Annotated in this window: 51 protein-coding genes and 1 CRISPR repeat array; of the genes, 21 read left to right on the top strand and 30 right to left on the bottom strand. The window is 71.5% G+C overall.

Going from position 1 to position 56,361, the window contains the following annotated elements; all coding sequences use genetic code 11:
• Positions 1-13: 13 nt before the first annotated feature.
• The 7 genes from ACRWK8_RS11220 (at position 14) to ACRWK8_RS11190 (ending at position 6,770) form a co-directional block, all read left to right on the top strand.
• Positions 14-898 carry a glycoside hydrolase family 16 protein gene (locus ACRWK8_RS11220; protein WP_378739896.1) on the top strand — a complete coding sequence of 295 codons (885 nt, stop codon included), beginning with the start codon at positions 14-16 and terminating at the stop codon, positions 896-898.
• Positions 899-971: 73 nt separating this feature from the next.
• Positions 972-1,601: a TetR/AcrR family transcriptional regulator gene (locus ACRWK8_RS11215; protein ID WP_378739894.1), complete on the top strand. Its 630-nt coding sequence runs from the start codon at positions 972-974 to the stop codon at positions 1,599-1,601.
• Positions 1,598-2,335: a DUF4097 family beta strand repeat-containing protein gene (locus tag ACRWK8_RS11210; protein WP_378739892.1), complete on the top strand. Its 738-nt coding sequence runs from the start codon at positions 1,598-1,600 to the stop codon at positions 2,333-2,335. Before ACRWK8_RS11215 ends, ACRWK8_RS11210 begins: the two co-directional genes overlap by 4 nt.
• A 282-nt stretch (positions 2,336-2,617) precedes the next feature.
• Complete coding sequence (locus tag ACRWK8_RS11205; RefSeq protein WP_431870072.1) at positions 2,618-3,916, top strand: YeeE/YedE family protein; 1,299 nt, start codon at positions 2,618-2,620, stop codon at positions 3,914-3,916.
• Between the two features lie 57 nt (positions 3,917-3,973).
• Entirely contained in the window at positions 3,974-4,639 is a 666-nt protein-coding gene (locus tag ACRWK8_RS11200) for a YdcF family protein (protein WP_431870070.1), read from the top strand.
• Between the two features lie 131 nt (positions 4,640-4,770).
• The gene (gene rox, locus ACRWK8_RS11195) at positions 4,771-6,201 is read left to right on the top strand and encodes a rifampin monooxygenase (protein WP_431870068.1); all 1,431 of its coding nucleotides are present in this window, start codon (positions 4,771-4,773) and stop codon (positions 6,199-6,201) included.
• 86 nt (positions 6,202-6,287) lie between these two features.
• A complete protein-coding gene (locus ACRWK8_RS11190) occupies positions 6,288-6,770 on the top strand; it encodes a YbaK/EbsC family protein (RefSeq protein ID WP_378739884.1) in 483 nt (160 codons plus the stop codon).
• A gap of 29 nt (positions 6,771-6,799) precedes the next feature.
• On the opposite strand, the gene ACRWK8_RS11185 is transcribed toward ACRWK8_RS11190, so the two are convergent.
• Positions 6,800-7,282 carry a hypothetical protein gene (locus ACRWK8_RS11185; protein WP_378739882.1) on the bottom strand — a complete coding sequence of 161 codons (483 nt, stop codon included), beginning with the start codon at positions 7,280-7,282 and terminating at the stop codon, positions 6,800-6,802.
• A 185-nt stretch (positions 7,283-7,467) separates the two neighbouring features.
• On the opposite strand from ACRWK8_RS11185, the gene ACRWK8_RS11180 reads away from it, so the two are divergent.
• Positions 7,468-8,061, top strand: a complete 594-nt coding sequence (locus tag ACRWK8_RS11180) for a hypothetical protein (protein ID WP_431870066.1) — start codon at positions 7,468-7,470, stop codon at positions 8,059-8,061.
• Between the two features lie 15 nt (positions 8,062-8,076).
• On the opposite strand, the gene ACRWK8_RS11175 is transcribed toward ACRWK8_RS11180, so the two are convergent.
• From ACRWK8_RS11175 to ACRWK8_RS11165, 3 genes are all read right to left on the bottom strand, one after another.
• Positions 8,077-8,205, bottom strand: a complete 129-nt coding sequence (locus tag ACRWK8_RS11175) for an MFS transporter small subunit (protein ID WP_378739878.1) — start codon at positions 8,203-8,205, stop codon at positions 8,077-8,079.
• 74 nt (positions 8,206-8,279) lie between these two features.
• Entirely contained in the window at positions 8,280-9,638 is a 1,359-nt protein-coding gene (locus ACRWK8_RS11170; protein ID WP_378739876.1) for an L-lactate MFS transporter, read from the bottom strand.
• Between the two features lie 177 nt (positions 9,639-9,815).
• Positions 9,816-10,754 carry a LysR substrate-binding domain-containing protein gene (locus ACRWK8_RS11165; RefSeq protein WP_431870063.1) on the bottom strand — a complete coding sequence of 313 codons (939 nt, stop codon included), beginning with the start codon at positions 10,752-10,754 and terminating at the stop codon, positions 9,816-9,818.
• A gap of 149 nt (positions 10,755-10,903) precedes the next feature.
• On the opposite strand from ACRWK8_RS11165, the gene ACRWK8_RS11160 reads away from it, so the two are divergent.
• Positions 10,904-13,189 carry an FdhF/YdeP family oxidoreductase gene (locus tag ACRWK8_RS11160; protein WP_378740474.1) on the top strand — a complete coding sequence of 762 codons (2,286 nt, stop codon included), beginning with the start codon at positions 10,904-10,906 and terminating at the stop codon, positions 13,187-13,189.
• 163 nt (positions 13,190-13,352) lie between these two features.
• Here ACRWK8_RS11160 and ACRWK8_RS11155 read toward each other — a convergent pair whose 3' ends face one another.
• Complete coding sequence (locus tag ACRWK8_RS11155; RefSeq protein ID WP_378739871.1) at positions 13,353-14,570, bottom strand: FUSC family protein; 1,218 nt, start codon at positions 14,568-14,570, stop codon at positions 13,353-13,355.
• Positions 14,571-14,730: 160 nt separating this feature from the next.
• Here ACRWK8_RS11155 and ACRWK8_RS11150 point away from each other — a divergent pair, with 160 nt between their 5' ends.
• Positions 14,731-15,375, top strand: coding sequence for a histidine phosphatase family protein (locus ACRWK8_RS11150; RefSeq protein WP_431870061.1), 645 nt, complete (start codon positions 14,731-14,733; stop codon positions 15,373-15,375).
• A gap of 94 nt (positions 15,376-15,469) precedes the next feature.
• Positions 15,470-15,907, top strand: coding sequence for a hypothetical protein (locus tag ACRWK8_RS11145; protein WP_378739865.1), 438 nt, complete (start codon positions 15,470-15,472; stop codon positions 15,905-15,907).
• Positions 15,908-15,911: 4 nt separating this feature from the next.
• Here ACRWK8_RS11145 and aroQ read toward each other — a convergent pair whose 3' ends face one another.
• Positions 15,912-16,373, bottom strand: coding sequence for a type II 3-dehydroquinate dehydratase (aroQ, locus tag ACRWK8_RS11140; protein WP_378739863.1), 462 nt, complete (start codon positions 16,371-16,373; stop codon positions 15,912-15,914).
• Between the two features lie 118 nt (positions 16,374-16,491).
• On the opposite strand from aroQ, the gene ACRWK8_RS11135 reads away from it, so the two are divergent.
• Positions 16,492-18,252 carry an acyl-CoA dehydrogenase gene (locus ACRWK8_RS11135; RefSeq protein WP_431870058.1) on the top strand — a complete coding sequence of 587 codons (1,761 nt, stop codon included), beginning with the start codon at positions 16,492-16,494 and terminating at the stop codon, positions 18,250-18,252.
• Here ACRWK8_RS11135 and ACRWK8_RS11130 read toward each other — a convergent pair.
• The 3 genes from ACRWK8_RS11130 to ACRWK8_RS11120 all read right to left on the bottom strand — a co-directional run bounded on the left by ACRWK8_RS11130 (position 18,172) and on the right by ACRWK8_RS11120 (position 20,325).
• Positions 18,172-18,588 (bottom strand): hypothetical protein, encoded by a 417-nt coding sequence (locus tag ACRWK8_RS11130; protein WP_431870056.1) that lies wholly within the window; start codon positions 18,586-18,588, stop codon positions 18,172-18,174. The genes ACRWK8_RS11135 and ACRWK8_RS11130 overlap by 81 nt on opposite strands.
• Positions 18,585-19,325, bottom strand: coding sequence for a MerR family transcriptional regulator (locus tag ACRWK8_RS11125; RefSeq protein ID WP_431870054.1), 741 nt, complete (start codon positions 19,323-19,325; stop codon positions 18,585-18,587). The genes ACRWK8_RS11130 and ACRWK8_RS11125 overlap by 4 nt, the downstream gene beginning before the upstream one ends.
• A gap of 364 nt (positions 19,326-19,689) precedes the next feature.
• Positions 19,690-20,325, bottom strand: coding sequence for a TetR/AcrR family transcriptional regulator (locus ACRWK8_RS11120; RefSeq protein ID WP_431870052.1), 636 nt, complete (start codon positions 20,323-20,325; stop codon positions 19,690-19,692).
• A gap of 147 nt (positions 20,326-20,472) precedes the next feature.
• Here ACRWK8_RS11120 and ACRWK8_RS11115 point away from each other — a divergent pair, with 147 nt between their 5' ends.
• On the top strand, positions 20,473-21,234 hold the full coding sequence (locus ACRWK8_RS11115; RefSeq protein WP_431870050.1) for an SDR family NAD(P)-dependent oxidoreductase: 762 nt from the start codon (positions 20,473-20,475) through the stop codon (positions 21,232-21,234).
• A gap of 37 nt (positions 21,235-21,271) precedes the next feature.
• Positions 21,272-21,544: direct repeats of the CRISPR family, unit length 29 nt; unit sequence CGGTCCATCCCCGCGTGCGCGGGGCTCAC.
• A 95-nt stretch (positions 21,545-21,639) separates the two neighbouring features.
• Here the strand turns inward: ACRWK8_RS11115 and ACRWK8_RS11110 are convergent.
• The 3 genes from ACRWK8_RS11110 to rpmG form a co-directional block, all read right to left on the bottom strand.
• A complete protein-coding gene (locus tag ACRWK8_RS11110) occupies positions 21,640-24,039 on the bottom strand; it encodes a lysylphosphatidylglycerol synthase domain-containing protein (RefSeq protein WP_431870048.1) in 2,400 nt (799 codons plus the stop codon).
• 114 nt (positions 24,040-24,153) lie between these two features.
• Complete coding sequence (locus ACRWK8_RS11105; protein ID WP_378739847.1) at positions 24,154-24,393, bottom strand: type B 50S ribosomal protein L31; 240 nt, start codon at positions 24,391-24,393, stop codon at positions 24,154-24,156.
• 15 nt (positions 24,394-24,408) lie between these two features.
• Positions 24,409-24,573 (bottom strand): 50S ribosomal protein L33, encoded by a 165-nt coding sequence (gene rpmG / locus ACRWK8_RS11100; RefSeq protein WP_378739845.1) that lies wholly within the window; start codon positions 24,571-24,573, stop codon positions 24,409-24,411.
• 163 nt (positions 24,574-24,736) lie between these two features.
• Here rpmG and ACRWK8_RS11095 point away from each other — a divergent pair, with 163 nt between their 5' ends.
• The 3 genes from ACRWK8_RS11095 to ACRWK8_RS11085 all read left to right on the top strand — a co-directional run bounded on the left by ACRWK8_RS11095 (position 24,737) and on the right by ACRWK8_RS11085 (position 28,617).
• Positions 24,737-26,503: a PhoX family protein gene (locus ACRWK8_RS11095; RefSeq protein WP_431870045.1), complete on the top strand. Its 1,767-nt coding sequence runs from the start codon at positions 24,737-24,739 to the stop codon at positions 26,501-26,503.
• 87 nt (positions 26,504-26,590) lie between these two features.
• Positions 26,591-27,973 (top strand): sensor histidine kinase, encoded by a 1,383-nt coding sequence (locus ACRWK8_RS11090; RefSeq protein WP_431870043.1) that lies wholly within the window; start codon positions 26,591-26,593, stop codon positions 27,971-27,973.
• A complete protein-coding gene (locus tag ACRWK8_RS11085; protein ID WP_378739837.1) occupies positions 27,955-28,617 on the top strand; it encodes a response regulator in 663 nt (220 codons plus the stop codon). The genes ACRWK8_RS11090 and ACRWK8_RS11085 overlap by 19 nt, the downstream gene beginning before the upstream one ends.
• 9 nt (positions 28,618-28,626) lie before the next feature.
• Here ACRWK8_RS11085 and ACRWK8_RS11080 read toward each other — a convergent pair whose 3' ends face one another.
• From ACRWK8_RS11080 to ACRWK8_RS11050, 7 genes are all read right to left on the bottom strand, one after another.
• The gene (locus ACRWK8_RS11080) at positions 28,627-29,421 is read right to left on the bottom strand and encodes a GNAT family N-acetyltransferase (protein WP_431870040.1); all 795 of its coding nucleotides are present in this window, start codon (positions 29,419-29,421) and stop codon (positions 28,627-28,629) included.
• A 111-nt stretch (positions 29,422-29,532) separates the two neighbouring features.
• The gene (locus ACRWK8_RS11075) at positions 29,533-29,892 is read right to left on the bottom strand and encodes an MmcQ/YjbR family DNA-binding protein (RefSeq protein ID WP_378739833.1); all 360 of its coding nucleotides are present in this window, start codon (positions 29,890-29,892) and stop codon (positions 29,533-29,535) included.
• 136 nt (positions 29,893-30,028) lie between these two features.
• The gene (locus tag ACRWK8_RS11070) at positions 30,029-30,544 is read right to left on the bottom strand and encodes a lytic polysaccharide monooxygenase auxiliary activity family 9 protein (protein ID WP_378739830.1); all 516 of its coding nucleotides are present in this window, start codon (positions 30,542-30,544) and stop codon (positions 30,029-30,031) included.
• Between the two features lie 677 nt (positions 30,545-31,221).
• Positions 31,222-32,094, bottom strand: coding sequence for a sulfite exporter TauE/SafE family protein (locus tag ACRWK8_RS11065; RefSeq protein WP_431870038.1), 873 nt, complete (start codon positions 32,092-32,094; stop codon positions 31,222-31,224).
• Between the two features lie 49 nt (positions 32,095-32,143).
• Positions 32,144-33,538, bottom strand: a complete 1,395-nt coding sequence (locus tag ACRWK8_RS11060) for an MBL fold metallo-hydrolase (RefSeq protein WP_431870036.1) — start codon at positions 33,536-33,538, stop codon at positions 32,144-32,146.
• 73 nt (positions 33,539-33,611) lie between these two features.
• Positions 33,612-34,184 (bottom strand): rhodanese-like domain-containing protein, encoded by a 573-nt coding sequence (locus ACRWK8_RS11055; RefSeq protein WP_431870034.1) that lies wholly within the window; start codon positions 34,182-34,184, stop codon positions 33,612-33,614.
• 148 nt (positions 34,185-34,332) lie between these two features.
• A complete protein-coding gene (locus tag ACRWK8_RS11050; RefSeq protein ID WP_067599109.1) occupies positions 34,333-34,584 on the bottom strand; it encodes a metal-sensitive transcriptional regulator in 252 nt (83 codons plus the stop codon).
• Between the two features lie 619 nt (positions 34,585-35,203).
• On the opposite strand from ACRWK8_RS11050, the gene ACRWK8_RS11045 reads away from it, so the two are divergent.
• Positions 35,204-35,647, top strand: coding sequence for a hypothetical protein (locus ACRWK8_RS11045; RefSeq protein ID WP_431870032.1), 444 nt, complete (start codon positions 35,204-35,206; stop codon positions 35,645-35,647).
• A 15-nt stretch (positions 35,648-35,662) separates the two neighbouring features.
• A complete protein-coding gene (locus ACRWK8_RS11040) occupies positions 35,663-36,964 on the top strand; it encodes a 7-cyano-7-deazaguanine synthase (RefSeq protein WP_431870030.1) in 1,302 nt (433 codons plus the stop codon).
• Between the two features lie 862 nt (positions 36,965-37,826).
• On the opposite strand, the gene ACRWK8_RS11035 is transcribed toward ACRWK8_RS11040, so the two are convergent.
• The 7 genes from ACRWK8_RS11035 to ACRWK8_RS11005 form a co-directional block, all read right to left on the bottom strand.
• A complete protein-coding gene (locus tag ACRWK8_RS11035) occupies positions 37,827-38,015 on the bottom strand; it encodes a hypothetical protein (RefSeq protein ID WP_378739812.1) in 189 nt (62 codons plus the stop codon).
• 172 nt (positions 38,016-38,187) lie between these two features.
• A complete protein-coding gene (locus ACRWK8_RS11030) occupies positions 38,188-38,352 on the bottom strand; it encodes a hypothetical protein (RefSeq protein ID WP_378739809.1) in 165 nt (54 codons plus the stop codon).
• 78 nt (positions 38,353-38,430) lie between these two features.
• The gene (locus ACRWK8_RS11025; protein ID WP_431870028.1) at positions 38,431-39,384 is read right to left on the bottom strand and encodes a bile acid:sodium symporter family protein; all 954 of its coding nucleotides are present in this window, start codon (positions 39,382-39,384) and stop codon (positions 38,431-38,433) included.
• Positions 39,385-39,470: 86 nt separating this feature from the next.
• Positions 39,471-40,730 (bottom strand): TIGR02679 family protein, encoded by a 1,260-nt coding sequence (locus ACRWK8_RS11020; RefSeq protein WP_431870026.1) that lies wholly within the window; start codon positions 40,728-40,730, stop codon positions 39,471-39,473.
• Positions 40,727-44,908 carry a TIGR02680 family protein gene (locus ACRWK8_RS11015; protein WP_431870024.1) on the bottom strand — a complete coding sequence of 1,394 codons (4,182 nt, stop codon included), beginning with the start codon at positions 44,906-44,908 and terminating at the stop codon, positions 40,727-40,729. The genes ACRWK8_RS11020 and ACRWK8_RS11015 overlap by 4 nt, the downstream gene beginning before the upstream one ends.
• Positions 44,905-46,353: a DUF2398 family protein gene (locus ACRWK8_RS11010; protein ID WP_431870022.1), complete on the bottom strand. Its 1,449-nt coding sequence runs from the start codon at positions 46,351-46,353 to the stop codon at positions 44,905-44,907. Before ACRWK8_RS11010 ends, ACRWK8_RS11015 begins: the two co-directional genes overlap by 4 nt.
• Positions 46,350-47,924: a TIGR02677 family protein gene (locus ACRWK8_RS11005; protein ID WP_431870020.1), complete on the bottom strand. Its 1,575-nt coding sequence runs from the start codon at positions 47,922-47,924 to the stop codon at positions 46,350-46,352. The genes ACRWK8_RS11010 and ACRWK8_RS11005 overlap by 4 nt, the downstream gene beginning before the upstream one ends.
• Positions 47,925-48,128: 204 nt before the next feature.
• Here ACRWK8_RS11005 and ACRWK8_RS11000 point away from each other — a divergent pair, with 204 nt between their 5' ends.
• Positions 48,129-48,740, top strand: coding sequence for a restriction endonuclease (locus tag ACRWK8_RS11000; RefSeq protein WP_378740471.1), 612 nt, complete (start codon positions 48,129-48,131; stop codon positions 48,738-48,740).
• Between the two features lie 227 nt (positions 48,741-48,967).
• Here ACRWK8_RS11000 and ACRWK8_RS10995 read toward each other — a convergent pair whose 3' ends face one another.
• From ACRWK8_RS10995 to ACRWK8_RS10980, 4 genes are read right to left on the bottom strand one after another with little or no spacing between them, the layout of a single operon-like run.
• Positions 48,968-49,879 carry a carbohydrate ABC transporter permease gene (locus ACRWK8_RS10995; RefSeq protein WP_378739798.1) on the bottom strand — a complete coding sequence of 304 codons (912 nt, stop codon included), beginning with the start codon at positions 49,877-49,879 and terminating at the stop codon, positions 48,968-48,970.
• A complete protein-coding gene (locus ACRWK8_RS10990; protein WP_378739796.1) occupies positions 49,876-51,252 on the bottom strand; it encodes an ABC transporter permease subunit in 1,377 nt (458 codons plus the stop codon). Before ACRWK8_RS10990 ends, ACRWK8_RS10995 begins: the two co-directional genes overlap by 4 nt.
• 15 nt (positions 51,253-51,267) lie before the next feature.
• A complete protein-coding gene (locus ACRWK8_RS10985) occupies positions 51,268-52,599 on the bottom strand; it encodes an ABC transporter substrate-binding protein (RefSeq protein ID WP_431870017.1) in 1,332 nt (443 codons plus the stop codon).
• 12 nt (positions 52,600-52,611) lie between these two features.
• Positions 52,612-53,808 carry an ABC transporter ATP-binding protein gene (locus tag ACRWK8_RS10980; RefSeq protein WP_431870015.1) on the bottom strand — a complete coding sequence of 399 codons (1,197 nt, stop codon included), beginning with the start codon at positions 53,806-53,808 and terminating at the stop codon, positions 52,612-52,614.
• Between the two features lie 257 nt (positions 53,809-54,065).
• On the opposite strand from ACRWK8_RS10980, the gene ACRWK8_RS10975 reads away from it, so the two are divergent.
• Both ACRWK8_RS10975 and ACRWK8_RS10970 read left to right on the top strand, forming a co-directional pair.
• Complete coding sequence (locus ACRWK8_RS10975; protein ID WP_431870013.1) at positions 54,066-54,761, top strand: response regulator transcription factor; 696 nt, start codon at positions 54,066-54,068, stop codon at positions 54,759-54,761.
• Positions 54,758-56,152, top strand: a complete 1,395-nt coding sequence (locus tag ACRWK8_RS10970; protein ID WP_431870011.1) for a sensor histidine kinase — start codon at positions 54,758-54,760, stop codon at positions 56,150-56,152. Before ACRWK8_RS10975 ends, ACRWK8_RS10970 begins: the two co-directional genes overlap by 4 nt.
• Positions 56,153-56,361: the final 209 nt, after the last annotated feature.

The following is a 56,361-nucleotide window of genomic DNA, read 5'->3' as shown; positions in this document are numbered from 1 at the left end:
CCGGAGGACCACCATGGGCCACCGATCGACCGCGACACCCCGGAGCGGCGGCACCGTGCGCCGCACCGTCACCACCACCGTTGGCCTCGGAGCCGCCTTCGCTCTCACCGCCACCGCCCTGACCTGGACCGGAAGCGACGTGACCGACAACAGCGAACTGACCTCCACCGACGCCTCACAGGCCGCGCTGGTGTGGTCCGACGAGTTCGACGGCGCGGCGGGCGACGCCCCCGACCCCGCGAACTGGAACCACGAGACCGGCGACCACGGTTGGGGCAACCAGGAGCTCCAGAACTACACCACCAGCCGGGACAACTCCGCCCTGGACGGCGAGGGCAACCTCGTCATCACCGCGCGTCAGGAGGCCGACGGCGGCTACACCTCCGCGCGGTTGACCACCCAGAACAACGTCGAGCACGCCTACGGCCGCATCGAGGCCAGGATCAAGGTGCCGACCAGCCAGGGCGTCTGGCCCGCCTTCTGGATGCTCGGCTCCGACTTCCCGGACACCCCGTGGCCGGACTCGGGCGAGATCGACATCATGGAGCACATCGGCAGCGAGCCCGGCACCGTCCACGGCACCGTGCACGGTCCCGGCTACTCCGGCGGCGGGGGCGTGGGCGCCTCCTACGACCACCCGGACGGCGGTGCGTTCCCGGACGACTTCCACGTGTACGCGGTGGACTGGACGCCCGAGTCCATCACCTGGTCGGTCGACGACGTTCCCTTCAACACCGTCACCCCCGCCGACGTGAGCGGCGACTGGGTGTTCGACCAGGAGTTCTTCATGATCCTCAACGTCGCCGTGGGCGGCGAGTGGCCCGGCTACCCGGACGAGACCACCCAGCTCCCGCAGGAGATGGTCGTGGACTACGTCCGCGTCTACGACACGGAGTGACCCTCCCCTGACGCCGGCCGGCCGCCGGATACCCACGGGTATCCGGTACCGGTCGGCATGTTAGGTTCACCGCATGGACGGCCCACCGGAACCCACGCCCCGCGTGCCCCGCGCGGAGGTGCGCCGCCGACTGCTCGCCGCCGCCGCGCGCGTGTTCGCGGAGCGGGGCTACGCGGACAGCCGTCTGGACGACGTGGCACGCGCCGCCGGGTTCACCAAGGGAGCCGTCTACTCCAACTTCGGCGGCAAGCAGGACCTCTTCGCCGCCGTGCTCGGCGATCGCGCCGACCACCGGTTCGCCTCCACCGCCCTGGAACGGTCCGCCACCCCCGAGGACGCGGTGGTGGCGATCGCCCGCGGGATCGCCCTGCACGTCACCGAGGACACCCAGCGCGGTCGTCTCGCGCTGGAGTTCGCCGCGCACGCCACCCGGCACGGCCCCACGGCCGCCGCCGTCACCCGGACCCGCCGCGCCCAGCGCGAGACCGTCACCGCGCTGGTCACCGAACTCACCGAGCGGCACGGAGTCCGGTTCACCGCCGGGCCGGAGACCGTCGCCCTGACCCTGCACTGCCTGACCAACGGCCTGTCCATGGAGCACCTGGCCGACCCCGAGGCCGTGGACGCGCGGGCCGTCGAGGACACCCTGATCACCGCCCTGGCCGGGTTCACGGCCCGCCCCCGACACGAGGAGACCCCATGAACCCGCCGACCACCCGCGTCGCCCTCACCACCGGTGGAGCGCTCCTGACCCTGGGGCTGCTCGCCGCGTGCGGTCAGGTCGACGAGCTCGGCGAGCCGGAGGAGAAGACCTACGAGGACGTGCCCGAACTCCTCATCGTCGAGGTCGACAACGCCGCACTGGAGATCATCCCCGACGACACCGACCAGGTCCGGGTGGTCCGTGAGGCCTCGGGCGACGCGGGCGGGGACTGGGAACTGGTCGGTGACACGCTCACCCTGGAGGTGAGATGCGGTGCCATCTCCGACTGCCGGGTCGGCTACCGGGTGTACGTCCCGGCCGACACCGCGTTGGCGGTGGAGACCGACAACGGCGCCGTCGACGTCTCCGGTTTCACCGCCCCGATCGAGCTGGCCTCGGCCAACGGAACGGTCGAGGTCTCGGACGTCACCGGACCGCTCACCCTGACCTCCGACAACGGCGACATGAACCTCACCGGGATCGGCTCCGACTCCGTGAGCGCCGCCACGGACAACGGCAGCATCGACGCCGTCTTCTCCGAGGCCCCCACGGAGGTGGAGGTGAGCACCAACAACGGCGTCGCGACGGTCGCGCTGCCCGGCGGCCCGTACGCGGTCTTCGAGACCTTCGACAACGGCGAGGTCGTCAACGAGCTCCCCACCGACGACTCCAGCACGAGCACGGTCACCGCGCGGACCGACAACGGCACGATCACCCTGGTTCCGACCGGCTGAGCCCCGTTCCACCAGCTCCACCCGGGGCCTCCCCGACCCCGACCCCGGGTGCGGTCGGAGCCATGCCCTAGAATCACCCCCATGTCCGGTCCCACACGTTTTCTGCGCATGGCTCTGATCTCCATGTCGCTCACGAGCACCGATGACGGCCTCTGTCGCCGCCGGTGCCGTCTCCGCGTGCGCTGACCCGACCGTCTCCCGCGCTCCGACGCGGCACCGGTGTGCCCTTGGCGTTCCCGCGACCCCGTGTCGCCCCACCCCGTCACGTTTGGACACATCCCTGTGACCGCAACACCCACCAAGCCGACCGGAAATTCCGGGTCGGACGTCTCTCCCGCCCTGGCCCTGAAGTGGAACCCCACCCTCTCGGTCCCGCCGCCGCGGGCTCCCGCGGCCGAACCCGTGCGCTGGTGGCCGCTGGGAATCGCGCTGCTCGGCGCCCTCGGCCTGGCCGCGTTCGTCTGGTCCGAACACGGCGCCCTGCCCGCCGTTCTTCTGCTCCTGGGCACCGGCCTGGGCTTCACGCTGTTCCACTCCCGGTTCGGCTTCACCTCCGCCTGGCGGCAGTTCCTCGCCGTGGGCAACGGCACCGGCCTGCGCGCCCACGCGGTCCTGCTCGGCACGACCGCGACCCTGTTCGCACTGGTCATCGGCACGGGTACCGGCCTGTTCGGAAACGAGCCCGCTCCTTCGGCCGGGCCGATCGGCATCGCCCTGTTCGCGGGGGCTTTCCTGTTCGGGATCGGCATGCAGCTCGGCGGCGCCTGCGCCTCGGGCACGCTCTTCGCCGTCGGCTCCGGCCAGTCCGCCATCCTCATCACACTCTTCGGCTTCATCGTCGGTTCGCAGATCTACAGCCTCGCCTGGCCGCTGGTCTCCGACCTGCCCGCGATCCCGCCGGTGCTGCTCTCCGACCACGTCGGCTGGGGCGGGTCCTGGCTCGTCACCATCGCGGCCCTGGTCGCCATCGTGGTCGTCACCCGGCTCGTCCAGAACCGGCGCGTCCCCCCGCCCGTGGGCGCCCCGCCGTCCGCCGAGGGAGTGGCGCGGATCGTACGCGGCAGCTGGCCCCTGATGGCCGGAGCCCTGGTGCTGGCCGTCCTGGGCACCGGCGTGCTCGTGGTCTCCGGGGGCTCGTGGGGCATCACCTCGGCCTTCAACCTGTGGGGCGCCAAGGCCCTCCAGCTGGTCGGGCTCCAGCCCGAGACCTGGGCGTTCTGGTCCCAGCCGGGCCAGGCCGAACAGCTGGCCGGTCCGGTCCTCCAGGACAAGAACAGCCTGACCAACATCGGCATCATCCTGGGCGCGGCGGTGGCCGCCGGGGCCGCGGGCACCTGGAAGTGGCACACCGGTCTGAGCTGGAACCTGGTGGCCGCCGGTCTGGTCGGCGGGATCCTGATGGGTGTGGGCGCCCGGCTCGCGGGCGGCTGCAACATCGGCGCCTACCTCGCCGGGATCGGCTCGGGCAGCCTCCACGGCTGGCTGTGGGCGGTCTTCGCCCTGGCCGGGACCTGGGCCGGTCTGCGGGCCCGCACTCTCTTCGGCCTGGGCGTGCCCAAGCCGAGCGACAGCGTCTGCTGACCGCTCCGCCGCCGTTCTAGGGTGCGAGGGACAGGGAACGGCGGCGGAGGGAACGGTGTGGGAGCGAACGCGGAGCTGACCGAGGAGGTCCGCCAGCGGGCCCGGATCGTCTGGGACTACCAGCGCCTGGACCAGGAACCGCGCGGGTGCGACGTGGCGGTGGTCCTGGGCAGCCACGACCTCGGGGTGGCCACGACCGCCGCGGACCTGTACCGGCGCGGGTTCTTCCCCCGCATGGTGATCAGCGGAGCCAACAGCCCCTCCACTCTCGCGCGGTTCCCCCGGGGCGAGGCCGTGCACTACCGCGAGCACGTCCTCGGTCGGGGTGTCCCGGACGCCGCGATCCTGATGGAGACCCGGGCCACCAACACCGGTGAGAACCTCCGACACTCGCGCGCCCTGCTCGCGGACGCGGGGATCACCGTCCGCTCGGTGATGCTCGTGAGCAAGCCGTACATGGAACGCCGTGCGCACGCCACGACGCGCAGGGTCTGGCCCGAGGTGGACACGGTCAGCGCCTCGGCGCGGACCGGGTTCGACGAGTACCTGGGCAGTGTGGGCGACGACCGCCTCGTCATGGACACGATGGTGGGCGACCTGCAACGGGTGATGGAGTACCCGGCCCGGGGGTTCGCGGTCCCGCAGGAGGTCCCCGACCGGGTCCGTGAGGCCTACGCGTACCTGGTGGCGGCCGGGTACGACGGCCACCTGATCACCCCCTGACCCACCAGTCCCGTGAGGGTTCCTCCGACCGCCGGGCCCGGTGGCTTGCCACGGGCCCCGGTCCGGGGCACAGAATCGTCCTCGTCACCGGAGCCCACACGGGGCGCCCCGGGACAGGGAACGGGGAACGTATGGACGTGGACGTGATCGTGGTCGGCGGCGGTCCCACCGGCATGATGGTCGCCGGTGAACTGCGTCTGCACGGCGTGGAAGTGCTGGTCCTGGAACGGGACGAGGAACCGACCAGGGTGGTCCGCTCCCTCGGACTGCACGCACGCAGCATCGAGATCATGGACCAGCGAGGACTGCTCGACCGGTTCCTGGAGCACGGGACGCGGTACCCCCTCGGCGGGTTCTTCGCGGGCATCCCCGCACCCGCCCCGGAGGGGCTGGACTCCGCGCACGCGTACGTGCTCGGAATCCGCCAGCCCGTCACCGACCGTCTGCTGACCGAACACGCCGTGGAGCTCGGCGCCCGGGTACGGCGGGGCGCCGAGGTGGTCGGGTTGGAGCAGGACGAACACGGGGTGGGTGTCGTTCTGGCGGACGGCACCCGACCCCGTGCCCGGTACCTCGTCGGCTGCGACGGGGGCCGCAGCACCGTGCGCCGCCTCCTCGGGGTGGACTTCCCTGGGGAGCCCTCCACCTCCGAGACCCTGCTGGGCGAGATGGAGGTGAGCGCCTCCCCCGAGACGGTGGCGGCCGTGGTGACCGAGGTGCGCCGGACCCAGAAGCGGTTCGGTCTCGCCCCGATCGACGGCGCGGTCCACCGCGTCATCGTGCCCGCCGCAGGGGTGTCCGAGGACCGCACCGTCCCCCCGACGCTGGAGGAGTTCCGGGAACGGCTGACCGCCGTGGCGGGGACCGACTTCGGCGTGCACTCCCCCCGCTGGCTGTCGCGGTTCGGCGACGCCACCCGCATGGCCGACCGGTACCGGGTCGGGAGGACCCTGCTGGCCGGGGACGCCGCGCACGTCCACCCGCCCGTGGGCGGCCAGGGGCTCAACCTCGGCGTCCAGGACGCCTTCAACCTGGGATGGAAGCTGGCCGCCGAGGTCCGGGGCCGGGCGCCGGAGGGGCTGCTGGACAGCTACGCGTCCGAACGCCGCCCCGTGGCCGCCGACGTGCTGGACCTCACCCGCGCGCAGATGCAGCTGATGTCCACCGAGCCCGGCCCACAGGCGGTACGGCGCCTGATGACCCGGCTGATGGACTTCGAGGACGTGAACCGCTACCTGACCGAGAGGATCACGGCGCTCGCGGTCCGCTACGACTTCGGGGAGGGCCCCGACCTGGTGGGGCGCGCGTGCCGTGACCTCACCCTGGAGCGGGGGCGCCTCTACGAGTTGCTGCGCGGCGGGCGGGGCCTCCTCCTCGACCGGACCGGACGGTACTCGGTCACGGGGTGGGCGGACCGGGTCGACCACGTCGTCGACCCCTGTGAGGAGCTGGACGTGCCCGCCGTGCTGCTGCGCCCGGACGGCCACGTGGCGTGGGCGGGACAGGAGCGGCCGACACTGGACGCGGCGTTGTCCCGCTGGTTCGGCCCGCCGGTCGGCTGAGTGACGGCGGCCGGGCGTATCCGCTTCGGTCCCCGCCGTCGGCCGTGCTCCGATAGCCTGCGGCCGGAGACGACGAAGGGATCGAGATGGACCAGGTCCAGGACCTACCGGAACGCAGCCGCGAGGTGTCGCGGGCTCTCGACGCGCTGGGAGTCGGAGGACGGGTGCGCGCGCTGCCCGCGTCCACCCGGACCGCCGCCGAGGCGGCCGAGGCCCTGGGCTGCGAGGTCGGCGCGATCGCCAACAGCCTGGTGTTCATGGCCGACGGCGCGCCCCTGCTGGTGATGACCAGCGGACGGCACAGGGTGGACGTCACCCTGCTGGCCGAGCGCCTGGGCAGGGAGGTGATCAGGCGCGCCACCCCGGAACAGGTCCGGGAGGCCACCGGCCAGGCCATCGGCGGGGTGGCACCGATCGGGCACCCCGCGCCGGTCGAGACCGTCGTGGACCCGGCTCTGGCGGACTACCCGCGACTGTGGGCGGCGGGAGGCACCCCCCACACGGTCTTCCCGACCGACCACGCCGAGCTCCTGCGCATCACCGGTGGCGCCCCCGTCGCCGTCAACTGAGGACTGCCCCCACGACCGGGCGGCGCGGCTCAGGGGGCGGCGGTCCGTTCCGCCCGGTGGAGCACCCTGTCGGCGGCCCAGGCGAGGAGGCCGCAGACCGCCCCGACCAGAATGCCGGTGACGACACTGCTCAGCGCCGCGAAGCCGCGCGTGATCAGCGCGTGGGCCACGGGCGGGAGCTCACTGAGATTGCCGCCGAGGGTCGGCGGGTCACCCTCCCAGGCCGTGGTCCACAGGATCTGGTGTCCGAGCATCAGGAACACCCCGTACAGGAGCCCCACTGTCAGGAGCGTCCCGAACGGGTTCGGGACACGGCGCCAGAGCACCACGGCGATCCACACCAGCGGCGGGACGAACACGAACAGGGCGTTGACGAGGGTGCCCTCCCGGATGACGCCGAGGTCGTGCAGGACCACCCGGGGAGCGGCCAGCAGGGCCAGGGCGACGAGGACGGGGAACGGGAGCCCCGGCCCGCTCCGTCGGGGCGAAGCGGGACTGTGCGCTGGGTTCATGGCTTCACGCTAGGAATCCCGACCCCCGGACGCGTCGTTCCCTGGTCTCGACCCGCTACGTCGAGGGGCGTCACCGTTCGCCCGCCCCCGCGTACCCCGGGTGCGCCCTCCCAGGCGGGACGGTGTGCGGTACGGTCGCCCTGAGCCCCGGGCCTGAGGGCCCGCCCCGGGAAGGACGCCCCCACATGACCAGAACCGGTTGGATCGTGACCGCGATCAGTACCGTGGTCGCCCTGATCATCGGGTTCGGCGCGGGGTGGTGGGTCCAGGGCACCTCGGAGGAACCCGACCCACCAGCCCCTCCCGCCCCTCGCAGCACGCATCCCGACGACGTCGAGGAGCGGCCCGAGACCGGGTTCGACCCGGTCGTCGTCGACCTCGACCAGACCCACGACTTCGGTGACGGGTTCTCCATCGGGCTGAGCGGGTTCGAGCGCCGTGTCGAGGAGGGCGGTGTCGACCCGGACACCGGCGAGGAGGGCGACCTGCCCTATCTGTCCTGGACCGTGGAGGTCACCAACGAGGGCTCCGCGACCGTGCCGAGCGGCCTGGTGACCCGGTCGTGCTCGGTGGGCGACCCGCTCCGCGAGTCCGGCTCACCCGTGCTGGGCGACAGCGTGAACCCGCCGGAGAGCCTGGAGCCCGGCCAGTCCGGCAGCTGGGACGAGGACTGCTGGGCCGACGAGGACGACCGCCAGATCCAGTACACGGTCGAGTTCCACGACCAGGACTTCGTCCCGCTGTACCCGCCGGTCACCTTCGCGGGGAGCGTCGGCTGACCGGCGGGCGACGTCCTACCCGGTGAACAGGGCTGCCGCCTGGATCGCGGTGCTCACCACGCCGTAGCCCAGGGCGACGACCACGACCGCCCACAGGAAGAGCGCGGCGCCCTTCGACGCCTGGTCACGTGTCCGCTGTTCCATCGGATCCTCCTTCACCGACCCCGACGGGGTCCCTCGGTCTGCTCGGTGGTCCACGGTCTCGTGGGCCCCGGCGCTCACACGGGCTCCCGGGACGTGTCGGCGTCCTTCGGCTCCGCCACGGGCGCGGCCTTGGGCAGGGGGCGCACCAGCGCGTTGGCCACGAACCCGACCACCATCACACCCACCATGAGGTACAGCGAGAAGGTGTACAGGTCGGCTCCGGAACGGCCCGCCGCCAGCTGCTGGTCCGCGATCACGTTGACGATCAGCGGCCCGGCGATCCCCGCGCACGACCAGGCCGTGAGGATCCGACCGTGGATGGCTCCGACGTTGAAGGAGCCGAACAGGTCCTTGAGGTAGGCCGGGATGGTCGCGAAACCGCCGCCGTAGAAGGACAGGATGACCCCGGTGACCGCCACGAAGAGCACCACCGAGCTGGTCCCGGCCACGGCGATCAGCACGTAGAGCAGGCTCCCGAGCCCCAGGTAGCCGATGTAGGTGCGCTTGCGGCCGAGGAGGTCGGAGGTGGAGGACCACACGAACCGGCCGAGCATGTTGCACAGGGACAGGAAGCCGACGTAGCCCGCGGCCTCGGCCGGGCCGACCCCGGTGAAGAAGTCCTGGACCATCGGCGCGGCCTGTTCGAGGATGCCGATGCCCGCGGTGACGTTGCAGAACAGGACGATCCACAGCAGCCAGAACTGGCGGGTACGGAAGGCCCGCTCCACGCTGACGCCCTCGCTGGCGGGGTCCACGGCGGGCGTGCCCGCGGTGTCCGTCGGCGGCTGCCATCCGTCCGGGCGCCACCCGGGCGCCGGGACCTTGACCGTCATCGCGCCGAGCATCATGGCGGTGAAGTACACGGCGCCGAGGATGAGGAAGGCGGGGACGATCGCGTCGGCGGGGGTCTCACCGAAGCGGTCGAGGAGCGCGGCGGACAGGGGCGAGGCGATCAGCGCGCCGCCGCCGAAGCCCATGATCGCCAGGCCGGTGGCCATGCCGGGCCGGTCCGGGAACCACTTGATCAGGGTGGACACCGGGGAGATGTACCCGATACCGAGGCCGATCCCGCCGATCACGCCGTAGCCGAGGTAGAGCAGCCAGAGCTGGCCGGTGGCCACACCGAGGGCGCCGACCAGGAAGCCGGTGCCCCAGCAGAGTCCGGACACGAACATGGCCTTGCGGGGGCCGTTCCGCTCCACCCACTTGCCGCCGAAGGCCGCCGAGAGACCCAGCATCACGATGGAGATGCTGAAGACCACGCCGATCGCCGTCAGCGTCGTGTCGAAGCGTTCGACGAGCGGGGTCTTGAAGACGCTGAAGGCGTACACCTGGCCGATGGACAGGTGTACGGCGAGCGCGGCGGGCGGGATGAACCAGCGGCTGTATCCGGGCGGCGCGACGCTCTTGTCACGATCGAGAAACGACAGCACTACTCATCCTCATGATTGTTTTCCGACCGGAATGCGCTTCCGCATTCCCGATTATTACGGGGAAGCGGCACAAGCATGCGCCATCGTCACACCTTGTGTGACGAGAATCAAATACACGTTCATTGTCGAACGATAGGTTCTGGTTATCAAGGGCCCGGATCGGGCCCCTGGCGGGGATCAGAGCGTGATCCCGGGGACGAGGGCCTCCGGGTGATGGAGGTCCAACCGCGCCTGGAGGTCGGCGACGGCGACGGTGTCCAGCAGGGCGCGGGCCAGCACGGGTTCGGGGTCCCGGTCCGCGACGACCAGCCCGATCTGCTTGCTGACCTCGGGTTCCACCAGCGGGATGGCCCGCATCCCCTCGGGCACCGCGTGCAGGGACAGCCAGGCGTGCGGCATGACCGCTGACCAGCGGGTCTCGTTGACGAACGAGCACAGCGCGCTCACCGAGTTGGTCTCGACCCGGGGTGCCGCCTCGACCCCCGCCCGACGGAACGCCTGGTCGACGATGCGGCGGTTCTGCATGTCCGGGGACAGCAGGCACAGCGGCACCTCGGCGGCCTCGGCCCAGGTGATGGTCTCCCGGCCGTCGAGCAGCCCCTGCTCCTCGGTGAGCAGGGCGTAACGCTCCCGGTAGACGGCCTGCTGGCGCACGTTCTCCAGAGGTTCGTTGTCGACGTAGGTCAGGCCGACGTCGATCTGGTAGTCGGCCAGGGCCCGCTCGATCTCCTTCGAGGTCATGGAGACCACCGACAGCGTGACCAGCGGGTGCATCTCGCTGAAGGCGCTGGTGATGAGCGAGATGGAGCTCAGGGTGGTGGGTATGGCCCCGATCCGCAGACGACCGCTCAACCCCTCCCTCAGGCTCCTGACGTTCTCCACCAGGATGTCGTGTTCAGCCAGGACGCGCTGCGCCCAGGCGACGATCCGCTCCCCCTCGTGGGTGAACCCGATGAACCGGTTGCTCCGCCTGACGATGGGGACGCGGAACTCGGCCTCGAGCTTGCGGATCGCGGCGGACAGGGCGGGCTGGGACACGTGGCAAGCCTCGGCCGCACGGGCGAAATGGCGTTCCTTGGCCAGCGCGGTCAGGTACTTCAGCTGGCTCAGCAACATCGCGCAAGAATACATGTGCCGGGACCCCTGCAACAACAACGCCCGAACCCTTGATATGTTCGGCCCATTCAGCACTTAACTATTCGGGACCTCTGGACAGAGGGCGACTCGGTGAGAGAATTCGAACTGTGACACACCACGACTCGGACATGCCCGACCCCGCCCAGGACGCGCCGGAGGTCGGGCCTCCCAAGCAGAGCGCGGCGGGCATCCCGGCCGTGCTCAACAGCGTGCGCCACGTCAACGACCAGGCCGGGGTGCTGCGCGGGCTGCCCGCGATGCTCGCGGTCAACCAGAAGAAGGGCTTCGACTGCCCCGGCTGCGCCTGGCCGGAGCCGGGCAAGCGCCACACGGCCGAGTTCTGCGAGAACGGAGCCAAGGCCGTCGCGGAGGAGGCCACCCGCAGGACCGTGGGCCCGGACTTCTTCGCCAGGCACCCGGTCTCGGACCTCTTCGAGCGCTCCGGGTACTGGCTGGGGCAGCAGGGCCGCCTGACCGAGCCCATGTACCTGGCCGAGGGCGCCACCCACTACGAGCCCGTCTCCTGGGACCGCGCCCTGGACATGATCGCCGAGGAGCTGCGCGGGCTGGACACGCCCGACGGCGCGGTGTTCTACACCTCGGGCCGCACCAGCAACGAGGCGGCCTTCGCCTACCAGCTGTTCGCCCGCCAGCTCGGCACCAACAACATGCCCGACTGCTCGAACATGTGCCACGAGTCGTCCGGGTCCGCGCTCGTCGAGACGCTGGGCGTGGGCAAGGGCAGCGTGTCCCTGGAGGACATGTACGAGGCCGACCTGATCATCGTGGCCGGGCAGAACCCGGGCACCAACCACCCCCGGATGCTGTCCGCTCTGGAGAAGGCGAAGCGGCGCGGCACGCGGATCGTCACGGTGAACCCGCTGCCCGAGGCGGGTATGAAGGCGTTCCGCAACCCGCAGTACGCGCGGGGCCTGCTGGGGCGCGGCACCGAGCTGACCGACCTGTTCGCGCAGATCAGGGTGGGCGGCGACCTCGCGCTCTTCTCGGCGGTGAACCGGCTGCTGCTGGAGGCCGACCAGCGTGGCGAGAAGGTCCTCGACCACGGGTTCGTGAACTCGTTCACGCACGGGTTCGAGGAGTTCTCCGAGGCGCTGCTGGCCGAGCCCGAGGACGAGTTCTGGGCGCGCACCGAGCGCGACACCGGGCTCACCCGTTCCCTGATCGAGGAGCTCACCGCCATGGTGGTGGCCTCGGAGCGGATCGTGGTGTGCTGGGCGATGGGGCTGACCCAGCACAAGCACTCGGTGCCGACCATCCGCGAGGTGGTCAACTTCCTGCTGCTGCGCGGCAACGTGGGACGGCCGGGCGCGGGTGTGTGCCCGGTGCGCGGCCACTCCAACGTGCAGGGCGACCGCACGATGGGCATCTTCGAGCGGCCCGCCGACTCCTTCCTGGACGCCCTGGGCGCCGAGTTCGGGATCGAACCGCCACGCGAGCACGGGCACGACGTGGTGAACTCGATCCGGGCGATGGCCCGCGGCGAGGTGGGCGTGTTCATCGCCATGGGCGGCAACTTCGTGGCCGCCTCGCCGGACACCGAGGTGACCGAGGACGCGATGCGCCAGGTGGGGCTGACGGTGCACGTGTCCACCAAGCTCAACCGTTCGCACGTGGTGACCGGCACCCGCGCCCTCATCCTGCCCGCCCTGGCCCGCAGCGACCGCGACCAGCACGACGGTGAGCAGCGGTGGGTGACGGTGGAGGACTCGATGGGTCTCGTGCACGCCTCGCACGGCGTGCTCCCGCCGCTGTCCGAGGGGATGCGCTCGGAGGTGGACATCGTCCGCGGACTGGGGCGCAGGGTCTTCGGAAACGACCCGGTGGACTGGGACCGGATGGCCGACTACGACCGGGTGCGCGACCACGTGTCCCGGGTCGTGCCGGGCTTCGAGGACTTCAACACACGGGCGCGCAAGCGTGAGGGGTTCGCCCTGCCGCACGCCCCCCGTGACGACCGGAAGTTCCCGACCGCGACCGGTCTGGCCAACTTCACGGTGAACGGCACCTACGCGCCGGAGGTCCCCGAGGGACGGCTGCTGTTGCAGACGCTGCGCTCGCACGACCAGTACAACACCACGATCTACGGCCTGGACGACCGGTACCGGGGCATCACGGACGGTCGGAGGGTCGTGCTGGTCAACGTCGAGGACGCCGCCGAACTGGGGCTGGAGGACGGGGCCTACACGGACCTCGTGGGTGAGTGGTCGGACGGCCGCGAGCGGCGGGCGCCGCACTTCCGGGTGGTGCACTACCCCACCGCCCGTGGCAGCGCGGCCGCGTACTACCCGGAGACCAACGTGCTGGTGCCGCTGGACTCCACCGCGGACGTCAGCAACACGCCCACGTCGAAGTCGGTGGTGGTGCGTTTCGAGCCGTCCTCGCAGGTCGGCTGAGCCGGGCGGGCGTTCCGCTCCCGGTGTCCGAGGGCCCCTGAGTCTCCGTGCTCAGGGGCCCTCGGCCGTGGTGCGGGGCCCCGGGGGTACCCCCGGAACCAGGAAGCCGGGGCCACGGAGCACCGTGCGCCGTCCCCGCACCGCCTCGGCACCGGAACACGGATCACCGGTCCCCGGGGCGGCGCCACGGGAGACGGGCCCGGACCCGCCAGCGGGGGCGCCACCGGGGACGCCAGCTCAGCCACGGCAGCCAGGGTTCCCCCGGCGGGTGGGGGACGGTGGGATCCTCCAGGTCGCCCTGGAGGACGTCCTCGATCTCCTCGAACCTGATCCCGGCGAACACCATGATGTCGGCGGCGACCATCTCCACGGCCAGGTGGGTGGCGTGGGTGACCGGGTCGTCCTCGGGTGCGCCGGTCCCGTAGGCGCGCGCGGCCGTCAGAGCCCGCTCCACCGCCCGTTCCCGGGCCTCACGGCTGCTGAGGTCGTCGGCCAGGATCGTGAGCACGTCGGCCATGTCGGTCACGATCGGTGCCAGCTCGCGTTGTTCCTCCACGCCCATGGCGGTGGTGGTCCGGGCCAGGAACAGACAGCTCTCGCCGAGGAGGATCAGCCGCTCGATGACCTCGTCCTCCTCCAGGACGGGCTGCGGGTCGCCCCAGCGGATGGTGGAGAGCCGGATCGTGGACTTGCTGCTCTCGCGTGCCCGGCTGAGCTCGGCCATGGGTCGGCTCAGGTCTCCGAGCCGGTTGACCACCTGTTCGCTGGAGGTCTCCCCGTCCTCCAGGGAGCGGCCGACCAGAGCGAGCATGCTGGCCATCTCGTTGAGCGCGTCCTCCTCGATCCGTCGGAGCAGGGCCACCAGCCGCGCCGGGAAGAACAGCTGGCTGAAGGCGAGCGCCACACCGGCGCCGATGAGGGCGTCCACGAGCCGGTCGATGCCGGGGCTGGCACCACCGACGAAGATCGTCGTCAGGATGGCGCTGGCTGCGGCCTGGCCGATGATGATCCGTTCGGCGTTGATCGCGGCGGCCACCGTCATGGCGCACGCGGTGGCCAGCACCATGGCCACCTCGTTGAGGTCGGTGACCAGCAGGCTGAGCTCGCCCGCGAGGATGCCGATGAACACGCCCATGAGCAGGCGCAGGGCCTGCGCGCCGCGTTCCCCGCCGGAGGCGTTGAGCGCGATGACGGCGGCGATGGGGGCGAAGAAGGGCCGGTGGTCCTGGACGAGGCCGCCCGCGATGGTCCAGGCCAGTGTGGCGGCGATGACCGCGAGCACGATCAGGGAGGCGTTGGCCGACAGGCGGTCCCGGACCTCCGTCGCCACGGCCCTGATCCGGCTCCGCGGGGTGTGGCCCTCAAGGGGCAGCTCTCCCATGTTCTCCTCACCGACGAAGGGACAGGCCTTCGGGGGTGGGGGGCCGCCGGTTCCATTGATACCGGCCGGGAGGCGAGAAGTGTGGTTGCCGGGCCCGGTGTTTCGCGGCGGAGCGGACCCGGGGTGTCCCTCCGTGACGGGTCGCCCGTACTGTGTCGCCATGCCGACGATCTACCTGATCCGCCACGGTAAGGCCTCCCCCGAGGCGGCGGACTACGACGAACTGAGCGCCACCGGGCACGAACAGTCCCGGCTGGTGGGGGCGGAGCTGGCCCGACGCGGGCTGGAACTCGGCCCCGTGGTGACCGGGACCCTGCGCCGCCAGCGGCAGACCGCCGTCGCGGCGCTGCGCGGCCTGGACGGGGCGGGCGGGTCGGGTCCGGAACCCGTGGCCGACCCGTGGAACGAGTACGACCACCTGCGCCTGTTGGAGCGCCACACGACCGGAACCGGCACCCTCCAGGAGCGGCTGGACGCCTCGCTGCACGCGTGGACGGCCTCCGACGCGACCGGCGAGGGTTCCTGGACAGCCTTCCGCGACGGGGTGCGCGCGGCGTTGGACGAGCTCGCGACCTCCCTCACCAGGGGGCGCACGGCGCTCGTGTTCACCTCGGCCGGGGTGATCGCCACCGCCTGCGCGACCCTGATGCGGGCGCCGGAGCCGGTGTTCGTCGCGATGAACCGGGTGGTGGTCAACGGGTCGGTGACCAAGCTGGTGCACGGACGCGGCGGAACCCGGCTGCTCTCCTTCAACGACCACGCCCACCTGGAACACGGCGGCCCGGACCTGATGACCTTCCGTTGAGTGCCGTTCTCTCGACCCCACGACGTACCGACCAGTCGGTTCGGGCTCCGCGCGCCCGTGTGCGGAGCCGGGCCCGGCAGGGCATCCTGGGTGCATGACCGAACACCCCGCCTCCGACTCCGTCCCCATCCCGGGTTCCGTTCCCCTCCCCGGGTTCGGCCCCGTCCCACGGGTGCCGCCCGCCCCGGAGGCCGACTCAGCGGAGGCCACCGCGCCGGAGGCCGCACCCTCGCAGGCCGCTCCCGGCCAGGATCCCGCCCCCGAGGTCCGGCACCTGGCGGCCACGCTGCGCCGCCGCCGGTCGGAGCTGGCCGACGCGAGGGCGGCCCGGATCGGCGACGGCAGCATCGTCCACGAACTGACCACCCGGGTCTGGGTGGGCGTGGAGATCCCGGCGGTCGTGTGCGCCGCCGCCGACGACCCCATGCGCCTGCGCCCGTCCACCAGCCCGGTGACCTGCCTGCGGTGCAGGTCGAGACGGTCGGGTTCCGGCGGGGAACAGGTCCCCGGCCAGGCACTGCTGTGGGGCTGACGGGTCAGGCCAGAGCGGCTCGTTCCGCCGCGCGGGACAGCACCGCGCGCAGGCCGAGTTCGTAGCCGAGGATCCCGCACCCCGCCACGTACCCGGCGGCGACCGGCGCGGTGACGGAGGTGTGGCGGAACTCCTCACGGGCGTAGATGTTGGAGATGTGCACCTCGACCACGGGCGCCTCGATCGCGTCCACCGCGTCGCGCAGGGCGATGCTGTAGTGGGCGTAGGCGCCGGGGTTCATCACCACACCGGCGTAGTGCCGGGCCGCGTGGACCTGGTCGACCATGCCGCCCTCACTGTTGGTCTGGGCGCAGACGACCTCCACACCCAGTTCCCTTCCGAGGGCGGTCACCCGCTCCTCGACCTCAGCGAGGGTGGTGGTTCCGTACTGCTCGGGGTCACGGGTGCCCAGCAGGTTGAGGTTGGGGCCGTTCAGCAACAGCACGGTGGGCGAGTTCTCGGGCATGCGCGGGTTCCTGGCTTCGACTCCGGTTGGTGGCACCAGCGTAGACCCCGGCCACCCGGACGGGAAGCCGAACCGGTAGCATACCGACCAGTCGGTTGATCACTCTGGGAGGCAACCCGTGACGTCCACCCTGCTGTCCAGGCGCGACCTCCGGTTCCTGCTCTACGAATGGCTCGACGCCGAGGCCCTCACACGCAGGCCGCGGTACGCCGACCACTCGCGGGAGACCTTCGACGGCGCGCTCGACCTGGCCGAACGCGTGGCCACCGACCACTTCGCCCCGCACAACAAGACCAGTGACGCCCACGAACCCCGTTTCGACGGTGAACGCGTGCACGTCATCCCCGAGGTCGGCCGGGCCCTGAGGGTGCACGCCGAGACCGGGCTCTCCTCCCTGGCGATGGACGCCTCCGTGGGCGGCGGTCAGATCCCCCGGGTGGTCTCCAGCGCCTGCGACGCCTACTTCCAGGCCGCCAACCCGGGCACGGCCGCCTACCCCTTCCTCACCTCGGGCAACGCCTCCCTGCTGCTGGCCCACGGCTCCCCCGAGCAGATCGACGCGTTCGTCCGACCCATGGTGGAGGGGCGCTACACGGGCACGATGTGCCTGTCCGAGCCGCACGCGGGAAGCTCGCTGGCCGACCTCACCACCCGCGCCGAACCCGACGGCGACGCGTACCGGCTCTTCGGCAACAAGATGTGGATCTCCGCCGGCGACCACGAACTGACCGAGAACATCGTCCACCTGGTCCTGGCCAGGATCCCCGGCGGGCCGCCCGGGGTCAGGGGCATCTCGCTCTTCGTCGTGCCCAAGCACCTCGCCGACGGGGAGCGCAACGACGTCGTCACCGCCGGACTCAACCACAAGATGGGCTATCGGGGCACCGTCAACGCGCTCCTGAACTTCGGGGAGGGCCGCCACACCCCCGGCGGCGCACCGGGCGCGATCGGCTTCCTGGTGGGCGAGCCCCACCAGGGGCTGCGGTACATGTTCCACATGATGAACCACGCCCGGATCGGCGTGGGGGCCGGGGCGACGGCGGTCGGCTACACCGGCTACCTGAAGTCACTCGCCTACGCCCGTGAACGGCTCCAGGGCCGCCCCCTCGGCGCGAAGGATCCCGCCCAGCCCCAGGTGCCCATCATCGAGCACACCGACGTGCGCCGGATGCTCCTGGCGCAGAAGAGCTACGTGGAGGGCGCCCTGGCCCTCGTCCTCTACTGCGCCCGGCTCGCCGACGAGGAGGTCAGCGGCGAACCCGAGGCCGCCCGGCGGGCGCACCTGCTCCTGGACGTGCTCACTCCGATCGTGAAGAGCTGGCCCTCGCAGTGGTGCCTGGAGGCCAACAGCCTGGCCATCCAGGTGCACGGTGGGTACGGCTACACGCGCGAGTACGACGTGGAACAGCACTACCGGGACAACCGGCTCAACGCCATCCACGAGGGCACGCACGGCATCCAGGCGCTGGACCTGCTGGGCCGCAAGGCCGTCCTGGACCACGGAGCCCGGCTGTCCCTGCTGGTGGAGACGGCCCGCGCCGCCGTGGACGACAGCACCGAGACCGAGTACGCGGGGCTCCTCTCCGCCGCTCTGGACCGGATGACCGAGGCCACCGCCGCAGCCTGGTCCGACGGGGACCCGGCTGCCGCGCTGGCCAACGCCACCCCTTACCTGGAGGCGGTCGGTCACGTCGTGGTGGCCTGGATGTGGTTGGAGCAGCTCACGGCCGCCCACGGCAAGGAGGGCGACTTCTACGAGGGGAAGCGCGCAGCCGCCGCGTACTTCTTCCGCCACGAACTACCCCGGACCGAGGCCTGGTTCCGCCTGGTCGCCTCCCGTGACCGCACGGTCCTGGACACCTCCCCGGACGTCCTGTAGCCGCGCGGGGACGTCCAGGACGAACACGTGGCCGATGTCGGCTTCCTCGAACCCGTAGTCGGCGTTGGCCACCCGCACGTGCTCCGGCGTGACCTCGACGATCCGCACCGTCACCGGCTCCGCGCGCCCCGGCAGGGTCATGTGCCAGAGCTCGGCCAGGGAGGCCAGGCCTTGGTCGTCCAGGACGCCCCGCGCCTCGTGTTCCGAAGCCGCGTGACCCAGGGGCTGACCGAACGGGTTCACCGGCACGTAGGCACCACCCCCCTCCGGTCTCAGGTAGCCCAGGACCTCGCCGTCCTCCTCCCGGTGGTGAGCCGTCCAGTGCGCGGGGATCACGCGCCCTCCCTCAGCTGCTCGGCGAAGACCTCCATGGCCTCGCGCTGGTAGTCCGCCAGTCCGGGGGTGACGCTCTCGTACACCTCACGCCACGGGCCGTCCTCGGCGTAGACCCGCCCCAGGTGGGCGAAGGCGTCGGCGTCGGGGGTCCACATCACACACACCTGCCGGTAGTGCACCTCGATCTCCGCCTGGACCGACGGCGCCGCCACCGGCGTGCCCGCCCTCAGGAGGGCGGCCATCCGGCCCATCGCCTCCGCGGCCTCCGCACGCATCCGCTCACCGTCGACGGAGGCCATCGCCTCCCGGGCCCGCTCCCACTGCCGCGGCCACTCGACGCGAGCCCGCTCGGAGTAGTGGGCGGTGTCGAAGCCGTCGAAGAGCTCCTCGGGTCTGCTGGTCACGTCGCTTCCCTCCAGGGTGTCCACCGTGCGACGCACGGTGTCGACGAGGACGCTGAGACGGTCCCGCTCCGCCTCCAGGTCACACAGGTGCTGCCGGAGCGCCTCCGCCTCGTCCTGCTGCGAGTCCAGGACACGACGGATGTCCGCCAAGCCCAGCCCGAGCTCACGCATGACCAGGACACGTTGGAGCCTGCGCAGTTCGCGCTCGCCGTAACGGCGCAGCCCGCCCGGCCCGGTACTCTCCGGGATCAGTAGTCCCACGTGGTGGTAGTGGCGCAGTGTCCGGGAGGTCACCCCGCTCAACCGGCAGACCTCACCCATCGACCACGACATCCGTCTCCCCTCGTCCAGCCGGTACCTCCGGCCACAAAACGAAGCTAGACGTTGACGTCACGTCAACCGCAACCCCCGTTCCCACAGCGAAGGGGAACCCGGGCGTCACGGGACGCCCCTCCCCCTCCGAGAGGGTCAGTCCTTCTTCAGAGACCTGCTGCCCAGAAGGGGAGGACACGGAGCTTGGCGCGGATGTCCGGTTGGGTGCTCCTCGACCAGCCAAGAGCTTCGTCTCGCAGGGCGCCCACTGGAGCGCGAGGTCACGGGGGCCCTAGGGAGTCGGTCCGAGGCGAGGGCCGGGACCGCATCGCTTCACTCGCACCCCGGAGGCTCCGGCTCAGCCCCCGACGCATGGACGGGCGAATCAGGCCGACGGGTCGGAGGCGTGGCGGGCGAGCATGGTCTGCACGGCCTGCTCGACGGCGTAGCTGGTGTCGGCGGGCGTGGGGCTCCAGTCGGTCAGCAGCATACGAGGCCACAGAACGTAGTTGGCGATCATGCCGAGGAACTGGTTGGCGGCGCTCACGGCGTCGGGGACATCGGCGTTGCCGGCCTCGTGCTCGGCTTCCAGGTAGTGCTGGACGGAGGTGAAGTAGGGCATCTTGCCGAGCCGGAACTGCATCCTTCCCAGTTCGGGGAAACGGGGCAGCTCGGCGATGACGATGCGGAACAGGGCTGTCATGCCGGGCTGGCCGATCAGATCGGCGTAGCGGTGACCGATGCACCGCAGTCCGGAGCCTAGGTCTCCGGCCTCGGGCCGCGCGACACCGCCGTCGGCGTCACGTTGCCAGGACTCGGTGACGATGGCCTCGAAGAGGGACGCTTTGGTCGGGAACTGCTTGAAGAGCGTGGACTTGGAGACCGCCGCCGCCTCGGCGATGCGGGCGAGCGAGGTGCCGTCGTAACCGCGCTCCAGGAACAACTCCGTGGCTGCGGAGACGATCGACTCGCGCTTGCGCTGGGCGAGTCGGCGGTGATGCGCGGAGAGCTCTGCTGCCATGTACGCAGTATGCCCCAAAACCGAGGCGAGTCACTTGACTCGCCTCTCTTGGCCTGAGTACGGTTCAAAGAGAGCCGAGTCACTCGACTCGTATCTGATGCGTAGCACTTTCTCCCTTTCGGGTGCCCTGTGGTGAAGGAGCATGTGATGGCTGACAACAGGATCGCTTTGGTGACCGGCGCCAACCGTGGCCTGGGACGGAGCACCGCTCTGGCCCTCGCGGCGCGCGGGGTGGATGTCGTCGTCACCCATCGCGGTGACGCGGACGGCGCCGAGGAGACGGCACGGCGGGTGCGGGCCGCCGGCGCGGCCGCAGCCGTGCTGCGACTCGACATCGGCGATGTCCCCTCCTTCACGGCCTTCGTTGATGAACTGGGAGGACTACTCGAACACTGGGGTGGCGCCTCGGGCCTCGACATCGTGGTCAACAACGCGGGAGTGGGCGTTTTCGGCCCGCTGGAAGCTGTCACGCTCGACGACTTCCACACCGTGTTCGACACGAATGTCCGGGGCACGTTCTTCCTCATCCAGTCGCTCGTGCCGCTACTGGCTCAGGGCGCCAGCATCATCAATGTCTCGTCGTCACTGACCCGTCACACCAGCCCGGCGACCTCGGTCTACTCCGCCTCCAAGGCCGCCGTCGAGGCCCTGAGCCGCACGTTGGCCGCAGAGCTGGGCACGCGCGGTATCAGGGTCAACTCGATCGCTCCGGGGCCGACCGCCACGGACTTCAACGGCGGAGCCATGCGCGACGATGCCCAGATGCGCCAGGGCCTTGCCGAACAAACGGCGCTCGGCCGCGTCGGCGAACCCGAAGAGATCGGCGACGCCATCGCCACGCTGGCCTCCGACGGCCTGCGCTGGGCTACTGCCCAGCGCCTCGAGGTTTCCGGTGGCGTGTTCCTCTGACGCCGAGGAAGGCCGACAGGCGTCGGGGCCGATCGCCGGGTCCATCCCCGCGTGCGCGGGGCTCACCCCGTGGCGGACGCGAGACCCTGTGCGAGTTTCGGTCCATCCCCGCGTGCGCGGGGCTCACCTGCTCACCGGCAGCCCGGACTACGAGCGGGCCGGTCCATCCCCGCGTGCGCGGGGCTCACCTGTCGGAGCACACCGACGCCTACAACCGACCCGGTCCATCCCCGCGTGCGCGGGGCTCACTTCTCGCACCCGGCACAGGTGCGCGCCGCCAGCGGTCCATCCCCGCGTGCGCGGGGCTCACAGTAAACGACCTGGGATAACGTGGGCCGTTATCTCCGCTTGACCTTTGCCCACGTCCTCTTGTGCACATCCTGGCAGATCCCGGTCCCGGCCGCGTCAGATCGCCTCGCGGCGCTGCAGGTAGCTGAAGGCCGCCCAGCCGGGCAGCACCGGCAACCAGAAGGTGAGCACCCGAAACAGCAGCACCGCTGGCAGGGCCACGTCCGCGGGCATCGCGGTGACCGTCGTGAGTCCACCGATCAGCGCCGCCTCGACCGCGCCGAGCCCGCCCGGGGTGGGCGCGGCCGAACCGATGGCGTTCCCCGCGAGGAACACCACGGCGACCGCGACCAGGCTCACGTCGAGACCGGGCTCCGCGAAGGCCAGGACCGAGAAGTGCAGGGACAGCACGAAGGCCACGGTCAGCAGCAGCGTGCCTCCCAGCCCCAGGATCAGGCTGGCGGGACGTTGGAACAGGTCCAGCAGCTGGGGCAGGACCCCCCTGAGATAAGGGCGCAGGCTGGAACCGACGGCCCTGCGCAGGCGGGGGTACAGCAAAACGCATCCCACGCTGACGGTCCCGATGATGACGATCACGGTGACGGTCGGTGAGGGTGTGAAGCCCGTCCAGTACGACGTGCCGGTCAGGTACGCGCACACCAGGAGCAGTGGCACGTGAACGAGGAAGCCCGCCAGCTGCGTGAGACCCACGGCCGACAGCGACAGCGAGACGGGCACCCCGGTCCTGATCACGTACCGGCTGTTGATCGCGATCGATCCGAGTCCGGCCGGGGCCGCGATGCGCACGAAGGACCCCGCGTACTGCACCAGGACGGTCCGCCAGAACGGCAGGGGTGCCGGGACGAAGCCGATCAGCACCATGGCGGCGGCGACCATACAGACGGTCGCCATGGCCAGGGCCGCCAGGGTCCACCCCGGGTCGGCGTAGCGGATGGTGCCCAGTTCGACCCCGGAGAGCTGGTACACCAGCACGAGTCCGACCAGGGTGACCACCACGAAGCTCACGATGGTACGGGGGCGCATCCGCTCCAGGCGGGCGGGTTCGGTGGGTGCCTCGGGGGCGACCGCCGCGATGTGGCGCCGCAGCTCCCCCATGAGCGAGCGGTCGGCGCGGCGCAGCGCGGCGCGGAGCCCGTGGGGCAGGCCCGCGGGTTGCAGCAGGGGGAGGATGGCGGCGGTGGCGGAGACCCCCAGGGCCCGCACGGCGGAGGACACCGCGCGGTCGGCGCCCACGCGCAGCGCCATCAGGGTGACCATCGCGGCGGTGTCCAGGGCCGTGCGGATCTGGGGCGCGGCCACCGCGCCTCGGTCGACTCCGCTGAGCGCGGCGGTGACCGGCCGCAGGTCGCCGTGCGGCAGCACGCCGACCGTGGTGCCGTTGAGGTCGCCGTGCGCGACGCGACGCCGGTGCAGCAGGCCGAGTTGGCGCCACAGGTCGTCCAGCAGGGCGTCGCTGATCCGGCTCGCCTCCAGGGTGTCCAGGCCCTGGAGCCGGGAGCGTTCACGGGCCAGGAAGATCGTGCCGGGGGTGAGTTCGCCCAGGGCCAGGACACGGGGGGCCTCCACCCCGGCCTCGCGGGCGGCGGCGCTCATGAGCGCGGCGTGCTCGGCGCGTCTGCGCGCCCCGTAGAGCATGCGGGGGGCGACGGGACCGCGCAGGAGGAGGAGGTCGCGCAGGCGCAGCCAGAACCCGCTGGTGTTCTCGGAGTTGAGGACGGAGAGTTCGATCTGGCGCCCGTCCGAGAGGTCGGCCAGGTAGAGGGCGTCGCCCTCCCGGTCGGTTCCGGCGGGGGTGATCCGGTCCGCGGTCACGCCGAAGCGGCGGAGCTCCGCCTGGATGAGCCCGGTCGCTGGGGGCGGCACGCTGGCGCCGATGGCGTAGCGGCTGAGAGCGGCACTGGTGAGGCCGACGAGGAGGGTGAACAGGACCGCGAGGATGCTGGTGACCCCGGCCATCACCGAGGTGACGGCGATCACGGCGTTGGTGCCCCACAGCAGCGAGCGCACCCGGGGCTGTCCGGTGGGCATGGTCCGGGCGAACGCGATTCCGGCGGCGACGTAGCCCAGGGTGGCGGCCGTCAGGATCTCGTCGGGGACCCCGGGGAGCGACTCGGCGCTGTAGGTGGCGTTCTTCAGAACCGAGTTGACGTAGGACGTCATGGCGTAGGCCGCCACCGCCGCGACGACCGCGCGGCTCAGGTCGCGCAGCTCTCGGAGGAACAGCGTGCGCAGGACGACGTAGGCGATCAGGACGATGAGCAGCAGGTTGGCGCCGAGCGCCGCGCCGAACAGCAGCCACGACGGGATCACCGCGCGCAGCTGGGAGGCGTCGTCGATCGGTGCGCCGTCCGAGATGGCGTCGCTCACCAGGAACAGGACCACGCAGACCAGGAGCAGCCCGGCGACGCCGACGAGGAGGTCGACGGGACTGCGCGGGGCCCTCGCGGTGGCACGGCCGGGGGTGGGGGCCGGTGTTTCGGTCGGGGTTGTCGTCACGGAACAAGCCTGCCGGACCCATGCGGATTCGGACGGCAGGGGTGAGGGTGTTTCGTCCTGCCCGTTCCACACGACGGCGCCGCCGGGAGGTCCCCGGCGGCGCCGTGTGTCGGTTCAGCCGCGCTGGTAGCGGCGCTGGAAGCGTTCCACCCGTCCCGCGGTGTCCACCACGCGGGCGTTGCCCGTGTAGAAGGGGTGGCTGGCGCTGGAGATGTCGACGTCGACCACCGGGTAGGTGTGGCCGTCCTCCCACTCGACGGTGTTCGCGCTGCTCCGCGTGGACCGGGTGAGGAAGGCGAAGTCGGCCGCCTTGTCGCGGAAGACGACGGGGCCGTACTGGATGTTCTTCTGCATGGGGTCCTCCCTGCGTCAGCGTTCCTCGCGGAACTCGGTGTGGCGGTGGAGCCGGGGGTCGTACTTGCTGAGGACCAGGCGGTCCGGAGTGTTGCGGCGGCTCTTCCGGGTCACGTAGGTGGTCCCGGTGCCCTCCGTGGACCTGAGCCGGATGACGGGCCGGGCGTCGTCGCGTGCCATGGGCGCCTCCTTGGGGTGTCAGGCCTTCCAACCAACCGATAACCGTTTTCATTCCCATGAACATCCGACCCCGCCACGGAGTGCCGCATACCCGAATGCGCAGGAAAACTACTTAGAGTAATAATCTCACTACAAAAGCACGGATGCGGCCGAAGGAGAACCCATGGAACACGGACCCAACCGTCGTCAGGTCCTTCGCGGCGGAGCGGGGCTCGGGGTCCTGACCACGGCCGCCCTGTTCGGCGGCACCCTCCGCCCGGCCCTGGCCGCCCCCGACACCGGAGCGGCACCCACCTTCACCGGCGTGCCGGTCGCCCACGCCGACGGTCTCACCGTCCCGCCCGGATACACCGCCCGGGTCCTGCTCCCCTGGGGCGCGCCGCTGCACCGGGGGACCCCGTCGTGGCGGCCCGACGCCTCCGACACCGCGACGGAGGCCGCCCGCCAGGTCGGCACCGGACACAGCGGACTGACCTACGTCCCCCTGCACCCCGGGCACGACGGCGGTCGGCGCGGGCTGCTCGTGATCAACCACTCCTGGGCCGACCCGGTGCTGCTGCACGCGGACGGAGGGCGCTCGGCCACCGTGGAGCGCACCGACAAGGAGATGGCCTCCCTCGGCGTGACCATCGCCCGCGTCGAACTGACGGACGGCCGCTGGAGGGTGATCGACGACGAACTCAACCGGCGGCTCACGGCCAGTTCACCCACCACCCTGTCCGGACCGCTCGCCGGGCACCGGAGCCTGGAGACCGCCACGGACCCGACCGGGGTCATCGGCGGCACCGCCCACGCCAGCACCCCCTGGGGGACCTACCTGACCGGGGAGGACACGCTCACCGACGTGTTCGGGACCCGGACCCAGGGTTGGTCCCCCACCGAGTCCCAGCGCCGCTACGGGCTCACCTCGGGCGAGGCCTCCTACGGCTGGCACACCCACCTGGGACGCTTCGACCTGGCCGGTGAACCCAACGAGGCGCACCGGTTCGGCTGGACCGTGGAGATCGACCCCCTGAGCCCGTCCTCGGCACCGGTCAAGCACACCGCGATGGGCCGGATCGCGCACGGCGGCGCGGCCGTCACCGAGTCACGCGGCCGGGCGGTCGTCTACATGAGCGACCCCACACACCTGTACAAGTTCGTGGCCGAGCACCCCTGGCGCACCACCCAGGGCCGGAGCCCGGGCCCGCTGGACGAGGGCGTCCTCCACGTGGCCCGGCTGGACTCCGACGGGCTGGGTACCTGGCTGCCGCTGGTCCACGGACGCACCGGCCTGACCACGCGCGACGGCTTCGCCGACCAGGCCGACGTGTTGTTGAGGGCCCGTGAGGCCGCCGACGCGGTGGGCGCCACCGAGCTCAGGGGGCCGGGGACACCGGCGGTGCACCCCGTGAGCGGGAGGGTCTACCTCCCGGAGGCCTCCGCCGACGGCGGACGCGTGCTGTCCTGGACCGAGGGCGCCAGCGACCCGGGCGCGACCCTGTTCTCCTGGCAGGAGTTCGCCTCCGGCGGGAGCGCCTCCGACCCGGAGCGAGGAGCGGTCTTCGCTTCTCCGGGCGGGGTCCACTGCGGTGAGGACGGACGCCTGTGGATCCGGACCGACGTGGTCCGGCTCGGGGACCCCTCCGGGAACTCCCGCGAACTGGTGGGCAACAGCGCGCTGCTCTGCGCCGACCCCGAGAGCGGCGAGGTGCGGCGGTTCCTGGCCGGCCCGCCCGGGTGCGGCATCGCGGGAACGGCGGCCAGCCCCGACCAACGGACCCTGTTCGTGACCGTCCAGGGGCCGGGGTCGGCCGCGCCCGGCCTGGGAGAGCCCACGGCGGAGGACCCGCGAGCGCTGAGCAACTGGCCGGGGTTCGATCCGGCCGGTCGGCCCCGGTCGGCGGTCGTGGTGGTGCGCAAGGACGACGGCGGGATCATCGGGACCTGATCCGATCGTCCGGGTGGGGCGGACACGTAGCCGAGGGTGGGGCGTCCCTTCTGTCCGGCGCCCCGGTGTCGGGCGTACGTTGGGCCCGTGAGCGAGCAGACCGACACCCCGGCGCCCGGTCCCCCGGCCCCCGGCCGGGCGGGCCCGGCGCGCACCCCGCTGGAGGCGTTGCGCACACGGCGCTTCCCTCTGTCCTCCTGGCCGTGGCGGAGCCTGGGGTACCTGGCATCGTCCGTGGTCGTCGGAACGGTGCTCACCACACTGCTCCTCCCGATCACCTTCCCCCTCCTCGCCCTGGGCACGGCCGTGGAGGAGATGGCCACGGGCCGGGACCACCCCACCTGGCTCCTGATCACCCTGCTGGCCGCCGGTCTCGCCCTCCTCCTGGCCTTCGGCCCCCTGGTCGCGGTGCCCGTGGCCCGGCTGGAGCGGTGGCGGCTGCGCCTGGTCCACCCGCCGATCACGGGAGGGCACCGACCCACCGGGCGGGGCGTGCTCGCCTGGGTCCGCGCGCGGTACACCGAGCCCGCGACCTGGCGCGCGTTCGCGTACCTGCTCCTGCTGGTCACGGTGGTCGACGCCGTCAGCTGGAGCGTGCTGTACCTGTTCCCCGCCCTGGGCGCCTACCTGCTCGCCACCCCGGCGATCACCGCCCTGGGACGGACCGTCACCCTCTTCCCGTGGGCGTTCGACGCACCGGGGGCCACCCTCCCGCTGGTCCTGGCCGGTGCCGTCCTGCTGCTGGTCACGCCGTACGTCGCGGCCGTCACCGCGCACGCGCACGCCGTGCTGGCCCGCCTGCTGCTGGAGGACCACGGTACCGAGGAGCTGCGTTCGGAACTGGTGGAGGTGACCCGGTCCCGCGCCCGCCTGGTGGACGCCTTCGAGACCGAGCGCCGACGTATCGAACGCGACCTGCACGACGGCGCCCAGCAGCAGCTCATCTCCCTGGCCATGCAGATCGGGCTGGCCCGGATGGACGCCCCGCCCGGCAGCGACATGGAACGGACCCTGGCCTCCGTGCACGGGCAGGCCAAGGAGATCATCGGCTCACTGCGGGAGATCGTGCACGGAATCCACCCCAAGGTCCTCAGCGACCGCGGACTGCCCGCCGCCCTCCCCGAACTGGCCGACCGCTGCCCCGTTCCGGTCCGCGTCCGTGTGGACCTGCCCCGGCGACTGCCCGCCCACGTGGAGAGCACCGCCTACTACGTGGCCGCCGAGTCGCTGGGCAACGTCGCCAAGCACGCCTGGGCCCGCTCCGTCCGGTTGAACGCCTCGCTGGACGGTGACACGTTGGTGCTGGAGACCGTCGACGACGGGCGGGGCGGCGCCGATCCCGAGCGCGGTACGGGGCTGACGGGGCTGGCCGACCGGGTCGCCGTCGTGGGCGGCCGTGTCCTGTTGTCCAGTCCGGCCGGTGGACCCACGCGGCTGAGAGCGGAGATCCCTTGTCCCCCATCCGGGTAGTGCTGGCCGAGGACGGCGCCCTGCTGCGTGAGGGCCTCGCGGGCCTTCTGCGCAGGTTCGGGTTCGAGGTGGCCGAGGCGGTGGGTGACGCCGAGGCCCTGGTGGAGGCGGTCGCCGCGCACGGCCCCGACCTCGTGGTCACCGACATCCGCATGCCGCCGGACTTCGGTGACGAGGGCCTGCGGGCCGCCGTCCGGTTGCGCCGCGAACGCCCGGGCCTGCCCGTCGTGGCGCTCAGCCAGTACGTGGAGTCCAGCTACGCGGCGGAGCTCCTCGACTCCCACGACGGCCGGGGCATCGGCTACGTCCTCAAGGAGAGGGTGGTGGACGTGGCCGACTTCGCGGACACCCTGCGCAGGGTGCACCGTGGCGGGACGGTGATCGACCCGGCCGTCGTGCGGCAGCTGGTCCGCCGTCGCGGCACACTCCTGGAACGCCTCTCCGAGCGTGAACGCGAGGTCCTCGCGCTGCTCGCGGAGGGCCGGTCCAACTCCCGGATCGCCCGGGACCTGGTGATCTCCGAGCCCACCGTGGGCAAGCACATCGGCAACATCCTCGCCAAGCTGGACCTGCCGCCGGAGGGCACGGACGTGGACCGCCGTGTCATGGCCGTCCTCACCTACCTGCGGGAACGCCCCGAGTGACGCGGCACTTCAGGGCGTGAGGGCGTGTTCGGTGTACCGGCCGCAGGCGCCGAACCCCAGGCGGCGGTAGACCGGCTCACCGTCGGCGGAGGCCTGGAGGACCGCCACGCGGTGTCCCTCCCCCAGGGCGGTGTGGAGCGCGGCGAGCGTCATGGCGCCGCCGTGGCCGCGTCGGCGGTGGCTGGCCAGGGTGGCGATGTCGTAGATCCCGGCGACCCCGGCGTGCAGGAACACCTCGGCCGAGCAGACCGGTCGGCCGTCCGCGTACCCGACCAGGTAGCGGGCCGGGGACCCCTCTCTCAGGGCCCGTGGAGCGGCCAGGGCGAAGAAGCGGCGTACGGTCTCGGCCGGCGGGGTCCAGTCGGCCAGGACGGCGGCGTGGTCGGCGAGTTCCTCGGGCGTGCGCGCCCGGCGGATGTCCAGTCCCGTGTCGGGAACCGCGGGGAGGGAGTCCAGCTCCGCCCACATCGCGGTCTCGTGTTCGGACGCTGGCAGCCCGGCCGCCGTCAGGTGGTCGGAGAGGTCCGTCGGCCGTGCGGTGGGCCCCACCCACCAGGAGAAGGGACGGCCGGTACGGGCCAGGGACCGGACGGTTCCGTCGACGCGGGCCCCGGCGTCGGCGTCGGTGAAGCGGGCCGAGGCCACGATGTTGAAGGTGTCGTCGTCCAGACCGCTGTCCGCGACCATGAGGTCACCGGACTCCGTGACGGTGGCGCCGTCCAGGTGCCGGTGCAGGTGGCACGCGTGTTCCGCGAAGTTCCGGTCCATCCGGTCCAGCAGGTCGGTCTCGTGATGGTGGTCCATGGCGCACGATCCCAGCACGGATCCGCGCGGAACGCACCTGGTTTCCACACTCGGGGCGGTGACCCGCGCTCACGGCTCGGAGCCCCGGGCTGCGAGCGAGGGGGGTCACGTTCAGGCGCGCACGAGGGACTCCGGGGAGGGCGGGGCGGCGAGCAGTTCCTCGGGCGCGGTCAGATACCAGGCCTCCAGGGTGAGTTCGCTGAGTTCGGCCAGATCGATCCCGTCCAGCTGGACCACCACCCACCCGAACCCGCCCGCGGTGAACTGTTCCTCGAAGACCTCGGGCCGTTCCGCGACCAGCGCGGCCTGCTCGATCAGGGTCTGCTTCAGCCCCACGGTGGCGGTGCGCGGCCACAGGTAGCCGAAGGGCCGCCCCCGTACCCGGAACGTCGTGTAGCGCTCCGAGTCCTGACCCTCACACTCCGGAAGCGCGTGCACCAACCGCAGGAACCGCTCGATCTCAACAGCCATGAGAGGAGACAACCACATCCCGCCGACATCACCGCACCGGCCGTACCGCCGGGGTGCCGCGCCCGGCGCCGAACGCGGGGCGCCCCGGCCCGGGGAATGCTCGGGCCGGGGCGCGCCGTACCTCAGCGCGTCCTCATCAGCGGATGTTGACGTCGACGCAGGCGTAGAAGGCGTTGCCCGTGTCGGCCACGTTCCAGCGGGCCAGCACGGTCTGGCGACCGCTGTACCCGGAGAGGTTGACGTTGTGGCTGAAGTTCGCCGGGGGCCGGGCGCCGTTGTCGTTGAAGCTGGCGACGCGGTTGCCGTTGATGAAGTACTCCCACGTGGAGGTGGAGTGGGCGGCGGTGATCGTCCAGTTGAAGGTGGCGTTGGTACTGACGTCGGTCACGCGCCAGCCGTAGTTGTTGTCGTCCAGCTCGGCGAAGCGCGAGTTGCCACCGGAACAGCTCATCAGGCCCTTGGGGCCCTCGACGCTCTGCGGCTCCCAGCGGATCTGCCCACAGTCGACCACACCGGCGGCGCACTGGGCCTGGCGGCTCTGGGGGTTGGAGATGTATCCGTGGGCGCTCGCGGTCCCGGCGGGCATGAGGGTGAAGAGGAGTGCGGTGGCGGCGGCCACGGCGGCGGTGTTGCGGAGCTTGGGGAACTTCATGAGGTCTCACCCTTCTGGGGGGTTACGAACCCCGGAGCACACCCGGGGTCGCAGCGGGGGACCCGGACCGTCGGCCGGCCCAGGACGGCTCGGTTCGCGTCCATGGGGGTCGAACAATTCCCGTGTTCGCGAGTGTCGGCGCCTACAGGCATTCGGAAATTCCCTGTCATTCCTCATCCTGTTGACGAGCAGAGTAAGCAGCCCCCAATTCCGTCGTCAAGACCCGTTCTGAGCTTGGAACCGGGTACCACTACGAACCCGTGTCGCTGGTACTGCCAGGGCATCGGCCGGACGACCCCCCAAACTGGAAAGACTCTTATCAGAAGATCGACTGGTCTACTGAAAAGGCCCTGGGGTATTCTCTCCACAACCTCTTCGAGAACAGCGAGAACTGTCCTCGAAGACAGATTCCCTTCCCTGCGCCGGAGGCGTCCGACCCCGACACCACCGGCACCGGGCGGCTCGGAGGGCGACACGGCTCCCAGTACGCCACGGCCTCCCACCAGAGGCCCTCCCGGCCTCTCCTCTACTGACACCGGCGGCTCTCGCCCTGGGCGCCGCGCTCCTCGCCGCGCGCGTCGACCGGACTCCCGTCGCACGCCCCGAGTGAAGGGCCCGGCCGGGACCAGGGGCTGCCCCGGCCGGACCTCCCGTCAAGGCCTCCGGCCGGACCTCCGTCAGGTCTGCGGCCTCAGCGGCAACGGACAGGCGTCCCCGATCAGGCGGCACACCAGGGCCCCGCCCGCCAGGACCGCCGCCCCCACGACCAGGATCTGACCGAAGGGCGCCGGGAGCTCCTGGGTGAGCACGAACACGCCCATGGCCAGTACGAAGACTCCGAAGCCCCGACGCAGGGCGGTCTCGGGAACCCGAGGCGTCAGAAGCGCGCCGAGGAGCGAACCGGCCACCGCCAGGGCGCTGATCGCCGCGACCAGGGCCCAGTCCAGGCTCACCGTGGTCAGGTAACCGCCGAGCCCGGCGAAGGACTTCATCGCGATCACCAGCAGGGAGGTGCCCACCGCCGCGGGCATGGCCAGACCGCCGAGCAGCACGAGGGCGGGCACGACGAGGAACCCTCCCCCCGCCCCGACCAGACCGGTGACCGCGCCGACAGCCAGGCCGTCGAGGACGATCCTCCGAAGAGGCGGCGACCCGTGGGCCGCGTGTCCCTCTCCGCCACCGCGTCGCCCACGGATCATGGTCACGGCGGTCGCGACCATCATGAGCGCGAACGCGACCATCAGCAGGGTGCCCGGCAGGTGTCCGCCGACCAGCCCTCCCAACAGCGCCCCGGCCATGCCCGCCGCCCCGAAGACCAGCCCGGTCCGCCAGCGGACGTTCCCCGCTCTGGCGTGCGCGACCGTACTGACCAGCGAGGTGACACCCACGACGAACAGGGAGGCGGCGATGGCCTCCTTGGGTTCCATGCCCGCGACGTAGGTGAGCAGGGGAACCATGAGGATGGAACCGCCGCCTCCCAACAGCCCGAGGGCCAGCCCCACCACCACGGCCAGGGCCAGGGTCAGGGTCAGGACGATCTGGTACTCCATGTTGCTCTTCCTCCGTGATCCGCGCCCGGCGCGTCGACCCCCGACCCGGTCAGGCCGAGGGCTCCCCGGCGCTCACCCAGTCCGCGTATCCGCGGTCGAGTTCGACCACGTCGTAACCGGCGCGTCTCAGCGCGGAGGAGGCCACGGAGCTGCGGACACCGGAGCCGCAGTAGCTGACGATGGTGGCCTCAGGCGGCAGCGCGTGGAGGTTCCAGAGCACACGTCCCGCGCTGAGCTGTGTGGAGCCGGGGATGTGCCCCTCCGCGTACTCGCCCCTGCTGCGCACGTCCAACACCAGCCCGGTGTCGACACCGGCGAGCTCCTCCGGCGTGACGCGCGGTGGCACGCTCTCGGGCAGCCCCTCCCTGGTGGTGGTGAAGCCGTGGACCTCGTCCACGCCCACCCTCAGGAGGTGGTCCCGCACCCGTCCGGCGGTGTCCGCGTCGGGAGCGAGGAGGACCAGCGGCCGGGTCTCGGTCTCGGGGTCCAGCGCCCAGGCACCGAAGGTCGCCGCCTTGGCCGGGCCGGGGATGTTGAGGGCCCCGGTGACGGTGCCCCGATGCACCTCGGCGTGGGACCGGGTGTCCACGAACACGACCGAGTCCGCCGCCAGCGATCGGGCGATCTCCTCGTTGGAGAGCGCCGCCAGTGGCCTCCGCTCGCCTAGGACCCGCGGCCCCTCCCTGTTCTGGCGCTTCATCCGCGCGAAGTACGCGTGGGCGTCGGGCTGGCCGTCGAGCAGTTCCTCGACGAACCCCGCCATGTCGTCATCGCGCAGGTACGCGGACCACCACGCGTTCAGGCGTTCGTACCCGACGGTGGTCCCCGGGAGCGCGCCGAGGGCCTTGCCGCAGGCGCTGCCCGCGCCGTGTCCGGGCAGGACCTGGACGTGGTCCGGCAGCGTCAGGAAGACGTCCCGCAGACTGGTGAACAGCTGTCGGGCGCCCTCGAACCGGGTGCCGCTGCCGCCCGCCGCCTCGTCGAGCAGATCGGGGCGGCCGAGGTCACCGGCGAAGACGAAGTCGCCGGTGATCATGTACCCCGGCTCCCGGCTGAAGGCTCCGTCGGTGATCAGGAACGCCAGGTGTTCCGGGGTGTGCCCCGGTGTGTGGCGGGCCCGGACGGTGATGTTGCCGAGGGTGACGGCGTCACCGTCCCGGAGGCGCTCGGCGTCGAAGCCGTACTGCCAGTCCCGGCCCCCCTCAGCGGAGACGTACATGGTGGCCCCGGTGGCGGCGGCGAGTTCACGGGTGCCGGAGAGGTAGTCGGCGTGGATGTGGGTCTCGGTCACGGCCACGATCCGCATGCCGTGCTCGCGGGCGAGGTCGAGGTAGTCGTCGATGTCCCGTCGGGCGTCGACCACGATCGCCTCTCCCCTCGCCTGACAGCCGACGAAGTAGCTGGCCTGGGCGAGGTCGTGGTCGTAGAGGCGTTCCAGCAACATGTTCTGCTCCTTGTGTTCCATACTCCGGGGAGTATCCGTCTTCGAGAGGGCGGCCACGTGCGAAGGCGCGGGATCAGCCGCGAACCGCGATCCGGGCGAGGGAGTCCTCGATGTCGACGTCGTTGCGCGGCTGGTTGTAGGGCAGGCGGGTGAGGGCCATGCCCATGGCGCAGGTGTCGGTCACCGCCGCGAAGGCCAGACCGGCGCCCACGAGGCCCGCGACCGCCACGGCGGGAGCCCAGAACAGGGAGGCGAGCACGGAGGTCAGCACGATGCCTCCGGCCACCAACCGGACCTGGCGCTCCAGCGCCCAACGGCGGGGGCCGCGTTCGAGCGGCGCTCCCTGCGCCTCCCAGGCGTTCATGCCGCCCTCCATGACGACCGTGTCCGTGAGCCCGGCGGCGGCCAGCTTGTCCTGGCACTGGGTGGCCCGACCCCCCGACTGGCAGATCAGGACGAGACGGCCTCCCGCATCGGTGACGATGCGTTCCAGGTGGGCGTCGACCCGGCCGAGCGGCAGGTTGACGGCTCCGGGGACGTGCGAGCTCTCGTACTCGGCGGGGGTGCGCACGTCGACCAACAGGGTGCGGGGATCGCTCTCGGTCAGGCCGCGCACGGTGCGCACGTCGATACTGCGGGCGTTCATGTGTCTCCTCGGTGTTCGATACTCCGGGGGGTATCCGTCAAACAAAGGGACGCCTGGACCTCCGATACTGGGGGGAGTATCCGGACGTCATGGGTCGACCCGAAGGTCGACACGGGGCGCCGGGTTCACACCAGCGCCCGCGCGGCCCTCAGGCCAGGGCCAGGAAGAGCTTCTCCAACTCCTCCTCGGTGAGCTCGGGCTCCTCGCCCCGCTCACGAGCGGTGTTGCAGTGCCGCATGCCGCTCGCGACGATCTTGAACCCCGCCCGGTCCAGGGCGCGGGAGACCGCAGCCAGCTGCTGGAGCACCGCGGTGCAGTCCTCCCCCTCCTCCATCATGGAGATGACCCCGGAGAGCTGCCCCTGGGCGCGCTTGAGGCGTGTGATGGCGTCGCCCACCATTTCAGGCTTCATCTGGTCTCCTTTCGACCCACGGCCCCCAACATACCCCCGGGTGTATCCACTTCGCTCGTCGGATCCGTCACACCCCCGAACCCCGCAGCCCTACGAGTGCCGCAGGCTCTGGTGGAGCGCATCCGGGACTGGTGGCGTTGGCACAGGCCCGGTTGTGCACCACGGAGCCTCCAAGGGAAGAGGAACCCGTCGGGTGGTGACGGGCCGTGTCCACGATCGCCGCTCCTCCTGGCACGGCGTAGCACCCGGCGGGTGACTTGCCACCCTCCGTCACGTGAGGTGAATGTGGCCAACGGGCTCGAAGGTCCTCGCCCGTGATCGCGGGAACGGCGCCGAACACCGCGAGGACGGCGCCCCGCCCTGCCCATGACCACGGGCCCCGTAACACGAGGGACGCCTTTGGCCGGTAGTTGCCAATGGTGCTTTGACTCATTGCGATCCGTGGTCACTCGGGTGATTCTCTGAACCAAGCGACCGGATCGGAGCCCCCTGCGTGCCCGACGACGACCGACACACACGCGATCGATTTCGCACCCTGGACCTCCTCGACAAGCGAATGCGCGATCGGGCGCGGAGGGGGCGCGAGTCCGGGGTGTCACCGGAACAGATGACCATTCCGGAGGCGGAAGTCCTACCGCCTCTGGAACGGACCCTGTCCCAGGTCCTCGAGAAGCTCGGTACCCCCGACCTCGACCAGGCCGCCGAACGCACACGCGAACTGGCGAGCGACCTCAGGGACAGGGGCCCGGAGAGCCTCGATCTCTGTGCCGGCTACCGCGCGTCGGGCATGCGGGCCCTCCTCGACCAGGCGATCAGCACCGTGCTCGCCAGCGGGGACCCGGAGGAACTCATCAGGAACGACGAACTCCCCCTGCTCATCGGTGAGGAGTTCGCGCGAGGGGCCCTGCGCCGCTACGCGCTGGACCGCGTCTCCCCCTTCGCCGGGGACGACGCCGCGCACGCTGAGGACGCACTGCAACTCCTCGAACTCGCGGACCTCACCTTCACCTCGACGATCCTGCGCGCACTGGTGGGGAACCTCCTGCGCTGACCCCCTTGGAGCCCCGTGCCAGGCGATACGACCACCCGGGTCATCTACTCCTCCGACCTCGAACCCGAGCGGCGGGAGCTCGACCAGGACACCCACATCCTCAAGGTCATCCCCCGCCGGATCATCGACCACCTGGACGACGACCACCTGGCCGCCGACCTGTGGGCGATCGCGGCGACGGTCTTCGCCGTCGATCGCGGCCTTCGACGTCCCGCTCTGAACGCGTGGCGCGGGGGGCAGGAGTGGCACCGATCCATCAGCACCACGTTGCCCGTCCAGAACCCCGAGTGGTGGAGCCGTCGTACGGCCGACGTGGAGGCGGCACTCAACTGGCTGACCGCTGACACCTGGCGGATCGTGTTCACCCAGGGAAGGCCGGTCGCGAGCCAAGCGGCCCTGTTCAACAGTGCGGACCTCGCCCTCGAGGGAGAGACCGCGCTCTTCTCTGGCGGACTCGACTCGGTGTGCGGAGTCATCGCGGACCTTCAGGAATCGGGCGATCCGATCCACACTGTCTCGGTCAGTACGAACAACCGCATGGAGAGCCTGCAGAAACGCATCTACGACAGCCTCCACCGTACAGAGCCGCGACTGCGATCCTGGAGCTCCTTCAGGCTCCAGGTCCGGCAGGCCGACAGGGAGAGCACCGCGCGCTCACGCGGGTTCGTCTTTCTCACCGCCGGAGTGCTGTCCGCCGTCGCGCGCGGAACGAACTCACTCCGCCTCTACGAGAACGGCCCCGGAGCGATGAATCTCGCACTCTCACGCGGCCAGGTCGGCGCCCAGGCCGCGAGGGCGGTCCACCCGAAGACACTGCGATTCATGGAGAGCCTCGCCAGAGCGGTCACCGGGGACGACCGGTTCCGAATCGAGAACCGAGCCTTCCAACGGACCAAGGCCCAGATGGTCGAGCGAGTACCCGCCCGGTACGACGAGGCCCTGGCCGCCTCGGTCTCCTGCGACACCGGTTTCTCCCACCACGGAAGAGACGCTCCCGCCCACTGCGGCGAGTGCACTTCCTGCGTCCTACGACGCCAAGCTCTGGCCGCGGCCGGGCGGAACCTCCCCACCCCGGCCCGGAAAGCTCCACAGCGCAAGGCCGATCATCGGAAACTCATGGCATGGCAGGTCGCCCGCCTGCGCCACGTTCTCCGAGACGGTCTCGACTGGACGCGCATGGTGCGGGAGTTCCCCGACATCGTGTGTGACCCGGGGTCGTTTCTTCCCGAGCGCCGTGAGGTCCTGCTCAGACTCTTCTCGGAGTACGCGAAAGAGTGGGACCTGTCGTCGGTGACCAAGGAGTTCACGACGGAGTGACCGCGCCTGGCCCAGTCGATCGTGGGGGACGGGACCATCCGTCTGAGGGGCGAGCCCGTGATTTCGTGGGGCGACTCGTCCCTCAGCGTCTCCCCCGTCGGGTGGAGACCTGTCGCCCCGGGCCCAGCCCCACGGCGAATCGCTTTCCCCGATTCAGCTGCCGGAGCGGAGGGAGGGTGGGATCCACCTTCACGCATCCAGGCCAGGGTCTCCGTAGACACCACGCTGCGCCAGGTGGAGCAAGGCGTCGATGGCGTTCTCCTCCAGGAGTTCCCAGTGAGGGGCCTACCTCAACTTCTACGGGCGGCACGAACACGGTCGCCACTCCCCCTGTCTCCACCTGGCCGCCTCGGGAGCGCTGTACCACGCGGCCCTCGGGCTGTTCGAGTTCGCCTGGGCCAACAGTGTGACCTCGCGTGGCCGGAGGGGCGGCGGGTGAGATCGAGTTCGTCCTCCTCCCCCGAACTCCGCCCGGCGAAAGCAAGGGGTCAGGGTCGTTTCCAGGGGGTCGAAACCCTGGAAACGACCCTTTTCTAATGGATTGCGTCCGAGTTCGTTGTTCTGTGATCGTGGTTCAGCAGGGTTCGGAAATGGTTCTGGAAATCTTCAGAATCATGGTCCGAAACCCTTGGGGTACTCCAACCACGGGAGTCCTTGCGATTCTCGGGGAAGTCCCAGCCTCCCACTCGCTTCTCGCGACACGGGGGTTGGAACGCACGGGGCTCCTGTTGGCTCGGGTTCCCCGTGGGGTCCCGATCCAGGCGGGACCCGTCCGGTCCTTGAGCCCCGAGTTTCTCCCGCAGATTCCCGAGTTGGTACCCCCGTCGCTCCGCGACGGGGGTCAGCGGTTTTCGGGGCCCGTTCAGTGGTAACCGCAGCGCGGAGGGCGACGCGGACGCGGCACCCGCAGGCGGCCCGAGCACCTGAAGGGCGCCCCGACGCTCGGTGGTGTCGGGGGTGGAGAGGAGGCGACGAGGCGTTCGGTGAACTGGGCGGGGGTCGAGAGCAGGGCGAGCACGAGCAGGCCGGAACAGGGGGCGAAGTGTCGCATGGGAACAGCTTCACAGCCGAGACGTGCCCGCGCGACTACTTCGCGTGACCACGGCTGGCCGGATGAGGTCAGGAACCACAGGTGTGGAATCGGATATTCGTGGAACCAATCAGCACTCTGACGTGCACTTTTACGAATGATCCGACTACATTCGGGAGGAAACGCCACCGCTCTAGCCGAGCAGCTCCAGCGCCAGGACGACCAGGCCGATGGCCAGCATCGCGAACAGCATGAAGTAGCAGCCCACGTTCCCAGTGGGGCCGGGGTCGCGCGTGGGTCCCCGGCGGATGTCGTTCCTGCCGCGTCCGGGCCTGCGCTTCTTCTTTCGGGCGGCCACGTGTTCCGTCCTCGGTCTCTGGGGGATGTCGGAGGCAGAGCCTGTCACGCGGGCAGGGGGAGGGGCAAGCCGCCCCGGTCAGGCGGGCTCGCGCTTCTCGGCGTCCCGGGGGGCCCGCCGGGCCCAGAAGGTGGCCACAGCGGCTCCGGACAGGTTGTGCCAGACCGAGAACAGGGCACCGGGCAGCGCGGCGACGGGCTCGAAGTGCGTGGTGGCCAGACTGGCGGCCAGGCCCGAGTTCTGCATACCGACCTCCACGCTGACCGCGCGGCGGGCCGAGTCCGGCAGGCGGCCGAAGTACCCGACGAGGTAGCCGATGAGCAGGCCCAGGGTGTTGTGCAGGATGACGGCCAGTGCCAGGAGCAGACCGGTGGTCAGCACGGCGTCGGAGTTGGCCCCGACCACTCCCGAGACGACCAGGACGATGCCGGTCACCGACACCAGCGGCATCAGCGGCAGGAGCGGGACCACGAAGCGGTCGGCGAACAGGCGCAGGAGCAGGCCGCCGACGACGGGGAGCAGCACGACCTGGAGGATGGACAGGAAGAGGTCACCGGCGGAGACCGGCAGGGTCGAACCGGCCAGGCCCAGGACGATCAGGGGCGTGATGAACGGCGCCAGCATGGTCGAGATCGACGTCATCGCGACCGACAGCGCCACGTCCCCACGGGCCAGATAGACGATCACGTTCGACGCCGTACCGCCAGGTGCGGCCCCGACCAGGATCATGCCGACCACGAGCAGCGGCGGCAGTCCGAACGCGTGGGCGATGCCCCAGCCCAGCAGCGGCATGACTGAGTACTGGGCGACCACGCCGAGGAGGACCGCCTTGGGGTGCCTGGCGACGACGGCGAAGTCCTGGGGCCGCATGGTGAGGCCCATGCAGAACATGATGACCCCGAGCAACAGGGACACGTGCGGGGTGATGAGGGAGGTCTGCTCCGGGAGGAGCAACCCCACGACGGCCCCGGCGAGCACCAGGACCGCGAACCACCTGCCGACGAAGTCAGCGACCTTCTTGACGACCGTCATCGTGTACTTCTCCCCCACGTTCGCCCACGTCGCGGGCGCGATGACGGAACACTACTCCCCCGGGCTGCCCGATTTGTCCACCGGGGTCACCGGGCCACCAGGTCCTCCAGCAGAGCGGAGTCCACCGACTCCTCGAAGACCACCCTGCCGCGCTCGACCATGGCCACGGCGAGGGACGGGTCCCAGGGGGTGGCGCGTTTCCTCCCCTTGAGCTCGGGGGACTCGGTGCGAACGCGGTCGAGGTAGTCGGCGGCGGACATCCGCCAGGGTTCCGCGTCGTAGCGCTCGATCACACGTTGAGCGATGTGGACCCCGGCCCAGTCGAAGTCCCCGTGGTAGCGCAGACGTGCTCCGGCGGCGACCGCGGCGGAGGCGATCCGGTGGAAGGCGGCTGACGGCCACCCCTCCGTGCAGATCAGCGGGGCCGACGCGGTCCCGAGCTCCCCGGCCGCCCGGCGCAGGACCGCCGGGTTCTCGCAGACGTGGATCACCGGCGAAGTGGGGACCGGTGGGAAGCGGACGAGCTGGTGCAGTGTCACCTGGAGCGGGACCCCGTGTTCGGCCGCCTCGGTCAGCCACGATCCGAGGACGCGCCCGTCGGCGGGGAGGTTGAGGACCAGCACGCGGCTGGCGAGGTCGTCCTGGACGACGTCGTTCTCCTCCCACAGGGCACGGCACTCCTCAGCGTCGCTCTCATCGGGGCGGGTGGTCCCACGGCGGGCCGCCAGAGCGGGGAGCACGAGCCTCGACAGCGCGGTCCTGTTGTTGAGCGCCTTGGTGTCACCGGTGACCCCCACGGCCAGGTTCTGGAGGAGCAGGGGCGAGATGCCCGAACCGCCCCTCAGGGAGCCATGGGCCTCCACGGCTTCCAGGACCCGGACGGCGTGCGCGAAGCTCTCGGTGTCCCCGGCGGTGACCCGTTGGGAGACCGCCGACTGCGTGTTCCGGTGTTCGATCCAGGCGCGGAACCAGGCCTGGTCGTGGAGCGGGCTGGCCAGTGCGGGAGCGAGGATCCGCTCACGCAGGTCCTCGGCTTCCCGTCGCAGCTGGCTCCGGAAGCGCACCGGTTCCCCCAGGGCGTCGAAGAGCTCCAGGAGGCCGAGCCCGTAGCCCCGGCGAACGACGGTATCGAGGTGCTCCAGCTGGACCTTCACCTGGTCCGGCCGACGGCCCGGTTCCGTGCCAAGGAAACTCCGGATGTTCTGGGCCTCATGGACATTCAGGTCCTTGAGCGTGAAACCCCCAGAGAGCGCTCCGTCGCGTTTGGCCAGCTCCTTGTGGGACCTCGTCAGCAACGTGCTCAACCGGGGGCCTCGGAAGACCGCCAGGTCCTCGTGCGGGCTCACGCGGAATCCTCCAGGAGGGTGCCCTCGGTGGACTGCGGCACGTAGCGGGTGGGGGTGATGCCGAGGAGTTCGGCCGCGAGTTCCTCGTTCCCGGCGAACCCGGCGTCCGCGTCCAGGGTCTGGTCCCCGTCCCAGAGCATGAGCAGGGCCGAGACGGTGTGACTGGCCTTGTCGTGGTGCATGTCGTAGTGCGCGGCCATGGGCACCGTCTCGTAGTGCACCCACAGGTCGTGGCCGGTCATGAACATGTCCAGGTCGAAGGTGACGGTCAGGCCCATGAGTTCGGGCTTGTAGCGGTCGTCGATGCCCGCGAAGGCCTCGTCCAGGGCGACCACCCGGGGGCAGGTGGGCGCCGCCGACGAGTACAGGGCGTTGGCCGCCGCGAACAGGGGCAGGTGGATGGCGGCGGACTTCTCGCCGCCGGACATCTGCTCGTGCTTGTTCTTGGTGAGGGTCACCTCGTCCTTGCCGGGCTCGGCCAGGCGCAGCTCGAACCGGTACCAGTCGCGGTAGTCCAGGACCGCAGCCAGGACCTGCTTGTGGCTGGCCCGGGGGTGGGTGGCGTGGTAGTCGCGGATCATGCGCCGCAGCACGGAACGGAGCTCCCCCAGGCCTCGCGGGCCGAGTCCGGCGCCGTCGCGCCGCACGAGCTCGGTGGCCAGCCGCTGCGGCTCGGAGAGGCCGTCCGACCGTGACCACCGGATGCCCACCCGGGTACCGGAGGACATGGGCCGCGCGCGGGTGTCGCGGTCCATGGCGCGGACGAGCTGCTTGGCGGCGCGGACCCGGTCGTGGACCTGCTGCGCGATCCCGCCGAGGAGTTCGTCCTCCAGGACACCCTGTTCCTCCTCCCGCAGGAGGGCGCCCTGTTCCTCGACGCGTTCGGCCACGGAGCGGGCGAAGGAGGAGACGGGGTTGCGGCCGTTCTCGTCGTTGACGTGCACGGTGACCAGGCCGTTGGGGCCCACCTCGTGGTCCACCCGGTAGCCCTCGGCGTCGCCCCCGAGAGCCTCCTGGAAGGTGCGCAGGGCCTGGGACATGCGGTTGCCGACGGTGCGCAGCTCGGTGTCCCCCACGTCCTTGCCGCCGACAGCTTCGGTGAAGGCGTCGAGCAGGGTGGGGGCCGCGTCGGGCAGAACCTCGCGGACGGTGGTGGCCTCGCCGCAGAGGAGGCGGCGTGCGGCCTCCTCCGGGTCGGGCCACCGGTCGGGCGGGGGCCAGGTGCCGGTGGCCTGGACTCCGACGATCGCGCGCACGGCGGGCTGGGTGAGCCCGGAGAAGGCGGCCGCGTGCTCGAAGAGGGCGGTGAGTGCCTGGGCGAGGGCCCCTCGACCGCTGTCGCGGAGGGTCTCGGAGCGCACGGCCGCGTCGTGTTCGCGCGAGGCCTCCCCCTCGGCCTCGTCCCTGCGGGTCCGGGCCTCGCGGAGCTCCTCCTGGGCCCGCTCCAACTGTGCGAGGAGTTCCCGTGCCGGGGCGTCGACGGAGGCCTCCAGGGTGGCCAGTTCCTCGGCCTCGCGCTGGTGGTCGGCACGGCTCCGGTCGAGCTCGACGCGGTCGCCCTCGAGTGCCTCGGTCAGCCGCGTGACCGTGTCCTGGCGCCCGGTGAGGTCACGCTCGTACTCGGTGATGTCGGCGCGGGTGGCGTGCAGCTTCCGCGCGGTGTCCTGGAAGGTCTCCGCCGCGAGGGCGACCGCTTCGACGTCCTCCCGGCGGGTGGGCATGACGCGTTCGGCGGCCACGGCGCGGACCTGTCGGCGCTCGGCGTCGACCTGGGCGACGGCGGCGTCGAGGTCGCGCCGGGCCTCCGCACGGGCGGCGCGGACCGAGGACAGGAGGGTGGAGTGGTGTTCGACGGCGCGCAGGGCCCGGACCACCCCTGCGGCGTCGGGCAGGTCCGCGCGGGCGCGGTCGAAGTCCTTGAGCCGTGCGTGGGCGCGGGCGAGCCGTTCACCGAGTTCAGTGTGACGGGTGGACAGCTCCGCGACACGGGCGTCGTGGGCGGCCAGACGTTCACGACGGCGCTGGGCCCGGTTGGTCGCCCCGATGAACTCGGCGGCGGGCTTGGGATAGGCGCCGGTGAGCGGCCCCAGCCGGTAGCGGGCCCCGGTGTCCACCCCGGTGTCACCGGGCAGGTCCCCGTCTCCGAACGGGATCGACGCGAGGAGACGGGTGATGGTGTCCTTCGGAACGTGGTCCTGGGTCTCGGGCACGAGGACGTCGGCCAGGGTCGTCCCCGTGGTCCCGGCGCCGGGGAGCAGGTAGGCGTCGGCCTCGCCCCGGTCCAGGGCCTGTCGGGTGAGGTCGGGGTCGGGGTGGATCCAGGCGGTGAGCAGCCCGGCGGCGTGCAGGGCGCCCTCGACGGCCGCGCCGTGGTCGTCGGAGAGGTGGTCGGCGAAGCGGACCAGCTGCCAGAGCGGCGCGCCGGGGCGCTCGTCGCGGGGGGCGGGGCGCAGGGGGTCGGCGGGTGGCGCGTCGTCGCGTTCGGCGGCGATGTGGTCGCGTTCGCGGCGGACGGAGGCCAGTTCCTCGCCCAGGGCGGCCTGCTCGGACTCCAGGGTGGTGGCCCGGGTGGCGGCCTGGAGCTGCTGGTCGTGGAGGTGCTCGTTGAACACCTGCGCGAGGGTGGGGGTGTCCGCCTCCCCGTAGCGCGCCACGGTGTCCCGCAGGGCCGCCAGGGTGTCCGGTCCGGCGAGCTCCCACCGCGCGGACCACGCGTCCAGGGCCTCGGTGGTGGTGCGGCGGAGCCCGGCGAGCTCCTCCTCGGCCCCGGCGCACGCCTCCTCCTGCCCGGTGAGGGCGTCCTCGGCCCTGGCGGCGGCGGTCTCGGCACGTTGGCGTCCGTCCTCGGCACGGTCCTGGGCGGTGAGCCGTTCGCGGACGGCACGCACGTCGTCGAGCCGGGCGCTGGCCCTGGCCCGAGCGGTCTCGGGCAGGTCGTCGCCGGTGTCCGCCTCCCCCTCCGCGTCGTGGACGATCCCGGACCGCTCGGCGGCGGCCAGGAGTTCGGTGCGCAGCTCCTCGGCGCGGGCGCGCTCGTGCCCGACCCGTTCCGCGACCCGGGCGGCCTCGCCGGACAGGTGGGTGATCTCCTCCTCCTGGGCCCGCACGCGCGCGCGGCCGGTCTCGATCCGCCGGGCGAGCCCGTCGTTGCCCTTCCTCCTGACCTGGAGGGCCTGCTGGTCCTGGAGGGTCTCGTGCTGACGCAGGGCCGTGCACTGGGCGTCCAGACGCCGGGCCTCCCCGGAGTGCTCGGCGGCGCGCTCGCGGGCGCGGTCCCGCGCGGCGGTGGCACGGTCGAGTTCGACGGCGGCCTCGGCGACGGTCCGCGCGTGGGTGTCGGCCTGCTCGGTGGCGGCGGCGACCCTGGACAGGCGGTGGCGGGCGTTGACGGTCAGGTAGTCGGCGTAGACACCGGTGAAGGTCCGGGCGGCCTCGTGGGCGGCGGTGGCGCTGGCGAAGCGGCGCTGGACGGCGGCGAGGTTGGCGAAGTCGCGGGCGGCCTGGTCCACGAGGGCGTCGTCCAGGGGGCTGAGTCCGCCGGTGAGGGTGTGCGAGACCTTCTCGGGGTCCAGGTCCTTGGCCAGCAGGGGGCGGCGCAGGGCGAGCAGGAGGTCCAGGAGCTGGACGTACCGCTCCCCCAGCCCGAACAGGCGCGCGTCGACGGCCCGGCGGTAGTCGGCGGCGGTGGCGTGGTGGGCGTCCTCGCCCAGGGCGGCCTTGAGCTGGCGTTCGGTGAGCGGGCGACCGTCCGTGGAGAGCAGCCCGAAGTCCACGCCGAGGCGCTGGTCGGTGACGAAGAAGGAGGGGTTGACCCCGTCGCGGTGGCGGTGCGCGCGCATGCCGATGACCAGGGTGACGGTCTCGGTGCCGGAGCCGTCACCGTCGGCGGCGCGGGCGAACTCCATCCACACGTATCCGTGGGCGGACTCGTCCCCCCGGTAGAGGAGGTTCGACTTCATGGTGCGGTTCTGGCCGCTGAACGGGTCGAGCCTGCGGGCGTCCGTGTAGCCGTCCAGGACGAAGGGGAACAGCACCTCCAGCGCCTTCGTCTTGCCCGACCCGTTGTGGCCGCGCAGGACGAGGCGGCCGTCCGCGAAGGCGAACTCCTCGTCGACGTAGTCCCAGACGTTGACGACTCCGGCCCGGCTGGGCCGGAAGCGGTCGCTCCTGCGGGTCATGGCGCGGTTTCCTCGGTTCCAGTCTCGGGCGGTACGGGGTGTGCGTCGTCGGGGTCGGTCGGAGGCGGTTCGTCAGCGGACTCGTCGGCCGGTTCGAGGGGGCCGAACGGCAGCAGCCCGGTGTCGGGGCGTTCGGGCAGGGCGCCCCGGATGTTGCGGTACCGCAGGGCGGCGGGAGTGACCAGGACACCGCCCGAAAGCGGCCGGACCAGGTCGAGGTCGGTGAGCAGGGCCAGGGCGGCGTCGAGCAGGCCGTGCGGGTCCTGCTGCCAGGTGGCGGTGAAGGAGGCGGCACCGAACTCCTCGAAGAGGTCCGCGACCATGTCCTCCAGGCGTTCGCGTTCCACCAGCGGCAGCGAGGCGGGCTCACCCACCGTCGGGGGCTGGTCCGTCTCGGCCCAGGCCAGCTCGGTGACCACGCCCTCCCGGGGGACGCCCGCGTCGATCCGGGCGACGAGCTCGGGGTGCTCGTGGACCGGTCCGGGCGCGGACAGGCGGGCCAGGGCCGCCCAGGACTCCTCGAAGTGGGTGGCGACCTGGGCCAGCAGCAGGCCGGCGGTGCGCGTGACGGCACCGCCCCGCCCCGGGAAGGCACGGTCGGTGAAGGCTCCCGAGGCGTCGGCCAGCAGGACCCCCTCGGCACGGCGTTCCAGCTTGGCCCCGGTCAGGCGGGCCACCTCCTCGGCGGGCCCCCTGCCGCGCAGGGCCGCCGCCACCTCCGGCTCCACGTCCGCGTAGTACACCACCGGGTACTCCAGCAGCAGGCGGCGGGCGCGCTGGGCTGCCCTTTCACGCGGGGCGTCCGGTCCGAGGGGGTCGCTGAGCAGGCCGGAGGCGCTGTTCAGGTGCTGGATGGGGCGCGTGGGTCGAAAGAGGACCTCACAGATCTCGTGGTCGATGTCGAAGAGCGCGTCGCCCTGGTCGCCCCCGCGCGCCCACGCCTCGACAGAGCCGTCGGACAGGTGCAGGGCGCCCCGGTCCAGGAGCCAGTGGGCGACGTCGACCAGCGCCGCCTTGTGGCTGGAGTCGGTGGGGTCGTAGCCGAGGCCCTCGATCTCGTTGGCCGAGGGAGTGAACCCCCGGACCAGGTCACCGAGGCTGATCTCCACCTGGGAGCGCTGGAAGGCGGCCAGAAGCAGGCAGAGGTAGGCGAGGCGTCGGCGGTCGAAGGGCCTGCCCCTGCGGGCGAACGCCTGGCGCTGGGTGGGGTCGAGCAGGTCGAGTTCGCGCACCAGGCGGACGTGGTCGGTGGTGGCGACGAGGGTGTACCCGAACAGGGCGCGCAGGTCCTCGGTCATCTGGTCGGCCCAGTACAGGACCTGGTCGAGCACGCCGGGGCGCGGCCGGGACGCCGTGATGACGTCGCAGGTGAGGACCCTGCGCACGGCCTGCTGGTAGGAGCCCAGGTCCACGGTCTCGACGCGGGGCCGGGAGTGCCGGGTCATCGGTTCCCCTTCCGAGCGGTCGTCCGGAGGGCGCGGGGAGCCAGTTCCACGCGGAAGCCGGGAAGGTGGATCCGGCCCTGGGAGGTGCGCACGGTGCTGCCCCGTTCGTCGGGGACGAGCCTGATGAGGGTGCCCGCGTCGTCGGCGGTGGCGGACTTCAGCAGGCCGACGACCGCCGGGGAGGTGTCCCGCCTCGTGTACGACACCGACCGTGACTCCAGTGCTTTGGTGACCAGCCGCAGCAGCACCTTGGTGTCGCTGTCGTCGAGGACGCGCTGGTGGGCGCCCTCGCTGACCAGACGCGCGGCGGAGGCGCGTTCGGCCTCGCGGCCCTCGGTCTGGCGGCGGCGCAGCTCGGAGCGGGCTCCGGTGTCCCTGCGGACCGGCTTGGGGACGCCGTGGTTGGGTGAGCGGTCGCTGCGGAACAGCGTCACCGACACCTCCACCCCTGCGGCGTCGTGCCAGGAGTCGGTGGGCGCGAACTCGTCGCCGTCCTCGTGGGCCACGCCGAGGTGTCGGGCGGAGCGGCTGTTGAACGCGGCGCCCATGAGCGCGTGCGCGGCCCCGTCGTCGGGGGTGTCGAACACCCACGCTGCCAGGTGGCGCAGCTGCGTGGAGCGGTTGACACCGCCGCGCTGGGCCTCGGTGATCTGCCGCAGGAGGGCGACGACCCCGGAGACGGCGGTGCGGGTGGCCTGGCCGAGTTCGGCGGCGCGAGTGGGCGACCCGCTCTCGGAGGCGAACCAGGCGCGCACGGCCCACCAGCGGCGGGACCAGTCCTCCAGGCGCTCGGTGCGATCCATGAAGAGGCGTTCGTCGGCCTCGGCGGCGCGGGAGAGCAGGGTGGACAGGCCGGTGGCCTCGACCTCGTGGACGGCGCGGTCCAGGCGGGGCAGGTAGCGGTCGAGCTCCGCCATGAAGTCGGACATGTGGACGAGCAGGGCGTTCTTGTGGCGCAGGAACACCTCGGAGGAGGCCTCGGTGGAGCGCAGGATCTCCCCGAGGGTCACGTGGAACTGGGCGGAGCGCCGACCCATGTCCTCCATCACCGCGTCCAGGCGGGACAGGCGGCGGTAGACGTCCTCGACCCGGCCGGTGCGGTTGGCCTCCGCCAGTGCTCCGAGGTCCTCCAGGACGTCGGAGAAGACCAGGCGGGAGAGGTTGACGTCCTCCACCCGGGCGCCGAGGAGGTTCTCGACGGCGTGGTAGGCGCGGTACCCGAGTTCGCTGAACTGGTAGACGGACTGCCGGTTGCGGTAGCTGGCCAGGGTGCCCGCGCGGGAGGCGTCGTCGAAGCGGTGCAGCACGCCGTCCGTGGCGAGTTCGTCGAGCCGGTGGCGCAGCCCCTGGGCGGGGACCTCAGGGGCCTCGGCGTGGTTCGCGGCGAGTTCGCGCAGGGTGGACTCGACCTCGTCCGCGCCGACCTGCACCTGGTGGACCTCGCGCAGGCGGTCCACCGAGCGCAGGACCCACAGGTAGGTGACGTGGTCGTCGCGGCGGGTGAAGTTGAACAGCCGGAAGCGGTCACTGACCGCGAGCGCGTCCAGATCCAGAGCCCTGCGCTCGGCCACCGCCGCACCCCCGTGTTCTCGTGGCCGGTCCCGCACCCCCGTGTGCGAAACCGCGACGGGGCCATTGTCGCAGCGACCGGGGACGGCCCGGGACCGGGCCGTCGGCCGCCGACGGCCGGGCGGGGTCACCGCGTGGAGGAGGGTCGTCACCCCGTGCGATGATGTGCCCCGTTGTGTCCCCCACCCCCAGGGAGAAGCGTGAGTGTGCGACAGCGTCGGCGCGGGCGGCGATGGGCGCGGAGTCTGCGGGGTTCGCTGCCACTGGCTCTGCTGGCGCTCCTCCTGGCCCTGGGGTGGGTGTTCGACAACGCCGACAGCCCGGGGCTGTGGCTCGCCGGGGGCCTGGTGGTCGTGGTCGCCACGGCCGCGCTGGGCTGGTGGGCGTGGTCGCGGGCCCGGCTGGCCCGGGAACGGTGGATCGTCGCGCGGACGGGGATCGCGGCGATCGACACGATGACGGGGACGGAGTTCGAGCACCACGTGGCGCTGCTGCTGCGCACCCGCGGCTACACCCGGGTCTCGGTGGTCGGTGGCGCCTCGGACGGGGGCGTCGACCTGCGGGCGCAGACACCGGACGGCAGGCCCCTGGCCGTGCAGTGCAAGCGCTGGCGCAGGCCGGTGCCGCCCAACGAGGTACGGGCCTTCCTCGGGGCGCTCGCGGGAGGGCACCAGGGCTACCTGGGGATGTTCGTGGCCTCGAACGGTTTCACCCGGGAGGCCGTCCGGGAGGCCGGTGCGGGGATGGTCCTGGTGGACCGGCACGCCCTGGGACTGTGGATGGCCGGCGAGCGCGCCCCGGAGCTGCCGCACCGCTGACCCGCCCCGGACCAGCACGTCGAGGCGGCCCGTGTCCCCGAGAACCCGTGGGACGCACCCCGTGGAAGCGGCCCGCGTCGCCCCCCGGGTATCGCGGGGGTTCACTGTGCACCCCTGTCACCGTGGACACGAAGGTCACCGTGGACACGAAGGGCCCCGCGGTGGGAGTGGTGCCGCGGGGCCCGGCGCCACCGAGGGCGCCATCGTGGGTGGATCGTGGAGCGGGTCTACTTGCCGGAGCCCGCGAACACCCCCTGGATGAAGTGGCGCTGGAAGGCGAAGAAGACCAGCAGCGGCACCAGCATGGACAGGAAGGCCCCCGAGGCCAGCACGTCGATGTTGGTGCCGAACTGGCGCAGCTGCGAGCGCAGTGCCACGGTCAGCGGGGCCGAGTCCGGGTTGGTGAACACCAGTGCCACGAGCATGTCGTTCCACACCCACAGGAACTGGAAGACCGCGAGCGAGGCCAGCGCGGGGCGGGCCACCGGGAGCACCACCTTGCGGAAGATCCGCCACTCGCTGGCGCCGTCCATCCGCGCCGCCTCCAGCAGGTCGCGCGGGATGTTCACGAAGAAGTTGCGCAGCAGGAACACCGCGAACGGCAGACCGAAGGCCACGTGGAACAGGACCGCGCCGAGGATGGACCCGAAGATGCCCAGGGCGCCGTACAGCTGCGAGATGGGGATCAGGGCCGCCTGGATCGGCAGCACCAGCAGGCCGACCACGGCCACCATGATCCAGTCGCGGCCGGGGAAGTCCATCCACACCAGCGCGTACGCCGCCAGCGCCCCGATGCCCACGACCAGCAGGGTCGAGGGGACCGCGATGTAGACGGTGTTGAAGAACGACTGCACGAGGACGTCGTTGTCGACCAGCGACCGGTAGTTGTCCAGCGTGAGCTCGGTGGGCTTGAGCAGCGCCGTCCACCAGCCGCTGTTGGTGTTGTCGGCCTCCGACCGCAGCGACACCAGGAGCAGGCCGATGACCGGCACCATCCAGAACAGGGCGACCAGGGTCAACGCGACCTGGAGGGTGCCCGAGCCCAGCTTGGAGACGATCCGGGACGCCAGTCCCCGGCGCGGGGCACCGGACACCGACACCTCGACGACGGAGGGCGACTTCTGGGGCGTGGCGGTCACGAGCGCTCCCGTCGGAAACGGCGGATGTTGAAGTACATGATCGGCAGGACCAGGACCAGCAGGAGGACCACGAGGGCGCTGCCCAGTCCCTGGTTGCCGCCCGCGCCGAAGGACACCTGCCACATCTGGAGGGCGATCACGCTGGCGTCGGCCTGGACCGATCCCGGAGCGATCACGAACACGAGGTCGAAGATCTTCAGGACGTTGATCATCAGCGTCACGAACACCACGAGCAGCAGCGGACCCAGGAGCGGGATGGTGATCTTGCGGAACACCTGCCACTCGGTGGCGCCGTCCACGCGGGCCGCCTCCAGGGCGTCCCTGGGGATGGCGGACAGCCCGGCGGCGATGAACGTGATCGCGAAGCCGGTCATGATCCACACCCACGAGGAGATGATCACGGGGGTCACCAGGGCCGGGCCGAGCCAGGTCAGCCCGCGGAAGGACTCCGTGAAGTTGTCCGCCGCGAGATGGATCTCGTACTCCCCCGGCTCCAGTCCGGTGAGGGTGAAGCGGCCGTCATCGCCGGAGGTGGCGCTGGCCACCACCTGCCCGTCCCGGAGCGCGTCGACCATCATGCGGGGCAGGCCGTTCTCACCGTCGTCGATGGTCCCGGCGTCGCCGCCGAGGGCCACGTCCAGCCACACCACGCCCTCGATGGTGTCCCCGGAGGGCTCGGGAGCGGTGGCCGGGGCCGCCTGCTCGGGGATCTCCCCCGGTCGGACACCGACCAGCGGCAGGGCCACGGTGTCACCCGGCGCGTACGCCCGGGTGGTGGTGAACCCGCCCAGCGAGGGGTCCGCGTCCAGTTCCTCGCCACGCGGCCGGGCCCCGGGGTACTCCGAGGGCGAGGCGAACGCGTCGTGCACGGTCACCACGGCGGCGTTCACCACGCCGCGGTCGGGGTTCTCGTCGTAGACCAGCCGGAAGATGATGCCGGAGGCGAACAGGGAGATCGCCATGGGCATGAACAGCAGGATCCGGAAGGCCGTGGCCCAGCGGACGCGCTCGGTGAGCACCGCGAAGACCAGGCCCAGCCCGGTGACCAAGGCGGGGGCGACCAGGACCCAGATACCGGTGTTGCGGATCGCGGTCAGGGTGCGGTCGTCGGTGAACATCCGGGCGTAGTTGTCGAGACCGACGAACTGCGATCCGGAGGCGTCGAAGAAGCTGCGCACCACGGAGTAGACGGCCGGGTAGGCCAGGAAGACCCCGAGGAAGAGCAGGGCGGGCAGCAGGAACAGGGTGGCCGGGCCGAACAGGCGCCGCCATCCCGGGCGGCTGCCGTCGGGCGGCCCGCTGGACGGCTTCCCCGCCGGGGCCCCGTCCGTGCGGGCCGCGCCGTCGGCGGCCCCGGTGTCATTGGAGGTCATGTTCGCGGGCTCCGTCTAGTTCCCGTGGGCGCGGGCGGCCTCGGCCTCGAGGCGCTCCATGGTGCCCTCGACGTCCGAGGGGTCGGCCAGGAAGTCCTGGAGGGTCTGCCACATGCCGTCTCCGACGGTGGCGCCGAACGCGGCGGGCTGGAGGTCGGAGAGGTCGAAGCGGACGCCATCACCCGCGTCGATGACCTGTTCCGCGACCTGGCCCAGGACCGGGTCGGCGTAGTCGTCGGCGGTCAGGTTCTTGTTCGGGGAGATGAACCCGCCGATGGACGCCCACTCGGCCGCGGCCTCCTCGGAGGCGAGGAAGCGCAGGAGCTCCATGGTGGCCTCGCTGTCGCTCATGGCGACGGCGGCGTCACCGGCCACGACCACGGCGTCGCCCTCACCGGCGATGCTGGGGAACGGGAAGATCTGGGCGGTCTCGCCCACCGTGGAGTTGGTGCTGGCGGAGACGACCCCGCCGATGAAGTCGGCGCCCACCACCATGGCGGCGTCGGGGTCGTCGCTGTAGACGTTCACGACGGAGGTGGGGAAGTCGGTCTGGAGGCTGCCGCTACTGCCGCCCAGCATCAGCTGCTCCTGGCCCCAGATCTCGGCCAGGGTCTCCAGGGCGACCTCGACGGTCGGGTCGGTCCACGGGATCTCGTGCGAGGCGAGCTGGTCGTACTTCTCCGGTCCGGCGGTCTGGAGGTAGACGTTCTCGAACCAGTCGGTCAGGACCCAGCCGTCCGCTCCGGCGACGGACAGCGGGCTGATGCCGACATCGGAGAGGTTCTCGGAGAGTTCGACGAACTCCTCCCAGTTCTCCGGGGGCACGGCGCCGGTCTCGGCGAACAGGTCGTCGTTGTACCAGACCAGGGACTTGTTGGCGACCTTGAGGTAGACGCCGTAGGGGGTGTCGTCGACCGAGCCGATATCCGCCCAGGCCCCGGCCATGTTCTCGTCGAGGGTCTGGACGACGTCGTCGGTGAGCGGCACCAGGACGTCGTCGGCGGCGAAGTGCTCGATGAGTCCGGCCTGCGGGATGAGCGCGACGTCGGGCTCGTCCCCGCCCTGGATGCGGGTCTGGAGGACGGTCTGGAGGTCGTCACCGGCACCACTGTAGGAGACGGTGGCGCCGGTCTGGTCCTCGAAGAGCGCGAGGACCTGCTCGAAGGCGACCTGCTCGTCACCGGCCCAGGGGCCGACGATCTCCAGGGTCTGGCCGTCGAGGTCGGCGCCGGAGGCCGAGGTGGAGCCCCCGCCGCAGGCGGTGGCGGCCAGGGTGAGGCCGAGCGCGGCGGCGGCCCCGCCGAGGACTCTGGTGCGGCGGGTGCGGTGGGACGTGGGGGCTGTCATGGGGGACGCTCCTCAGGAGTCGTGGATGGCGGTACCGGTGGCGGGGTCGAAGAACTGGAGTCGTTCGGTGTCGACGGCCACGGTGATGGTCTGGCCCTCGTACACGTGGGTGCGGGGGCTGAAGCGGCCGACGAGGACGACGCCGTCGTCGGTCGCGGGGAGGGTCTCGTCGGTCCCGGCGTCGCGGGCGAGTTCACGGGTGTCCTCGGTGACGACGGGTGCGGCGTCGAGGGGGAAGTGCACGAGGACGTCCGAGCCCATGGCCTCGACCAGGTCCGCGACCGAGGTGAGCGTGGCCCCCTCGGTGCCGCCGACGATCCCGGCGTCCTCCATGTCCTCGGGACGGACGCCCACGACGACCTTGGCCCCGGCGTAGCCGCGCAGGGCGGGACGCCGGTGCAGGAGGCTGTCGGGCAGGTCGAGGTGCTGGTCACCGATCCGGACCCGGAACCGGCCGTCGTCCTCGTGGAGTTCCACGCAGATCAGGTTCATGCCGGGCGAGCCGACGAACCCGGCGACGAACAGGTTGCGGGGGTGGTCGTACAGCTCCTGAGGCGGGCCGACCTGCTGGAGGACACCCCGCTTCATGACGGCCACCCGGTCGCCCAGGGTCATCGCCTCGGTCTGGTCGTGGGTGACGTAGACCGTGGTGACGCCCAGGTCGCGCTGGATGCGGGCGATCTGGGCGCGCATCTGCACGCGGAGCTTGGCGTCCAGGTTGGAGAGGGGTTCGTCCATCAGGAAGGCCCGGGGTTCGCGGACGATGGCCCGGCCCATCGCCACCCGCTGGCGCTGGCCGCCGGAGAGGTTTCCCGGCTTGCGGGTGAGGTGCTCCTCCAGTTCGAGGACGCGGGCGACCTCGCGGACGCGCCGGTCGATCTCGGCCTTGGGCACCTTGCGCAGGCGCAGCCCGAACGCGATGTTCTCGAAGATGTTCAGGTGCGGGTAGAGGGCGTAGGACTGGAACACCATCGCCACGTCCCGGTCACGTGCGGGAACATCGTTGACCACTCGGTCACCGATGCGCACGCTGCCCTCGCTGATCGCCTCCAGCCCCGCGACCATCCGCAGCGCGGTGGTCTTGCCGCAGCCGGAGGGTCCGACCAGCACCAGGAACTCGCCGTCCTGGATGTCGAGGGAGAGGTCGTCGACCGCGCGGGTTCCGTCCGCGTAGACCTTGCCCAGGCCGTCGATCACGATTTCCGCCACGACACCTCCGTGGAACGGGCACACTGGTACCCGGTAGCTGGTCGGGCCGGTGGTCACGGGCCGCGCCGCTGTGACGCGCACCACCACCGGCGATGTGTGACGACAGTAGTGTCGCGGTCCCTAAGGAAGCCTTAACGCAGCGTCTCGTTCGACTTAAACCGCACCGGTCCCGCACCCGCCCGTCACAGCGGTGTTCCACCTGATCACGGGACGCAGCCGGACTCGTGTGAAGGTGCAACATTCGTTAACGTGTGCCCATGGCAACGGTCTTGCTGGTCGAGGACGACCAGATGGTGCGGGGCGCGCTGGTGCGCGCGCTGAGTGGTCTGGGGCACGTGGTGCTGCCCGTGGGCACCGCTCTGGACGCCCTGCGTGAGGCCGCCCGGCACGCACCCGACCTGGTCATCCTGGACCTGGGGCTCCCCGACCTGGACGGCGCGGCCGCGCTGCGGATGTTACGCGGTCACAGCGACGTGCCGGTGATCGTGGCGACGGCGCGCGGTGACGAGCAGTCGATAGTGCGCCTGCTCAACGACGGCGCCGACGACTACGTCGTCAAGCCCTTCTCCAGCACCCAGCTGGCCGCGCGGATGAACGCGCTGCTGCGCAGGTCCGGCCGGGCCTCGGCGGGCGCGGCCCACCCGGGCGAGCTGACCGTGGGCGAGTTGACGATCAGTCTGACACGGCGGCAGGCGTCGTTGGCGGGCACCCCCCTGGAGCTGTCGCGCCGGGAGTTCGACCTGCTGGCCTACCTGGCCGAGCACACGGGCCGTGTGGTGAGCCGCCGCGAACTCGTGGAGGCCGTCTGGCACCAGCACCCGTTCGTGGGCCACGACCAGACCATCGACGTGCACATGTCGTGGCTGCGCCGCAAGCTCGGTGAGAGCGCGAGTCAGCCCCGCTACCTGCACACGGTGCGGGGTGTGGGGCTGAAGCTGGTGGAACCGGTGTGAGGAGGCTGCTGGCCCGCGCCGTCATCCTCGCGACGGTCATGGTCGCGGTGGTGATGATCGGCGTGACCGGCGCGTGGGCGTGGTGGGAGGCGCGTGAACGCGCCGAGGAACAGATCTGGTCGCAGGTCGGGGCGGTGGCCTCGGTGGCCGAGGTGGACCCCGACCCCGCGCTGCTGCGGCGTGTGGTGGCCTCGACCTCCGCCGGGTCCCGGGGGCACCTGGCGGTGCACCTTCCCGACGGGACGACGGTCGGTGCCAGTCGCGCCGGAGTCACGGACGTGGCGGCGCTCCGGCGCTCCGGGGTCGGGAGCGGGGTGAAGAGCCCGGGGGCAGCGGCAGAGGCGGGAGCGGGAGCGGGGGCCCGTGGTGTGGTGCCGGTCGAGGAGGGCACCGCCTACCTCCAGGTGGCCGGTGCGGAACCGGGCGACGACGTGGCCGTGGTGGAGGTGTTCCAGCCCCGAGGGGAGGCCGTCCGTGGCCTGGGCCCGGTCCTGGGCGCTCTGGTGGGGATCGCGGTCCTGGGGGTGCTGGGCGCCGTGCTGGTCACCGACCGGTTGAGCCGACCGGCCCGGCGGGCCCTGCGAGCCCTGGCGGACACCGCCGTGGAGATCGGCGAGGGGCGCCTGAACGCCCGGATACGCGTACACGGCCCCCGTGACCTTGTGGTGCTCGGTGAGTCCATCAACGCCATCGGTGAGCGCGTGCAGGGGCTGCTGACGAAGGAACGGGAGATGGCCGCCGACGTCTCGCACCGGTTGCGCACCCCGCTGACCGCGCTGAGGTTGGACGCCGAACTCCTGCCCGGCCCGGAGGGCGAGCGGATCAGGGGCGCGATCGGCGCGCTGGAGCGGGACGTGGACGCCATCATCCGGGACGTGCGCCCGCACGAGCCGGACCCGGAGGTCGAACGCGAGTGCGACCTGTCCGAGGCGGTGGTCGACCGCATGGGGTTCTGGTCGATGCTCGCCAACGACCAGGGCAGGGAGGTCACCCTGGAGCTGCCGGACACCCCGTGCCGGGTGGCGCTCTCCGCCCAGGAGTGCACGGCGGTGCTGGACTCGCTGGTGGGCAACGTCTTCCGGTACACCCCGGCGGACCGCCCGTTCGCCGTGGCGGTGGTGGCGCACGCGGGCTGGGTGACACTGCTCGTGGAGGATGCGGGGCCCGGGTTCGCGGATCCCACCGCGGCCCTGCGGCGGGGCACGAGCGGAGGCGGATCGACCGGGCTGGGCCTGGACATCGTCCGGCACGCGGTGGAGGCCACCGGCGGCACGGTTCACCTGGAGCGCGGCAGGTTGGGCGGTGCACGGGTGCGGGCGAGGTTCGCCCTGTGGGACGTTCCCCACGCGGCGGAACAACCCCGCGCCTGGCGCCTGAGGCGCTCGGGTTGATCGGAGTGGGAGATGAGGTTCCGGTGGTTGCCGTGAGTCGAGGGTTGTGAGGTAGGGGTTGGTGTAGCGGGAGCTCTACCGTTGTGATTGCTGGAGCGGGAGCACTCCCCAGCTCACAGCAACCACACACCCTCCCGCCGCGACAACCCCGGCCCACGGCACCCACAGCCCGTGGACCGCCCAACGGTGCCCTCCCCCGCCCTGCTCGT

The sequence above is a fragment of the Nocardiopsis eucommiae genome, from assembly GCF_965344335.1.
In the GTDB taxonomy this organism is placed as follows: Bacteria; Actinomycetota; Actinomycetes; order Streptosporangiales; family Streptosporangiaceae; genus Nocardiopsis; species Nocardiopsis eucommiae.
The sequence above is the reverse complement of the archived record's forward strand: the minus strand, read 5'-3'. Positions and strand labels throughout refer to the sequence as shown.

Excerpts from the sequence above, each read along its gene's own strand:
- ACRWK8_RS11015 (WP_431870024.1), bottom strand. The coding sequence starts at position 44,908 with ATGACCCGCAGGAGCGACCGCTTCCGGCCCAGCCGGGCCGGAGTCGTC.
- ACRWK8_RS11155 (WP_378739871.1), bottom strand. The coding sequence starts at position 14,570 with ATGGGAGAGCTGCCCCTTGAGGGCCACACCCCGCGGAGCCGGATCAGG.
- ACRWK8_RS10975 (WP_431870013.1), top strand. The coding sequence starts at position 54,066 with ATGGCAACGGTCTTGCTGGTCGAGGACGACCAGATGGTGCGGGGCGCG.
- ACRWK8_RS11120 (WP_431870052.1), bottom strand. The coding sequence starts at position 20,325 with ATGGCAGCAGAGCTCTCCGCGCATCACCGCCGACTCGCCCAGCGCAAG.
- ACRWK8_RS11025 (WP_431870028.1), bottom strand. The coding sequence starts at position 39,384 with ATGACGGTCGTCAAGAAGGTCGCTGACTTCGTCGGCAGGTGGTTCGCG.
- ACRWK8_RS11035 (WP_378739812.1), bottom strand. The coding sequence starts at position 38,015 with ATGCGACACTTCGCCCCCTGTTCCGGCCTGCTCGTGCTCGCCCTGCTC.
- ACRWK8_RS11105 (WP_378739847.1), bottom strand. The coding sequence starts at position 24,393 with ATGCAGAAGAACATCCAGTACGGCCCCGTCGTCTTCCGCGACAAGGCG.
- ACRWK8_RS11060 (WP_431870036.1), bottom strand. The coding sequence starts at position 33,538 with ATGTTGCTGGAACGCCTCTACGACCACGACCTCGCCCAGGCCAGCTAC.
- ACRWK8_RS11215 (WP_378739894.1), top strand. The coding sequence starts at position 972 with ATGGACGGCCCACCGGAACCCACGCCCCGCGTGCCCCGCGCGGAGGTG.
- ACRWK8_RS11190 (WP_378739884.1), top strand. The coding sequence starts at position 6,288 with ATGGACCAGGTCCAGGACCTACCGGAACGCAGCCGCGAGGTGTCGCGG.
- rox (WP_431870068.1), top strand. The coding sequence starts at position 4,771 with ATGGACGTGGACGTGATCGTGGTCGGCGGCGGTCCCACCGGCATGATG.
- ACRWK8_RS11165 (WP_431870063.1), bottom strand. The coding sequence starts at position 10,754 with ATGTTGCTGAGCCAGCTGAAGTACCTGACCGCGCTGGCCAAGGAACGC.
- ACRWK8_RS11210 (WP_378739892.1), top strand. The coding sequence starts at position 1,598 with ATGAACCCGCCGACCACCCGCGTCGCCCTCACCACCGGTGGAGCGCTC.
- ACRWK8_RS11045 (WP_431870032.1), top strand. The coding sequence starts at position 35,204 with ATGACCATTCCGGAGGCGGAAGTCCTACCGCCTCTGGAACGGACCCTG.
- ACRWK8_RS10990 (WP_378739796.1), bottom strand. The coding sequence starts at position 51,252 with ATGACCTCCAATGACACCGGGGCCGCCGACGGCGCGGCCCGCACGGAC.
- ACRWK8_RS11010 (WP_431870022.1), bottom strand. The coding sequence starts at position 46,353 with ATGACCCGGCACTCCCGGCCCCGCGTCGAGACCGTGGACCTGGGCTCC.
- ACRWK8_RS10985 (WP_431870017.1), bottom strand. The coding sequence starts at position 52,599 with ATGACAGCCCCCACGTCCCACCGCACCCGCCGCACCAGAGTCCTCGGC.
- ACRWK8_RS11080 (WP_431870040.1), bottom strand. The coding sequence starts at position 29,421 with ATGGACCACCATCACGAGACCGACCTGCTGGACCGGATGGACCGGAAC.
- ACRWK8_RS11050 (WP_067599109.1), bottom strand. The coding sequence starts at position 34,584 with ATGGTGGGCGACGCCATCACACGCCTCAAGCGCGCCCAGGGGCAGCTC.
- ACRWK8_RS11055 (WP_431870034.1), bottom strand. The coding sequence starts at position 34,184 with ATGAACGCCCGCAGTATCGACGTGCGCACCGTGCGCGGCCTGACCGAG.
- ACRWK8_RS11115 (WP_431870050.1), top strand. The coding sequence starts at position 20,473 with ATGGCTGACAACAGGATCGCTTTGGTGACCGGCGCCAACCGTGGCCTG.
- rpmG (WP_378739845.1), bottom strand. The coding sequence starts at position 24,573 with ATGGCACGCGACGACGCCCGGCCCGTCATCCGGCTCAGGTCCACGGAG.
- ACRWK8_RS11185 (WP_378739882.1), bottom strand. The coding sequence starts at position 7,282 with ATGAACCCAGCGCACAGTCCCGCTTCGCCCCGACGGAGCGGGCCGGGG.
- ACRWK8_RS11150 (WP_431870061.1), top strand. The coding sequence starts at position 14,731 with ATGCCGACGATCTACCTGATCCGCCACGGTAAGGCCTCCCCCGAGGCG.
- ACRWK8_RS11095 (WP_431870045.1), top strand. The coding sequence starts at position 24,737 with ATGGAACACGGACCCAACCGTCGTCAGGTCCTTCGCGGCGGAGCGGGG.
- ACRWK8_RS11075 (WP_378739833.1), bottom strand. The coding sequence starts at position 29,892 with ATGGCTGTTGAGATCGAGCGGTTCCTGCGGTTGGTGCACGCGCTTCCG.
- ACRWK8_RS11125 (WP_431870054.1), bottom strand. The coding sequence starts at position 19,325 with ATGTCGTGGTCGATGGGTGAGGTCTGCCGGTTGAGCGGGGTGACCTCC.
- ACRWK8_RS11220 (WP_378739896.1), top strand. The coding sequence starts at position 14 with ATGGGCCACCGATCGACCGCGACACCCCGGAGCGGCGGCACCGTGCGC.
- ACRWK8_RS11070 (WP_378739830.1), bottom strand. The coding sequence starts at position 30,544 with ATGAAGTTCCCCAAGCTCCGCAACACCGCCGCCGTGGCCGCCGCCACC.
- ACRWK8_RS11180 (WP_431870066.1), top strand. The coding sequence starts at position 7,468 with ATGACCAGAACCGGTTGGATCGTGACCGCGATCAGTACCGTGGTCGCC.
- aroQ (WP_378739863.1), bottom strand. The coding sequence starts at position 16,373 with ATGCCCGAGAACTCGCCCACCGTGCTGTTGCTGAACGGCCCCAACCTC.
- ACRWK8_RS11065 (WP_431870038.1), bottom strand. The coding sequence starts at position 32,094 with ATGGAGTACCAGATCGTCCTGACCCTGACCCTGGCCCTGGCCGTGGTG.
- ACRWK8_RS11145 (WP_378739865.1), top strand. The coding sequence starts at position 15,470 with ATGACCGAACACCCCGCCTCCGACTCCGTCCCCATCCCGGGTTCCGTT.
- ACRWK8_RS11160 (WP_378740474.1), top strand. The coding sequence starts at position 10,904 with ATGCCCGACCCCGCCCAGGACGCGCCGGAGGTCGGGCCTCCCAAGCAG.
- ACRWK8_RS11175 (WP_378739878.1), bottom strand. The coding sequence starts at position 8,205 with ATGGAACAGCGGACACGTGACCAGGCGTCGAAGGGCGCCGCGCTCTTC.